Genomic DNA, 57,671 nt, shown 5'->3' on the forward strand with positions numbered 1-57,671 from the left:
CGCGTTTTTCAGCAGCTATAAGATCATATCATGTTCGTTTCAAAAATGCAAGGGTTATTTTTTTTCTTTTTTTCGAAGATCGTTTCACCCAAGCTTTTCGCTTTTGAAACTGCTGTTTTGTTGTCAGCTCAAATAATATATCATAAAGCCAAGCAACTTAGCAAGCACTTTTTTTGTTTTTTTATTTTAGAATAAATCCGTTCATCTTTCAGCTCATTTAAATCAGTCGAGGGGCTAGTTGCCCCTTCATTAGCTGATGACTCCCTCTGGCTCGAATACCTCTGCAGGCCAGTGCAGTTCCACACCTTGGCGAAGAAGAACATTTTGAAAACATCCAAGATGCTCTGCTGATCGGCTCACTTCAATGGGATATACTTCGTTGGAGACACAGTAAGCCGCCAGGCTTCCCGCTGATTCTCCTATATTCCATTCTGTAGGATGCAATCGATAGCAGCCATTGGCTATTTGGGTCATCCCTATATTTTTGCAGGCAGGAAGTAAATTGCGCACTCTCACCGGAATAAGTGAGCCCAATGGAATTTCATAGGGATAGTTAGGGATGTAGAATGTTCGCTGAGATACCGTAGTTGGATGAAGATCCAAATGATAGCTACCTACACCTACACTGTCTGTATATCGCTTTGGCCCCTCTTCCCCCCGAAGCTCACGACTTACATCAAACTCAGATATCATATACTTGGCCTGAATTCGGCGTGACTCGCGAATATAAGCCGTTTTAGCCAGACCGTCAGATGTGCCGAGAATATCACCCCGTGGTCGAATTCCCGGATAGCCGAACCCTCCATCTAATCGGGGCGCTTCGGTTTGAAGCCAATATATTAATGAACGAGTCAACTCACGCGCTCCTTCTCGATGTTTTGCCTGCTCCTGAGCGGTGACACCGATCAATGGCCCTAGGTAATAATCATTTTGCGCCCAGTTTAAAAGAGTTACCTCACCATCATTTAGCGGTTCGCTCCATATCGAGGAATCTACAATACGACGATAATCCCATAAGGATACAATGCCCTGATCGTTAGGAAACAATGTGAACTGTTTTAGTTTACTGGTATCATCCGCGTCAGTAGCAAACCAGCTCAAAATCGGAAAACGGGAAAAGGAAGGAATATAATTTCTCCAGAAATCATATTGTTGCGGGCGCTCTATAATGAAGCTTTCCTGGGGAATATAGTCTACGGCAGCCACATGTGTGATAGATTGCATATCAAAAGGGTTAGCACACTCCAGTGCATGAGGTTCACCCGTAGCAGCCCGCGACTCCGCTCCACTCGTATGCTCCACGCCCGCCATTGGAAGGAGATCACCACACTCTGTCGCATCCAGATAAAACGTTCCGTGCAGCACTCTAAATCCACACTTATGATCAGAGCTATTCGAGGTACGGACAGTTACAGAAGTAATACAGTCCCCATCCGTCTGAACGGCAATAGGCACGGTGTGATAGTATACATGAACGCGCCCCGTATTCAAATAGGGAGCGAGCATATCTTCAAGCACCCGCAGAGCTACCCGTGGTTCATGGGCCAGACGGCTTACCCAACCGTTCCCAGGGTTGAGAATGGGATTATTCCGTGCTTCTTCGGTTAACGGATAGTTCTGACGGTAATAGTCACGCACACGATTACGGAACTCACGGTATGTTGCTGTGCAGCCAAATTGCTCGATCCATCGATGCTCATCTGGGGGAACCGCCTGTGAAGTTAACTGTCCCCCTAACCAATCCGTCTCCTCCGTCACGATGACTCTCATGCCAGCCTTCGCCGCCGCAAGAGCTGCCGATGTCCCCCCCAGACCTCCGCCAATCACAACAATGTCGGTATCAAGCCGTTTTTGCGTCATGGTTCGTTCCCCTTTCATTCTTGTACTAGGACTCGGTCATTTCAAAAGCAAGCCGTGCAGCGCCGATGATTCCAGCGCGGTTGCCCAACAATGCCCGACTTACTTCCGTTTGAACTCCAAGTTGGTGCAGATGCTTTTCCAGCATGGGCCACCAGACCTCTCCCGCGTCCGCTACTCCTCCGCCTACAATGATTGCCTCAGGATCAAGAGGCACCGAGATATTAGATAGAAGCACAGCTAAATCTGCGGTGTAATCATCCAGCACCTGGATTGCTTCCTGGTTACCGTGAGCGGCCTCTTTCACAATCTCGTTCCCTGAGCGGTACAATTTACCGACGTGTTCCCTACCTCGACGTAACAAGGCGCTCCCCGATACATATTGCTCGGCGCACCCTTTTTTTCCACAATTGCAGGGATGTCCCCCCGGGAATAGAATACTGTGCCCCCAATCACCGCCGCTCCAATGAGCCCCTCTGCACAAGAGGTCATTTTCCATATATGCACCTCCGACACCTGTTCCCAACGTGAGCATCACCAAGCGTCGCTTGCCCTTCCCCGCTCCCTGCCACGCTTCTCCAAGTAAAGCGGCGTTCGCATCATTATCAGCAACCGCTCGTAAAGCCAGTTTTTCTCTAGCCCACGTTACCAAGGATGTACCTTGCCAGCCAGGTAGGTTATCTGTGGCATACACAACTTCGCCGCTCTCCACATTTACTCGGCCAGCAGTAGCAATGCCTAGAGCGCCTACATCTATATGGGCACCGATGCTGGTATCTCCAAAAGAACGCAACAATCCGAGCACAGATTCTGACACCCGCGACAACACCCATTCACGTCCACGGGAAGCGTCCGTATCCAGCCGGATTTCATCAAGCACCGATCCGTCCCGTGCCACTATGGCGGCCTTCACCGATGTGCCCCCAATGTCGATTCCAATGACTCTGTTCACAGCAGCTGCCACCACACCAACCTCCTTGTTGCCCCACATAAAAGCTTACTAGCTCTTTTTACAAACCTTCTATTTAGTAGCAATACATGAAATAGCCATTCATATGCACCACAAACACAAGTCATTGAACTGTCAGAGCGCACAGTTTTCAATTCACAACTGAAAAATCTCAATAACTTCGTTCAATAACCGCCCTCGCTGTTTTTTCCTTCATCTGTTTGGTGTGATTCGTGTGCTTGCGAGCAAGCCCTTCGCAGATGAGGTCAATCACGAATAGTTGTGAGATTTTAGCGCCGATTGAGCCACCTTCTATCGGCGCTTCCTTGCCCGCGGTCAGCAACACGATATCTGCAATGGAGGTAATGGGTGATTTGGCATAATTCGTAATTGCGATAACAGTTGCACCGTTTTGCTTGGCTTTGTGCAGCATATCGTTCGTATCCAGCGTACTTCCTGATACACTAATGCCGATAGCCACATCACCCGGGTTCATGGACACCGCCATCATCGACTGAATATGTCCGTCTGCCACAGCCTCGGCGCGACGCCCGATCCGTAAGAAACGGTTTTTAGCATCCTGCGCAGAAATTCCCGAAGCGCCTACGCCGAAAAATTGAACATAGCCCGCTTGATCGAGACACGCAATCGCACGACCAAGCTCTGAATGGTCCAGCAGTCCCATACTGGAGTGCAAAATATCGAGCATGTTGTGATACACCGTACGCGTAATATCTTGTTCGTCATCTGGGTCGATGTTCTCCTCGCCCATATCGGTTTTACGATAAGTCTGGTTTTGTGCCAGGGACAGTCGGAAATCCTGATAACCTTTGAAACCAATTTTCCGACAAAAGCGCATCACCGTCGTTTCGCCTGTACCTGCAAAATCCGCCAGCTCCGTCACGGAGAAATATATGATATCTGCGGGATGCTCCAGTACGCATAAGGCGACTTTCTGCTCCGATTTCGTTAATGAAGGATAATACGTGTTAATTCGGTCGTTCATCTCCATAGATGCATTTCACTGCCTTCCTTGCGGCATCGGCAAACCGCTGCGTAATCAATTGGGGTCTGGTAATCGCCGAGCCTACAACCACTGCATGTGCTCCCATTCGGAATGCTTCCTCAACCTGCGCTGGATCATAGATTTTGCCCTCTGCAATTAAAGGAACAGGAACCAGTTCCGACGCTCTCCGAACCAGCTCCAGATCAGGACCCTCAATCTGAGTAGAGTACGGCGTATACCCGGATAACGTGGTGGATACGCAGTCTGCGCCAAGGGAGGCCGCATGAAGCGCCTCCTCCAGTGTCGATATGTCTGCCATGGAAGTGACTCCCTGCTCATGGGCATAATCTAGGAGCCTCTTCAGCTTACATCCCGCTGGGCGCGGTCGTAATGTGGCATCCAGCGCAATGATATCCGCCCCTGCCTCCACCAGTTCCTCCATTTCACGAAGGGTGGGCGTAATGTAAATATCAGAATCATCATAATCCCGCTTAATCAAGCCAATCACTGGTAGAGAAATCGCCTGTTTAATCGCACGTACATCCGATGCGCCATTGGCGCGAATCGCTACAGCTCCACCTTGCTGTGCGGCATGCGCCATTTTGACCATAGAATCTGCTCCATGTAACGGTTCGCCTGGGAGCGCCTGACAGGATACGATCAGTCCGTGCTGAACTTTGGATAATACACCTTCCATTCCCATAGGAATCACCCTCTCTTCTCGGCATGATGCCGTACGGTTAATCCGACTTCAAAGGTGCGGTTCCACGGCATGTAGCAATCTATAATTTCCACGCAACCTTCCGGCCCGTTCACATATTCATTGAGTGCCTGCTCCAGCCGTCCACGAATAACCGCAGCTACCGAGCCTCTCGGTCCATCGAGCATAAACTTGGTAAAACCCATCTGCTCCACAATCCCGTTATTCATAGCCGTACGTACCACAGCGCAATAACAGGCATCCTCGGCGTAGCGCAGCGACAGAAAATCCAAATGTTCCTCCGTAGAGCCATAGTGGGTATACAGCATGGACTGAGCAATGACGGTGCCCAGCGTGTTAGAACTGGTATTCCAGCCTGCATAACCTGCCAGCTTAAAAAGCAGTCCTTTTTGCTTTAATAGTCTAAGTAGCTTGAGATCTGCGCCGTTGGCGTAGCCCACATCAGCAACTGCAACATTTTGACCTGCATATTGCAGCATATAAGAACCGTACTCAACCAGCTCTACTACATTCCGATGTACATCATATCCGGTCATTGCACGCTGCTGGGATGAAGCCTCTGCCATCGTGTCACCGGGTGTGTTAGCCAACAAAATCAAATCAGCCTCCGTTGCCGAGGAAGCTATCAGCCCACCTGCCGCCATAATCTGATATTTTAAGGTTTCGTAAAAATAGCGATCTTCAAAAAGCGGAACTACGAATGCCCCCTGCAAAGCAGACAATCGGGGATACACCAGTGGGACTACATTATTCATCTTGTTAACCCAACGAGCCAGCAACGTACAACCCACTTCATCTGCCCCCGGGTACATGTATACATTCAAATCCAGCCCAAGCTCAGAAATACGACTTCTTAGCCGCTGCTGATCCTTGGCGGTATAGCCGTAGGGAGCCGAATCATCCTGTGGGATGATCATAAAATCAATGATACCTTCTGCTACGAGATCCAGTGCAACTTCATTAGCCTCCAAATTCACATGGCGACGCCCCAAGTAATCATCCAGTATTTCCATTGGCAAACGCTCGTTTATATCAGCTAATTCGAGCAACTCTTCAGCGGTAGCGATCCCCAGCTCCTGACGATGCTCAATGAAGCCCTTTCGGAATATCTCACGCCCCCAATCGGCATAGTAATCCGGTTCTTCATCAGCCAAAGAGTATTGCGGACAACGCATAATTAGTTGAAATGCATACAGAGTCAGTTGCGGATATAGTTGCTTTAGCCTGCGAAGCCGATTCACTCTATCTCTGACCTGCTCGCTCGACATACCGTGTAGTCGAGAAGGTACGATTCCTCCGTACAGCAACGTATCCATCGCAACAATGGCTCCATCAGCAGTAGCCGCGCGTTCTTCGAGCCATGCCCATAGTCTGGTCGTATCGCCAGGGGTTTTCTTTTGTCCCATCCATTCTAATGGGGGTCGCTCCATTTCCAAGTCTGTACCCTGTGCCAGTAAATAAGGAAATTGATAATTACAGGGCCGCTCATCTAGCGGTATAAAAAGTAATCGGGTGTTTGACTTCACCGTACGTTCCACCTCTCCTGAAAATTACCGTTATCCTAACGGCAAATGATTATTTTCAGGGCAGCTATGCTGCCTTGGTTTCATAATCCATCGCAAACACTCACAAGATCAGTCGATATTTGCCTTGTTCGTCCTGATCGACATAACCCCACTGCGCGGCAGCACGGATCGCCGGATTGCTACCCAGCCGAGCCTCCGCTTCTAAGCAAGCAGTGATACCGCGTCGCAGTTCTCCTGCAATTTCGTCCGTCAGAGGCGACGGCTCTTGCCCGCCAACTGCTTTGCTCGGCGTGCTGCTTCCCCTTGAATGTGCATCGTCCTGTCGCTCGCCACTGAGCGCAGCTTGGCGCAGCACATGCCACAGGCCTGCGTCCAGCTCGGCACGTTCCAGCCACGATGCGGCCTGGGACACGAAACCTGCCGCCGGATCATCAGCAGGCACGTTCCGTAGGACGCTCACGGTCTGAAGCAGCCGCTCAAAGTACATATCCAGCGCAGGGATATCGCGCATTTGCAAAGCAAGATCCACGTCCTCATACGCGCTGCCGCCCAGTCGGCTGTTCCTGTTTTGACGACAGAAAAACATCAGTTCATCCGCACGCTCTCCCGCTAACTCCCGCGCAGCCCATTGCCAAGATAGCTCAGGCATATACCGTTCACTGTTCCACATATAGTGGGACATCGTAATGAGCGTCACTTTGGAGCATTCCCACTGATTCATCGGGTTGGCCACCATACCGGTATGTCCACAGTCTGGTAGCCCGGAATACCGTCCGCGCAGCGGATCAAGGAATAACCGATCATGGTCACAATCATTCACCGGGATGTTATCCCACAGCCACAGCTCATGTCCGAAGAACGCATGATTATCAGCGGCGTGCTCGCGACTAATCTGTGGGGCAAAAACAAAGTACCCCGTCCAGAACACCTTAATCTCCGGATGCAGCCGCTCACGGAAGTCCTTTTTGTATTCGGTATCCCAATACGACCAATATTCCGAAGGACAGACTGTCAGTGTAAACTCAGGCAGCCGTTCAGCCAGCCATGTGTGAACCTTGTTCGTCAAAAAGACATGAGCGTGACCCGAGCGGCCCAGCAAATGTCGATTTTCCCCTTTGAGTACATAATCAATATCATCCATTAATACAGAAAAATGACGTACGCCAATCGCAATCACGTCCGCTAGCTTTTCCGTCAATTTAAGGAAATCTTCATCGCTGCCAAAGCTTAGGTCGTTCCCTGGACTGATACAGTAATGAAAATCAATCTCATGCCGTTCGCAGGCTTCCTTTAATTCGCGGATCTGGGCAAACGTATCCTCAGGGTACGACTCTCTCCATAGCTCACGATGATATGGATCATCCTTGGGGGCATACATGAACGTGTTCATCCGATGCGCAGCCATAAAACGGACAGCATCCATCCGATCCGCGAAACTCCACGGTTTCCCATAGAAGCCCTCAATAATTCCTCTGACCGGGAAGGAAGGCTCATCCCGAATAGACATCACCGGCAGAGTACATCGCTCCTGTTCCACTTGAAGCAGGAGATGCAGGGCATCCATGCCGTATTTGAGCCCTCTTTTATTGGAAGCATGGACTTCAATCCGCCCGTCCTTCTGAATGTCCAACCGATATCCGTCTGCAGCAAGCGTTCCGTCATATTCGAGCACCAACTGCACGCTTCCCCGTGTTTCAGTCGGTACACCCGGTCCTGGAGGCACAATAAGCTTGATCGGTCCCTCGGGGTCCAGCACACCTTCATACTCCTGATTCATTGCAAAGCGAGAGGACAGTTCACAGATCAGACGCGGTTCGGAGATAACCAGCCTTTCCCCGCTGTCATACACATCACGAAAATAATATTGTATCTCCTGCGGTGATAACCCTACACCCGAATGAGGCCCCATTCCTTTGGACAATTTCATCGCAATCATCTCCTTCCATTCACAGGCTCTTCGTAGCCATGACTACTGGCTTATCCTTTTACCGCTCCCGCCAAACCTTCCATATAGTAGCGCTGTGTAAACAGGAACAATATAATGATCGGCAGTACCGAAATCATTGTGCCTGCAGCAATCCAACCGAAGTTATAGGCAAATTGACCGTTGAGATACGTGAGCGCAGCTGCCAGCGGATATAGCTCCGTATCGTTTAAAATAACGATAGGCCACAGAAAGCTGTTCCAGAACGACATCGCCTCCAACAGAGAAATTACAGCGAGCGCCGGCTTGACCAGCGGAAGCACCAGCTGCCACCAAATTCGAAACTCCGAAGCGCCGTCCATTTTACCGGAATCACGCACATCAGTGGGGATATGAATAAACGTCTGTCGCATTAGAAAAATGTTGAACACGGAGACTGCCCCGGGCAACACCACACCCAAATATGTATTGCCCAGATGGAGCCCTTGAATGGTCAGATAATGCACAATAAATGCGGTGTAGGAAGGAATAATCATCGTGGCAATCAGCAGCGTAAACACCAGATTTTTACCCTTAAAACGAAATACAGCCAAGGGATATCCCGTCAGACTGGCGAGTACCACATTGAGCACAACGCCCAACACCGTAATGATGACCGTATTCAGCATATACTTTGGAAAATTCATGAACTGCCACACCTGAACATAGTTGTCGAAATCGATAAAGGTCGGAAAAATAGCGGGCGGCGTTGAAAAAATGTTACGACCTGGCATGAGGGATACGCTGAGCAGCCATAGGAACGGTCCCATTAAAAAGAGGGCGAGTAGCACTAGAAGCACGTAGATGACCGTCATTCTCAGCATTCGAGCAAGACTGCGCATGATGCGGCTGCTTTCCTTTTTAGGAAGAGATGAGCGTAGCATTTTGTCATCCTTTAGATTCATCAATAGGGATTGACACCGCCTTTCCTATTGAATCGGAATACGATAATACTAAGTACGGCAATCATTGCACCGACAATTAAGCCAAGCGCAGAAGCATATCCAAAATTGAACTGCTCCATGCCCTTTTGAAAAATATACAAGCTGGATGTCAACGTGGCCGTTCCCGGTCCACCCTTGGTTAGTACATATACTTCATCAAATACACGAATAGCTGACATGAGTGATATAAGGGTACAGAACAAAACGTAAGGTCTTAACAGTGGAAGAGTAATATGAACAATCAGACGCCATCGGCTTGCTCCGTCGACTCTAGCGGCTTCGTACAGATCTTGAGGAATATTTTGTAATCCAGCCAGATAGAGCATCATATAATACCCGAGTCCCTTCCACATTGTGATGAACATCAGTACATACAAGGCCAAGTTGCTGTCCGATAACCAGTGTATGTCTTTGCTAATCAAGCCGACCTGCATGAGCAAGTAGTTCACTACGCTGTTATTGCCCAATAGCCAGCTCCAAATTAAGGCTACAGCTACCATCGAAGTCACAACAGGGATGTAGTAGGACGTACGAAATATTTTAATTCCCGGGATACGGCTGTTCACAAGCACAGCCATCAGGATGGAGAAAATTTGGAGAAAGGGGACAATGAGCACGTACAACAATGAGTTCCAAATTGAAATAAGAAAGTTACGGTCCTTAAACGCCGCTTCAAAATTATCCAAGCCGACAAAATGGGTATCTGATATGACAGAGTAGTCTGTCAATGCCAGCGGGATGCTGTAAATAATAGGCCAAAATACAAAGACGGCAAGCAATAACAGTCCTGGCGTCATAAAGGCCCAGGCCGTAAAGGACTCCGACCTTAACCATTTGATCATGCTGCATCACCACCTGATTTTGATAAATGAACAGGGGAGTATTCACTTACTCCCCTGTCAAACCTATTGCTTTAAAATATCGTTCACTTCCTGCTCTAGGGCAGTAAGCGTCTGCTTCGTATCCGTGCCGTTCAATACAATATTTTGCAAAGCTCGCGCGATGGCACTGTTCACATCTTTGGCATTAGGCACACCGACCATATAATCTGTCGCCTTATCCAAGCTTTGCGCGGATACTACCTTGGCTTGTGCTTCTAATGATTTGTCAGACTGAGTAAAATATGGATCTTTAATGGAGTCTTTCGTGGAAGGTAGTGTATTCGCCGCTTTAGAAAAAGCTGTTTGACTCTCTGCGTTTGTCAAGAAAACAGCAAATTTCACTGCTTCGTCCACATGTGCAGACTTAGCAGGTACGACCAGGTCCATGGAGTTGGAGAGCCGCACATCAGCTTTACCGGTTGGGACAGGAACAGCAATTGTGTTCTTATAAACATCCGGCGCTGCCGTTTTGATAAAATTGATGAACGTTGGGCCTGCCAGCTCGAAAGCAACCTGCTCGCCGGCATAATATTTCACTTGTTGTGAGAAGTCAGCGTCTTCCTTGAGTACAACGCCATCTTCCATCTGTTTTTTTAGATTATCAATCATAGTGACTGCTTCTGGTGTATTGAACGCCGCTGCTGTCTTTTCTTTATTTAGAATAGGAATGCCGTCCACAGCGAAAAGCTTGGATACAAGCTGCTGAGCATAGCCTGCTTTGCCAATTTTTCTATTGATTTGACGGCCCCAATCAGACAATTCCTCCCGGGTTTTGGGCGGATGAGCAGGGTCCAATCCGGCGGCTTTGACCAGCTTTGTATTCATGTAAAGCACTTCTGTACCGGTATACCAGGGTAGCGCATAAGCTTTACCGTTAATGACTGTGGAATTATAAATACCCTCGAAATAAGCAGCCTTTTCCTCGGGCGACAAATGCTCATTCATATCAACAACAGCACCCTTGGAGCCCATTTGGCTAGCAAATTCTGTATTGAGATTGACTACATCCGGACTGCTGTTACTAGCGATACTTGTCAACAGCTTGTTGGTCACTGCATCATAAGGGTAATCCTTCCAGTCAATTTTGACATTGGGGTTCTTCTGCTCATAATCGGCAATCACCCGATTGAAATACGGGGTAAATGTAGGTTGTAGTGCAATGGTCCAAAATTGCAGTGTTACTTTCCCTCCGTCAACCTTTTCCGACTTTGATCCTCCACCACCGCAGCTGCTCAGCAGTACAACCAGCGCCAGCATAGATACAAGCAACCGTAACCTGCCTTTCGCTTTCTTTGTCACATGGTGACCCCCTTGTTCTTAGTTGATTAAGGCAAATTATAGCAGAAATACCGCTAAAGAAGGAACGTTTTTTCAATAAAATAAATTTAGAAGGAATAATTTTTCTTTTATTGGATACAAAAAAGACGCCTCTTCAGCAGAGACGCCATTTTCCTAAATCAACCCGCAAAGGGTTCACATCTATTAATAGTATGGGGCCATGAAAACGTACACCAGTACCCCAGTCAAGCTCACATATAGCCAAATTGGCATCGTCCAGCGCGCAATCTTACGATGTTTTGCTACCTGCATCGTCCATCCCCATACAACTGTGAACAGTGCTAGCGGTACAATAATCGCAGCCAGTATGCTATGCGAAATCAACAGCGTAAAGTAGATCGGCCGAAGGATACCCACCCCACCATATTTTGCAGTTTCCGGCGAAATGTAGTGAAAGGTCAGGTAGGAAAATAAAAATAAAACGGTACTGGCGAAGGCCAGCAAAACAAAGGTTTTATGAAGCTTAATGTTCTTTTTGAAAATAGCAACCAGTGCAGCCACCAGAAAAATAAATGTGAAGCTGTTAAAAATCGCATTCAGCCTTGGGAAAATAGTGAGATCAAAACTCACACTACCCTGGTATCCGATCGGCGAAAAGAACAGCAGCAAAATAATCACGTTGGCTATAATGGAAACGGTGATAATCAAGGCTGTAAAATTACGATTGCTCGTTGGAACGTACTGCTTGTCCTCACTCGCTTTATTCATCATGAGCGTCTCCTTCGTTAAATTCAGGTTTTCGTTACTGTTGTAGTCATAACCATAATATATTATATAGAACTCATGGACAGCCTGTGAAGTGACAACAGTATGAACAATTTCACAGCCATCTGTCAGAAAATATGCTTCAACATTTGAAAATAGCCCTTTACTTCCCTATATCAACGGTAGAATGCATTGATTTTACAAGCTTTATACACACAAAAAAACACCGGGAAGGTCTGATTACCCGCTCCGGTGTTGTATCGGTTATGCAATTAAGCAGCCTTGATGATCCATATTCATTGCTGCCATACGTCACTGTATTCCTGATGGCGCTTGAACAGAGCAAGCGCGTACGAGCAAGCAGGAATAACCTTTTTATGCTGATTCCTTGCCATATCAACCACTCGGTCGATGAGCTCCTTGCCGATTTTTTGACCCCGTAACTGCTCGGATACAAATGTATGGTCAATGACCAATGAGTGGTCATCTATGGATTTATAGCCTACTTCTGCAACTACCTGTCCATCATCCACCATGACTACTGCATGGTCCTCCTCGCGAATTTGTCTCATGAAACCAATCTCCTTTCTGACTGAAGAAAATCCCGTTACAACTCCATGCTAACGAATTACTGCAATCACTTCATGCCGACGCTAGATATCCTTATCATTCCCCTATTTAAGAATCAGCGAAACATCACATACGAGGATTTTGCAAAAATCCCATAAGCGACTTCCAATGAACAAGATATAGATCGAAATGGTTTAGTTCGTCTATATCTTGCACTTCGGAGCGACTGGAATCGAATTTTTCAAAATCCCGATACATAAAATAGGATCTATCGTCGACACTATATTTATTCCAATGAAGGCAAGGGAGGTGCTGCGTTGCGTACGGAATTAAAACCTGTAATCCCGTTTGAACCGGAACTGAGCGAAAAAGTACCTGTAGATCCGGGCCTTTGGCGTTACGAAATAAAATGGGACGGTACGAGAATTTTGACGTATCACGACCAGGGCGGCACACGTCTGTTCAACCGCAAGCAGCACGAACGAACGCTTTTATACCCGGAGCTTGCTCTCTTCCCCTCCTACTGTAAGGCTGATTCGGTCATATTGGACGGGGAAATGATCGCACTCGGTGCCGACGGTAAGCCATCGTTCCATGAAATTATGCGACGGGATCTGATTCGTCGGACGGATCGAGTTCAGTCAGCCTATGAAGCTGTACCCGCTACTTACATGTTGTTTGATATTGTTTATCTGAACGGGGAGTGGGTTCATCTTAAACCGTTACAGGAAAGGCTTGAACTGCTGCATCAGATCATCATACCGAATGAACGGATTCAACTAGCTCCCGCTCATCCTGATGGACAAGCTCTATTTCAGGTCATGTGCAGCCAAGGAATGGAAGGCATTGTGTGTAAAAAGCTGGATAGTCCGTACACATTGGGCGGAAAGGACGGACGTTGGCTCAAGGTCAAAAATTATGGCGATATCATTGCCGTTATCGGTGGCTATACCCTAAACGGAGGCATTATCAATGCTGTGTTGCTGGGCCAATATGATAAACAAGGAATGCTGCGCTATATCGGGCATGTGGGGACGGGTAAGCTGACTCGGGAAGATTGGCGTCAGCTTACCGAGCGCCTGCTACCACATACCATATCGGAGCGACCTTTTAGCAATAAACCGGATCGGCATCAAGACGCATTTTGGGTGAAACCCATGTATACCGCCAAGGTTCAATATAGTGAATGGCGGTGGCAAGAAGGACGTACCCTGCGTCAGCCCTCCATACAAGCCTTTGTGAATCAGGGCCCCGATCAGTGTATCGGCCCCTGGATGTGACGTTTTACAGATATATTTTCAAAAAAATGCGGAACAAAGTTTGTATAAATCATTGCAACCAGTGGTTAATTAAATTACAGTTAACTAATTAACTACATCGAGGTGGATCGCATGTTCTTTTTTTTGGACTCCGAAATTCGTCAACTGGCCTATAATCTCTTTCCAGGTGGCAATAAACCGATTGGTGTTTTGGTAGATTTATTTTCCATAACGTATGAAATACGTAAAAACATGGAAAAACGTTCGCGTGAATTTGGTCTGTCCTACGGGCAATATATCGCGCTTTGTGTACTTTCAGCGCAAAAAGATGAAATGTCATCTCCTTCTGCTTTGGCTGAAAAGATGGGGGTAAGCCGGGCAGCAATCAGTTCTATGGTTATTTCTCTCGAACAAGAGGGATTCATTAATAAATATGACGATCCCAATGACAAGCGGGGAGTGTTCGTGTCCCTGAACGATAAAGGAAGAAGTAAAATTCAACAGATGGACCCCTTTTTCGTAGGGCTGGCTTCACGTCTGATGTCAGACTTTAGTGAGTCGGAAATCTGTCAGTTCCAAACCTATTTGTCACGCGTACGTTCTGCGTTTGAAGATGTCAAAGGTTCACGTCTAACCGACTCCAGAGAGGAGAGAGAAAAATGGTGCGAAGACTGAGACAAAAACTGTTCGTCAAACTTGCCCGCATATCGGCTGGCAGAATGGTAGCTGCGTCCGATTTCAAACCTTCGCATTCTCCCAAAGTACATCGGAAAGAAAGGATCATTCCCACCTCTGTTGGTGACTCCAGGGTGATTGTATATGAACCTTCTCACCGGTCTGCTGATCCACTCCCTGTATTTGTGAATTTCCATGGCAGCGGCTTTGTAATGGGCAGCGCCGAAATGGATGATCCCTGGTGTCCGGTCATTGCTGAACGTGCGAATTGCGTTGTCGTTAATGTCGATTATCGCTTGGCCCCGGAGCATAAATTCCCTATCCCGCTACAGGAAAGCTATGATGTGACCCAATGGTTGTACGAGCATCCTGATGTGCTCAACGTAGATCCTCAACGCATTGCGGTCGGGGGACACAGTGCAGGTGGTAATCTAGCGGCAGCGCTGTGTCTTATGGCCCGGGATCGCAAGGAATTTCCGATTATATATCAGGTACTGGATTACCCACCATTAGATATTGCTACAGATCCCAAATTGAAGCCCCAATTCGAGAAAGCGATTCCGCCACGAGTAGCAAAAATCTTTAATGAAAGTTATCTGCACTCACCAGATGAGGCGCGGAATCCGTTAGTTTCCCCCCTTTTTGCAGAATCACTACATAATCTCCCTCCTGCTCTGATCATAACCGCGGAGTTGGACTCCTTGGCTGACGAAGCCGAGTTGTACGCCAAACGGCTGATTGAAGCAGATGTGCCCGTGACGTATAAAAAATACATGGGTGCCGCACATGCATTTACCCATAGCGGCGATCTCGCTGTAGCTGAAAACGCCTGGCACCTGATGAGCGATCAGTTGAAATTGGCATTTGAATTCCGCATCGGAGACGTCCTGGCAGAACTGAAGAAATAGAAATAAGCCTCCTGCTTCCACTGCCATTATGCAGGGGTTCAGGAGGCTTATTTTTTATCCTTACAAACTGTTAAAAGCGTCAGTCAATACAGGCACAATTTGCGATTTTCGCGATACAACGCCTTTTAGAACAGCCTTGTTGTCATCCAACTGTACATTATAGGCTTTCTCAACCGCTTGTGCTTGGCTTCCCAGGGCAATACCAATGGAATCACTGTTCACAATGTCTGTTACAACGAACAGGAACAGATCGAGATTTTTGGCCTCAATGGTTTGGGATAATGCAACTTCTAGGTCAGCTTGACGCGATAGCACATCGTTGACGTCTACTGCGTTCACTTGAGCAATTTCCACTTTGCGACCATTCATCTGAAATTCTTTGGCATCCAGACTTACTAACTGTTCAATGGTGTGACCACTCAAATCAGCCCCCGCTTTAAGCAAGTCAAATCCGTAACGATCTGCATCCACACCAGCAATTTCAGCCAGTTCACGAGCAGCAGCCACGTCTTGATCCGTGCAGGTTGGGGATTTGAACAACAGGGAATCGGAAATAATCGCGGACAACATTAGACCTGCGATTTCTTTCGGAATCGCTACACCATTTTCCTTGTAGAGCTTGTTCAAAATGGTGGCTGTGCAACCCACTGGCTCAGCGCGGAAGTATAACGGCTGGCTTGTTTCAAAGTTAGCGATCCGGTGATGGTCGATGACTTCAGTTACACGTACTTTGTCAATATCAGCGGCGCTTTGCTGGCGCTCATTATGATCGACCAAAATGACGTTGTCCGTTTCAGCAGCAACCTGCTCAACTAGACGTGGCGCGCTCACTTTGAAATAATCCAGTGCATACTGCGTTTCCCCGTTCACCTCGCCCAGACGAACCGGCTCTACGTCCGCGCCCAGTTTGGTTTTTAAGTCTGCATAAGCAATAGCTGAGCAAATGGTATCCGTATCCGGATTTTTATGCCCGAAAATCAATGTTTTTGCCAACATAATCGACTCCTTTGCCTTAGGCATTTTACATGTTTGTGAAACCTCAACAATTCCAATGCAGATTATATCATTAAATCTCGCATTCTCCCATTCCCCTTCGATTGTTTTCAAAAATAATCTAGTAAATTCATAACATTTCCATGGAATCTATATGTGATGTTACCCTTATTTTTTCTAAAAATATAAAAAACATATAGTAATATATCCCACCAATATGGTAAGATATGCCTCAAAACTGGCAAGTTAGTCACCAGTGGTCAATTCTATTATTTTAGATATTAAGGGAGGCGTGAGAACAACGGCAGTGGCTTCAAATCCTAGTATGTAGACATATCATATTTTGATTGAAAAGAGGGAAATCTTTGAAAAAGCCGATCATTTTGCAAAAAATACCTGTCGTATCACTCGCTCTTGCCTTGACGGTAAGCTTGTCTCTGCCGTCTGTCAGTTCTGCTGCTACCGCAGATCTGCAAATCAACTCATTTTTGGAAGCTCAGCAAGCATTGACTATTGAGGCGGCTCCGGCCTTCATTTCGCCAGAGCTAAGCACAGATTCTTCCCGCCAGGTCAGAGTCATCGTACAGCTTGATGGTGAGCCCTTAGCCGTGGACAAGTATGCGGCACGTTCAGGCTTCCAAGCTTTCACAGCTCAATCTGAGCAAAAAGCGGAATCCGCGATTGCCACCGAGCAAACTACGTTCGTAGACCAAGCCGCTGAGCATGGTATTTCTCTTCAGGTGAATTACCAGTACAACACGGTGCTTAACGGCTTGGAGGTCACACTACCAGCCAATAAGATTCCAGAACTGGCTAAACTGCCAGGTGTAAAATCCATTCATGAAAACAAAACGTATTATTCCATCCCCGTACAGGACCCGCCAACACTTACAGCCAGTGAAGCCACTTATGATAACGCACCGCTGGACCAGATTGGTGTTCCTGAAGCCTGGGCCAAAGGATTGAATGGCGAGGGAATCAAGGTCGGGGTTATTGATACTGGTATCGATTATGAGCATCCGGATTTGAAAGAAGCCTATAAAGGCGGATATGACTCTTTTGAACAAGACAACGACCCTTACGAGGAACCGTTCCTTGAAAAAGAAAATGACCCATACGGCACAGGTTTTAGCGGAACGACACATGGTACTCACGTCTCCGGCACAATTGCCGGTAAAGCCGCAAATAAATCCTCGGATATTGTGCAAAAGGGTATTGCCTATAAATCGGACTTATACGTGTATAAAGTGCTTGGACGCAATACCAAGACGGGACGCTCCTCCGGTTCCTCCGCACAGGTCATTGATGGCATTGAACGCGCTGTCAAAGATGGTATGAACGTCATTAACCTGTCGCTGGGCTCGGATTCCGAAAAGGACCCGAACTCCCCCGACTCCATTGCTATTAATAATGCTGTACTTTCCGGCGTAGTCGCGGTCATAGCGAATGGTAATGCGGCACAGGAAGGCCCCTATTTTTATTCCATGGGTTCTCCCGCAACATCACAGTTGGCGATTTCCGTCGGTGCAGCCACTTCGCCGAGCAAAAGCTTCTCGGGTACAGCTTCGGTCACCCGTGACTCCTATTGGGAGACTAACGGTGAATTGAAAAAGACCGTAACTGATGATGCTTATGTACATTATGATTTTAATTTGATGGGCTGGGAGACAGGCAGAGAAGACTTTGCCTCCATTTTGGGAACTGCCCCTTATGAGCTCGTATATGCGAATCTGGGACAACCTGATGATTTTGAAGGGAAAGACGTAGCAGGAAAAATCGTCCTCGTTTCACGCGGCAACTTGGCATTCGTGGATAAAATCGCAAATGCGAAAAAAAACGGTGCGAAGGCTGTAATCGTTTTTAATGGGAATACGAAAGCGGGCGACATCACCAAAGCTGATTTAGGGGAAAGTATTTCAGGTCGTAATGACTACGTAAATTCCAATTTGGGTGACAGCTTTGACTTTATTCCGACCTTTGACATGAAAGGTAAGGAGGGGCGCGCGCTGGCTAAACAACTTGTGGACAATGCTGGAGAGAAGTTCTCCGTCTCCTTTGGGGCAGATTATATTCGTACAGATAATGCAGGCGATACGATGGCCGGATTCAGCTCTCGTGGACCGAACGGAGATGAACTGCTCAGCATCAAGCCGGATGTGAGCGCACCGGGTGTGGGCATTTTATCAACCTACCCTGCCTTCGCCAAGTTCTATCCGGATGCATCTTATGAGCAAGCCTACAAACGCAGCAACGGTACAAGTATGGCGTCTCCGCATGTGGCTGGACTTGCTGTGCTGCTGAAACAACAGCATCCAAACTGGACACCGTTTGATATCCGCGCTGCTCTGGCAAACACTTCGGTTACACTCTTTGATGAGGATAAAATCCAATATGATGTGTATTCCCAAGGTGCAGGCCTTGTAAACATCGCTAATGCGATTCAGACGCCAGCCCTGCTGGAAACCGTCGAAAAGATTACGATTCTCGACAAAAACTTTAATCGGCAGGAGGTTGTGAATTACAATCCTTCCGCCAGCTTCGGGGTGTTACGACCTGGTAGTGATGCGAAGCAGATTCAGCTTCAACTCAAAAACTTGTCGGCTAACACTGTGCAATATGAAGCCAGCACCGTTTTACATGATAATGTAACCTCTGATCCAACTAAGCCGATTGCTACACCTGACGTGAGCAACATTGCCGTTCAGTTGCAAGGTGTGGGCGCGAATGGAGCAATCTCGGCAGAACCGGGTAAATCGCAACCGTTCTTCCTGTCTGTACAACCAAATTCAGGTGCAGCCACAGGTGTATATGAAGGGGAAGTTATTCTGAAAAGCGCCGGACTGCCAACACTTCATCTGCCGTTCGTCGTTCATGTAGGCAAAGAAAATCCAACAACTGGCTTCGGCTTGCAGGACTTGAGTGTCACCAACCCGATTATTTATCCGAGTCGTACAGGTGCTCAACGCTCAACAGATTTGGCATTCCGCCTGACCACAGATAAAACCAACCAGATCGCGCTTTATGTATACGGCGTTGATGATAAATTAATTGGTCTTATTGACGGCATTACGACTTCAAAAGAACAAGGAGCCAACGCTCGCCTCAAACAAGGCGCATATTCCTTCAAGGATATTGACGGAAGTTACGTCGAATTAGATGACAATGGAAAACCTGTTCTGGATGCTAACGGTCAGCCCGTGATTCAGCATTTGAAGGACGGCGTATACAAGCTGGAAGTCAGTTCTCCAGAACTGAATAAAGACGGCGAAGTCGTACGCAATACCGACGCTCCTAAACTCTTCACCGCCACTAAAGCTATCCGTGTGGATAATAGCGCCGCATCCAGCGGTAGTGTTGGAGGCAGCGGTGGTGGAGGTGGCGGCAGAAGCAATACTACACCTTCTGCTGCAACGAACACATCCACTCCTGTCTCTACATCTGCACCTTCACTTCAAAGCGTTGTGAAACAAGGGCAGGCTGTTAAAACTGTCACTACAGCCGTTGCATTGAACAATAATGTACAGTCGCTGACAGTAACCGAGGCAGATTTACAGGGTGCCGTGACAGCAGCAGGTTCCAGCCCGACAGCTATTGTACTGTCGGCTACTAGCCAAGCAGGCCAAACGACGAAAGCATCGCTCACTTCCACACAACTGGTAACGTTGGGCAAGGCTGCAGCAGGAAGCAGCTTGATTGTAAGCAATACAGGCTCTTCTCTGGCTTTGCCAGTATCCGCTCTGAAAAATGTTCCTGCTGGTGCAGGCATTGAAGTGATAATCAGCAGCCAGAGAGAGGCGAGTGGCACTTTTACAAGTAAGCTGAAAGGCTCCAATGTGATCGGCACCCCGGTAGGGTTTGAAGCTAATGTTGTCACTGGTGGCAAGAGTCAATCGCTCAAAGTTGCTCCAGGACAGTTCATAAGCAGATCCTTTACCGTACCTGGTCAAATTGATTCCAATACAGCCGGTGTACTTTATACGGCAAACGGAAATGTCTATCCCGTTCCATCCGTCTTCACCAAGCAGGCTGATGGATCTACCGTCGTCAAGGTAAGCCGACCGGGCTTCTCGACGTATGCAGCGGCGACACGTCCCGTTAGCTTTGAAGATATTTCATCGTCGTATGCCCAATCCGAAATTCAATCGCTGGCGAACAAGTTGCTGATCAATGGCACGACCGACACGACTTTCTCACCGAAGAAGAAAGTGACACGTGCAGAATTTGCAGCCCTGGTAACCCGAGCACTCGGCCTGACACCGGGTACTGCTGCACCATTCAGTGATATCCCGGCAGGTAGTTGGTACTCCGGCGATGTAGCAGCCGCTTATGAAGCTGGTTTGATTACGGGTCGCAGCAGCGACAAGTTTGATCCGAACGCTAATATCAGTCGTCAAGAAATTGCTGTCGTGCTGGGTAAAGCTGTAGATCTGCTTCAAATCAAAGCAGCAGTCGATGGCCCTGCACGTACACCGTACCATGATGCTTCATCCTTTGCAGGCTATGCCAAGGACAGTATTGAAAAAGTAAGTGCAGCAGGTATCATCAACGGAGAAGCGATTAAAGGCTCCTCCTACTTCCAGCCGAATGCACCTACAACCCGTGAGGCATCTGCCAAGGTGCTGCATGTGCTTTTACAGAAAGCTTCGCTGATTAACTAACAATAGAAAAGCCTCCCGAGCCGTGTTATAACCAAAGCTGCGGTTCGGGGGGCTATTTTTATGTTACGCCATAATCTTAAATACTATACTGTTCCCGCTAAAGGTAACGTTACTTTGAATACACTTCCCGTTCCCGGTGTGCTTTCGGCCGTAATGTTCCCGCCGTGTGCTTCTACGATAGACTGTGTAATGGCCAGACCAAGGCCCGCCCCGCCTGAGCTACGTGTACGCGATTCATCTCCACGATAAAAACGCTCAAATATCCGCTCCAGCTGTTCTTTACTCATGCCTGGTCCGTTATCACGAATTTGGATATCCACCAACTTCTTACCTGCAGACAGGTTTACCTGGATCACACCTCTTTCCATATCGGTATGCTGAACAGCATTGTGAAACAAGTTGAGCACTACCTGCTTGATTTTATCCCCCTCTGCCAATACCCGTATACCTGCCGTCATATCAAAAACCACTTTACGTGTACCTGCCAGCATAAGGAGCTGCGGTTTCATTTCCAGCAGCAACGCATCTAGTGATATGTCTTCCAGCTTCAACTCCGGTGTTCGATCCAGTTTAGCCAACAATAGTAAATCAGAGACAAGTTTATTCATCCGCTTGGATTCACCATACATACTTTCTAGTGCCGACTGAAGCTGCTTCGGATTAGATGCTGCCCCACGAAGCAGCACTTCCAAGAAGCCGTGAATAGACGTGAGCGGGGTGCGCAGTTCATGGGAAGCATCCGCAATAAATCGTCTCATCTGCATCTGCAATTCCCGTTCGGCAGCAAAAGAATGCTCCAGCCGTTCCAGCATCCCGTTAAATGAAACCGCCAAACGATCCACCTCATACTGCCCCTGCTCTGCGTCAAAGCGCTCGGCCAGATTGCCCGCATCAATACGTTTGACTGCCTCGACCATCCTGGAAAGGGGCACCAACGTGCGGCGCAGCACAGGAAGCATAAGCGCCAACCCAATCGCAAGCGCAATCAGAGACAATAAAATAAAGGTGCGGAGCTGGTTAATCAATTGCTCTTGCATAGAAGTCGTGGATACGCCCATTTGAAGTAAACCGGACGAACGGTCAGGTGGACCGAGCGGACGGAATACAACCAGTTGCTCTTTCCCCTGAGCATCCGTGATTAATTGATAGCCGTGGCGCATGCGTTTGCTCTGCTGCATTGCATGATATTGCTCAGTGGTGAGACGTGGCGGCTTAAGTCCGTTTTCGTTGGACAAGCTCTGGAAAGTGCCGTCTGTATCTATAGAAGCGAGCGACATATCCGGCCAAAACAAAAACGGCCCCGGTCGATTATTCCTCCGATTGGTTTGTTCTTGGGGAGCGGTTACCCCACTCTGCTCCTGCGAATCCTTAATCAATAAATCGGCAGGAATTGAATTTAACTGCGTATCCATAGCTTCTGCCCGACTGCGATACAGAAAATCTTTCATCAGAAAATATTGTAGAAAACCAATCAATACGAGCAGCAAAGCCAAAATGAGTAACGTTCTAGCCAAAAGCTGGGACCGGAGAGAACGAAGTGCATATTTTCTCCGACTTTTCCCGCCCGCCTTCATAGCAGATCCACCCGGTAGCCCACACCGCGCAGCGTACGAATGACCCGGTGCTCCTTGTCTTTGAGTTTTTCACGTAAGGAGCGAATGTACACCTCAACAATATTATCCTCGCCTCCAAAATCGTACCCCCATACCCGGTCCAGAATACGACTTTTACTCAGCACAATCCCGTGATTAAGCACCAGAAACTTCAATAGTTCATATTCGGTAGGCGACAGCTCCAGCACCTGACTCTGATAACGAATTTCCTTGCGTCGATCATCCACTTGAAAGGGGCCGTGAACCACTTCCCCCAGCAGATCGGGGAACTGATTGCGCAAGCGCGCTTCAATGCGAGCCAGCAGCTCATTAAAACTGAAGGGCTTTACGACATAATCATCCGCGCCGAGTTTTAATCCCTTTACCCGATCGTCTACATCATCCTTGGCGGTCAGCATAATGACCGCGATGTTATCCTCCGTCTCCTTGAGACTTTGGCACACCTCAAAACCGTTCATTTCCGGCATCATCACATCCAGCACCGCTACATGCGGACGAAACTCTCTTGCCAAATCGAGCGCTTTACTCCCGTTCTCGGCGGTTCTGACTTCATATCCTTCATTAATCAGTCCAAGCTCTAAAAATTGCAAAATATGAGGCTCATCATCTGCCAGCATAATTTTAACTCCGTGTATTGGATTCATTATTAATCTTCCCTTTCATGTTGCCGCATTTTTCTCATAAAAAAGTCAGTTCATTTTTACCTGTATCTAATATACCTGAATCCTGTCGCAAAAAAAGTACCTCTGCTCAGCTTTCAGCTAACGTTCAGGGAGCGCTCAGAACCCATTAAGGTACGTATGGCATGATAATAGCAAGCCGGTAGTTCACCGGGCCAAGATCAGAAGCGACTGGTCATTCCGCAGTCCTGAAGATAGCGGCTAGAACAACGGAATAAATACAAAGAATTTTCACAGGGAGTGGAATGAACATGATTAAGAAATGGTTTAAGACCAGGGCGGACATCCCCCTGATCATCATTATGCTGATATCCGCATTTTTGAACGGATACAACATCTGGCAAGACAAATATGTAAACACCTATTACACGACGGCCGTAGCAAGCATGCTACAGAGCTTTCACAACTTCTTTTTCGCCTCACTTGATTCTGCTGGATCGGTAACGGTAGACAAACCGCCTGTGGTTTTCTGGATTCAGACACTGAGCGCCTATATATTCGGGCTTCACGGATGGAGCGTTATCTTGCCACAGGCGCTGGCTCAGGTCGGATCAGTCTTGCTCGTTTACTTACTCGTCAAACCGAGCTTTGGTACGATGGCCGCACGATTGGCCGCCTTCGCTATGGCAACGACACCGATAGCCGTAGCGGTTAGCCGCACGAATAACATCGATGCTATGTTGGTTTTCACACTGTTGCTCGCAACATGGCTATTGTTCAGAGGCATTAGAAATAGCAAAACCGGGCTGATCCTTGCTGCTTTCGCAGTCGTAGGCATCGCCTTTAACGAAAAAATGTTGCAAGCCTATATGATCGTTCCCGCATTGGGTCTGTTCTATCTGTTGGCCTCCAAGTTTAACTGGAAGCGAAAAGCAGTAACACTGGTAGGATCAGCAGTTGTCCTCCTGATCGTATCGCTCTCCTGGGCAGTCGTAGTGGACTCCACTCCGGCAGATGAACGCCCTTATATGGGAAGTAGCGGTACGAACTCTGTGCTGAATTTGGCCTTTGGTTATAACGGCCTGTCCCGTCTGACAGGAGATCAGGGTACAGGTGGCAATCGTGGCGGTGAACGCACGGATCGGAACAATAACGCTACAACGAATAGCAGCGATACGAACACAGATCAAGCTCAGACGACTACAACATCGGACAGCACTACCACTACGGATGACTCTGGTGCCAACAACATGGCAGCAGGCGGATTCGGTGCAGGTGGTCAAATGCCACCGGGTGGATTTGGCGGCAACGGACAAGGTGGTCCTGGAGACGGGCAAAATGGCCAGGGTGGTCCAGGCGGTGGACCGGGAGGAAATTCCGGTGGCGGCATGTTCGGCACTGGCGAAAAAGGACCTTTGCGGTTGTTCCAATCTTCCCTGTCAGGTCAAGCCAGCTGGCTGCTTCCATTCGCATTGATTGCTTCCATCGGTCTGCTTGCAAGCATTCGACGTCGTAATATCACACAAAAACACAAAGAGGTCATCTTCTGGCTGGCCTGGTTGATTCCCGTAGCTGCGTTTTTCAGCGTAGCAGGATTCTTTCATCATTATTACCTGATTATGCTCGCGCCACCAATTGCAGCGCTCTTTGGAGCAGGATTCGTAGAATTGTGGAAGCAGTATCGTGAGCGTTCCAACTGGCTCTCCTGGCTGTTACCCGCAGCAGTATTGGCAACCTCGGTATTTAGCTGGTTTGTTTTGCAAAATTACAACGATACCATTGGCAGCGGCTGGTCCATCGCGGTATTGATCCTAGGGATCATCGGCACGGTGCTGCTGATAGTAGCACGAATGAAATCTGAGAAGTTCACAAGATTCGCCATCATTGCAAGTGTACTCGCTATGTTTATCGGTCCTGCATACTGGGCATTGACACCGATCATCTACGGGGGGAACAGCATGATTCCACAAGCCGGACCCACTCAATTTGGCGGTGGTGGTGGAATGCCGGGAGGCAATGATCGCAATAGAGGTCAGAGCGCCAATGGACAACAAGCCGAAGGAACTCAAACGAATAACCAGACCAATAATGCAGAGAATTCCAGCCCTGACGGTAATACTTCAGGCACACAAACAAGTACAGACACGGAACAAAAACCTTCTACCCGTTCCAGAGGAATGGGGGGACCCAACGGTAGCCAAAGTTTAGATCAAAAAACGTTGAGCTACTTGCAAAAAAATAACACAGGTGAAACCTACCTTTTTGCAGCAAGTAATTATTCAACGGCTGCTCCTTACCTGGTCGAGGCCGGACAAAAAGTAATTATTATGAACGGTTTTGTATCTTCCGATCCAGTCTATACCGTCGATAAAATCAAGGCGCTGGTCGAAAGCGGCCAAGTGAAGTACTTCATGATTTCTGGTGGAGGTGGCGGACCAGACGGCGGTAACTCTGAAGTCACTGCATGGATCAAAGAACACGGCAAAGTGATTCCTTCAGATGAATGGAAAACAACAACAGGCGAAACAAGTACAGACGTTAAAGCAACCGAGAGCGGAAGCGACACCACGAACAGCAATGCGAACGCCCAGGATGGTCAAGGTGGCCCTGGCGGAGACGAACGTGGCGGAAGCGGTACTTTATACGAAATCACATTATAAATGAGGAGGAACTACGAATGAGTGAACCCATCCGTTATTCCATTGTTATTCCGATGTACAACGAGGAAGCCGTTATTACGGAAACCTACCGGAGGCTGAAACAAGTTATGGGCTCGATGGGTGAGCCCTACGAGCTGATCTTCGTAAATGATGGAAGTTCGGACCGCAGCGTCCAATTGATCAAGGAATTCAGTCTCAGAGATGACACCATTGTATTGATTGATTTCTCTCGCAATTTTGGTCATCAGCTAGCGATTACTGCCGGGATGGATTATGCGGTGGGGGAGGCGGTCGTCGTCATTGACGCCGACCTCCAGGACCCGCCGGAACTGATTGTTGAGATGGCTAACAAGTGGAAGGAAGGCTATGAAGTGGTCTACGCCAAACGACTCAAACGCAATGGCGAGACTCGCTTCAAGAAATGGTCTGCCAGCCTCTTCTACCGTGTACTTAAAGCATCAACGGATATTAATATCCCGGTCGACACCGGGGACTTCCGCCTAATGGATCGCAAGGTCATAGAAGAATTGAAACGGCTACCGGAAAATAACCGATTCGTTCGTGGACTGGTCAGCTGGATCGGTTTCAAACAAACTGCTGTAGAATATGAGCGCGACGAGCGGCTCGCAGGCGAAACCAAATATCCGTTGAAACGAATGATCAAGCTCAGTCTGGACGGGATCACATCCTTTTCGATTAAACCGCTCAAGCTGGCAGGGTATATCGGTGCACTTCTATCCATGTCCGGCTTCCTGTATCTGATGTACGTACTGTTTCTCAACTTTTTCACCGACTCCTATGTGATGAAGGGCTGGTCGTCTATGATTAGCATCAGCCTGATCTTCGACGGGGTGATCCTGATCATTCTCGGTATTATGGGTGAATATGTTGGACGCATTTATGACGAAACCAAAGCACGTCCGCTTTACATTGTCCGTGAGCATCTGGGTGGACAATACGAAAACGGTCCGACGCATGCTATGAAAGTCCCTGAACCCCGTGACTCCCTGTACATGCAAGGAGCCCGTGAGAGCCTGATTTCGACAGGACGCACAGTGCGCGGCAACAGTGCGGTATATACCGGACCTAAATCCGGTCATGGAGCCTAACCCATGAAAAGTCGCATGGCCCAGCTGCTTCCTATGATCCGATTTGGCATCGTAGGTCTGGTGAATACGGGTGTAGATTATATCATTTTTATGCTGCTGGCTTGGGGCGGAGTGCCGGTCATTGTAGCGCAGGTCATTTCGTACAGCTGCGGCACAGCCAACAGTTATATTTTGAACAGCAAATGGACATTCAACAAACAACTATCAAACAACACTAATAAGGGTCAATTACCTAAATTCATCATCATTAACCTCATCGTATTGGGGATAACCTCCTTATTACTGCAAGTGCTTCACACTGGAACCGAGTTGCCGCTTGCTTTAGGCAAGCTGATCGCGACCGCAGCCGGAATGATCATCAATTATATCGGGAGCCGATACTGGGTATTCGGTTCCCCATCCCGAAAGGAAAGTGAGTTTCTATGAGAAAAATTACAAAAGCTGTTATTCCAGCCGCCGGATTAGGAACCCGTTTTCTACCAGCTACGAAAGCTTTACCGAAAGAGATGCTTCCCATCGTAGACAAGCCGGCTATTCAATATATCGTAGAAGAAGCCATCAAGTCCGGAATTGAGAGCATCATTATCGTAACGGGGCGTAATAAAAAAGCCATCGAGGATCATTTTGACAAGTCTGTGGAATTGGAGCAGGTACTGGAGAGCAAGGGTAAATATGATCTCCTACGTGAAGTTCAAAGCATCGGGGGTAAAGCAGTCATTCACTATATCCGTCAAAAAGAACCCCTCGGCTTGGGACACGCGGTAAGCTGCGCTCGTCAGTTCATTGGCGATGAGCCCTTTGCCGTGTTGCTGGGCGATGATATTATGAATTCCTCCATCCCGGCGATTCGTCAAATGATGGATGTTTACGAAGCGACTGGCAAGCAAGTGGTCGGCGTGCGCACAGTGGAAGAACAAGATGTGAGTAAATACGGTATTATTGACTCCACTCACCAGAACGGTCTCATTCACGAAGTCGGCGGACTTGTTGAAAAACCATCTCCGGCAGATGCCCCTTCGCGGCAGGCAGTCATTGGTCGGTATGTATTGGAGCCTTCCATTTTCTCCATATTGGAAAACCTGTCCACTGGAGCGGGCGGTGAATACCAATTGACGGATGCTCTTCATCAAGTAGCGTTGCAGAACCAACTGCTCGCATTAGAACTGGAAGGCACACGTTATGATATTGGAGATAAAGCTGGATATCTGGAAGCCGTGCTCCACATGGGTATGCAACGCGAAGATTTGCGTCCAATGCTTGACTCCATGATGCGCGAGTGGGCGCTTGCTTCAATGATAAAATAGGGGGATTTACTCCCTCCGAAATCCGACGGGTGCTGTGAAATCACGAGAGTAGATGGATGAACATGTAAAATTGTACACTATAGGAGTACAGCAGCATTTGAGTCTATACGGCCGCCCCGTCGATACTAAGGAGGAAAAGAACCTATGATCCCTGAAGGAAATCTGCAAAGTAATGTGGATCGTTTCAACGGTTTTGCCGACAACTACGATCAGCACCGCCCGGAAGCACCGTCACTCGTCGTGGAAATCATCAGCCGCTATCTGGAGCGAAACGTAGAGCTAGTTGCCGATATTGGCTGCGGTACAGGACTTTCAACTTTCATATGGGAAAACGCCGCTCGGCAAATCGTCGGTATCGAGCCTAACCCGGACATGAGAGGAAAAGCGCAGCACAAGCTGGAGACGGCAGGAACGACAAGGGCAGGAACCATTTCCTTCAAAAGCGGGTTCTCCAACAACCTGCCCTTTGAGGACGGAACTGTAGACGTCATCACCTGCTCTCAATCCTTTCACTGGATGGACCCCGAGAGCACGCTTCAGGAAGCGGGCAGGGTCTTGGCTCAGGGCGGCGTGTTCGCGGCCTTTGACTGTGACTGGCCTCCGGTGCTGCAATGGCAGATAGAGCAAGCTTATACAGAGCTTATCACCAAAGCGGATACCCTTTTGGAGCAGGAAGCCCCAGTAGAGCAACAAGCTCATAAATGGAGCAAGAATCAGCATTTGGCTAATCTGCACCGCAGCGGACAATTCCGATATACCCGGGAGATTGTCTTCCATAACCGTGAGCAGTGTGACGCAGCTCGTTATACAGGGCTCGCTCTCAGCCAAGGGGGTATTCAAAGTCTCTTCAAACTTGGCAATCGAGCGCTTGACGTCGATATAGCCCGCTTCGTGAAGCTGGTAGAGAATCATTTTCAGAGCAGAACACTAGACATCCTGTTCAGCTATCGTATGCGGCTCGGCATCAAGTAGAAAGGAATCAAGGTCATCGTGGATGATACGCTCTTCGGCTTAGGGCAAAAAAGACTCTCCCTCGCCTCGTAAAAACGAGTGCGTACAGGAGAGTCTCTTTTGTTCAATAAATAGCCACAGTCATATCCTTGCAAAACCTTAGTCACAGTTCCAATGTGTCTTCGACTTAGGAAGAGCGAACAGCCAATAAGTGCGCCAACCGGTCAGGATAGTCCGTGATGATGCCGTTCACCCCGGCCTCCAGCAGACGCTTCATTTCTTCTGGCTCATTCACCGTCCATGGGTGGTATACGACGCCTAATGCCAAAGCCTCTGATACAGCTTCTGGCGTAACAACTTGTTTGTAGGCATGGAGTGCTGTTACCCCGAATTGGGTTGCATACTCGGATGGACGAACCATAATTTCGATATACAGCGCCCCCGTCTTGATTTCAGGAGCAAGCTGCGCACAGAGCGCCAGCGATTCGTGATTGAAGCTGGATATGATTACCCTCTGTTCCAACCCAAAACGCTTCACGGCAGCAATGACCTCTTCCTCCATACCCGGATAGAGATAAATGCTGTTTTTCAACTCCAAATTAATAATTGTATTCGAGGACTGGGCTAGTTCCAGTAGCTCATCCAACATCGGGACCCGCTCACCTCGGAATTTCTCATCAAACCAACCGCCCGCATCCAGTTTATTTAATTCTTCCAGCGTAATATCCCTTACATCCAGTGAGCAACCTGTCGTACGCTCCAGCGACTCATCGTGAATCAGCACCAGATGCCCATCTTGGGTACGCTGCACATCCGTTTCTATACCTGTTGCTCCCAGTTCCAGGGCGTGGCGGAATGCCGCCATCGTATTCTCAGGACATACACCTGAAGCTCCGCGGTGTGCGAAATTAATCACCTTTTCGGTTACAGTCACAACATAACCCCTCCTGTCATTTCACAGGAATATTATACCTGCTCATTGTTTGGGCTGTATAAAATATTCGTCACAGCTAACACTTCTTCTATGCCGTTTGAACAATTTTCCCGAGCCAATCGGAATAAAACGTATTCCCGTTCCGTCGATCAAAATCAGCCGCCGCTGACTCTGCCAGTGGCCTAAAATACGCAATGATTTCTGTCAATGTGCGATCCTCTTTACCCCATTCCAAGGAAGCCGGCAACCGGATCAATCGTTTTTCTCCCGAAGTATCCAACTTTTGTAGCAGACTCACCATCGTCGCGTAAAAATACATCTGCTCCAGCCCGCTCTCATAGTCTAGCGCCATATGTAGATGACGCTCTACTACTTCGATTCCTTGAATCGGATCAGCAACCGCCAGATATTCGATATGCTCCGCTATCGTTTTCAGGAAGTCGCGGTCATCCCGAATTAGGCGATAGCCTTTGCGATGATTGTCCTTTGCCTGATCAACCTCGCCTTGACGATAAAGCGGCAATAGCACCTGCGAGAGCGTCACATGTGGTACTTCTGCACATTTCATGCGACCCGACAAAATCGGTTTTGCCACGGCAAGCGCCTGCTCGTTTTCTCCAGTCAAGTAATAGAACCGTACCATCTGGCTCTGCTCACAGGCCTCACAATCACTCATACTGTCCGACTCAATCAAGCGGAAGGTATCCAGATACCGCCGTGCTTCATCCAGTTCACCCATGTCCATCGCGATGCGGAACTTATAATAGTAATATGGACGCTCATTATACCCGTATTCGGCATAACGTCTGCGCATATCCTCCGCCAGATCTTCTATTTGAGTCTTCGATATATTGGAAAAGCTGCACACCTTACCGAGTATCCATTTGTAATTCCACAACAGCTCATCTGCGTCGTATTCCTCTGGATTTTGATCAAATTGGCCCAACTGCCACGAAAAAGCAATCAGCGACTTCAATGGATATCCGTTAAAAATAGCGCAGTCTACAATCTCTCCCCGGATTTCATAAGCGAGTTCCTTCAATCCGGAAGTATCTGCCAAACGGACTGCTTCTTCAAGAAGCGCCAGCTTTGCCGCCCCTCCGGGCAGATCCTGCGCCTGCTCCATCAAATCATATATCGTATCTTCCATTTGGATCCCCCTATAATTACGCAATTACGAATTTTGTCCGTTCCCTAATCCCCAATTAATAAAATGCAGCACACTCCTATTCATCAGTCCCAACTCACTGCGGTTCATCGGGTAGTGCCCCATCATAAGCGCATTCACATACATCATTTCTGTAGCAGCCGTGACCATCTGCGTATCGGTAGCTTCAAGAATCCGCGCCACCACCGGGTTGTTCAGATTAAAGTATAAGGTGGAATAACCCGAATTCTGCTGGACTCCTGCTCTCAGACTATCAAGCACATTGGAAAAAAGTGAGGTTGTCTCCTCAACCGTGTTTTCCATGGAGCGCAAGGTCAGTGCATCCTGAGAAATGGTATACAACACTGGCAAACTCGCAGGCTCAAAACGCTTCAACTCAGCGCGGCAACGCATCGGCTGCAAAGCAGCATCCATGACACGTAGCACACCGTAATAATTCTCGCGCTCTTCCTGTGTTAGCCCGGTAAATGAAAGAGATACTTCTTCAGGGCTAAGACGCTCTGTTTGCAGGTTAGAGTCAATCCAATGCAGCTTTTCCAAAATGTCTGAATCATAAATATAGCCGCCATTGATCACCAACATGGATTGCGCCGCCGCCACATGCGTAATCTGACGATACTCATCTACTGTCGATGTGTAATGCAACGGACGTCCGTCCGCCTCTTGGATTAGTTCTTTCAGCTCACGCCGCCCAAATGTACTTTCGAAGGAAAACCAACGGTACATTATCCGCAAAAATTCACCATCCTCCACGGCGAGCGCCTTCATGGACAGCTCATGCAAACGAATCCAGTGCTGCAAGCGGTCTGGCTCATACTGCGCCATGCGTAGCAGTTCTTCCCGAATACAGGTACCCAGTTCAGAACGAACATCGTCAAGCTGCTCATTTTCATAAAAATACTCACGTGATGCCGTTGGTTGCAATTCATCTGTCCAAATTAGGCTTTTAATGAAGAATGCCCATTCCGGCAAAACATTTTCCGCCTTGTCCGACACCAGCATATGCTTCAGATACACCCGATGCAGCCGCTTGCTGTTCAGATTAACACTGCGAGGCAAAATGAATGCAATCCCGCCTGTTCTGCCCGATGCTGTCCGCAACGGTATAAAATCACTGAAGCGCTCCCCCATCAGGCGATAGCCTAAATCCAGCACCTCACTACGGCGACTCCGTAATTGCTCTGGGTCCTGCATCCAGCTCGTCGATGGAAGATTGACGCGCTTGGTCTCCCCGTCTACAGACAGCATGACCGGATACGGCAGCAACGCACCATAATAGATTAAAGACTCCTCTACATGCGCTGGCTCATAATAAAACTCACTTCCCGGCTTGCAGCGCAAATAAATTTGCGTCCCTACAGGCAGCTCGGTTTCCAATCGACGAATCGTATACGTCCCATCCGGCTTCCCTCTCCATTCCATGGAGATGCCTTCCTTCACCGAGCGGGTCAACACTACAATTTCATCGCTCACCATAAAGCAGGATAGTAACCCAATCCCAAAGCGTCCGATAAACGAAGTCTCAGAAGCCAGCAAATCGGCTCCCTTCTTGGAAGACTGACCGATAATCGACAAAAAACGGTGAATGTCTTCTTCTGACAATCCAATGCCGTTATCCTGAATCATCAATACCTGATGCTCCCCAGAACCAGATAACTCCACGATGACTTTACCTTCATAGTCGTTACTCTCAGAAGCTGTATCTCCAAGAGCCTTGTCTTCTTTCAGTACTTTACTTTCAGCAACAACCTTCCGCAGCTCCTTGCGAGCCGTGATCGCATCTGTTGCATTTTGCAGAACCTCACGTATAAACACTCGTGGACTGCTATATAAATGATTGGCCAAAATATCAATCATACCGCCCAAGTTCACTTGAAAACGATATTGGTCTGTCTGACTCATACAGATCATTCCTTTCTCGAAATGCTACAACCACCATTTGGATTTAAATAGACTATCTTTTAAAGTATAACGTGGATTTAAGTCGGATTACACACCCTGCATTTCAGATATCAATACGTTGACAACGATATAACAGGGTCTTTTTTCACCTGGGAAGTCTGGCACTGGGTCTAATTAACTTCATAAAAATGTAGAGAGTATGAGCACTTAGTGAATAAGGATCATCTTTGTCTAGTTAAATTTAGTAATAAACATAATATTTATTTAAAATCCACCCTTCTCTTAGAACCCTATATCTATGGAGGGACAAATGGCTCATTTTACGCAAAAAGCTCGCATTGCCGCTCTTGTAATACTCTTACAAGAGAGAATGCGAGCTTATTTAGATACAGTCGAAGCTCTACCTTTTACAGAAGAGAATTAATGGGACTTAGCAAGACGGATAACGTTCCACGATGCTTTGCCCAAATGAGCTTTTACAATTCCGTCTTCAAGCTTGGCGTTGCCGCCGTTGTGAGGCGTAACTTTTTCACCGGCTGGACTGTTGGTCGCTTTAAGATCATCATGCTCCAATACAGTATGCTCGACAATGCGGTAGCCTTCAAAACTGCGTACATCTACTGTCAACTCCAGCGATTCAGACAAATGACGGTTCACTGCAAAGACAGTCAGTGCGTCTCCCTCTTCATCATAAACTACAGCGCTGTCCAGATAAGGAATGTCTGTGAAGTCCTTGGAATCGTATTTTTCCGAATCTACGACAGGCATCAGCGATACCCCACGACCATAACGGGAGGCATGCAGATACGGATAGAAAATCGTTTGCTTCCATGCTTTTCCGTTATTCTCGGTCATGATTGGCGCAATAACGTTGACCAGTTGGGCGAGGCAAGCCATTTTCACACGATCCGCGTGGCGCAGGAACGTAATCAACATGCTGCCTACCAACAATGCATCCTCAAAGTTATAGATATCCTCAAGCTGCGGTGGTGCCACAGACCACGGATCAATTTTTTTGTCCGCATCATTGGAGTGATACCACACGTTCCATTCGTCAAAGCTGAGCATCATTTTTTTCTTGCTGCGTTTCTTTGCTTTGATATAGTCACAAGTCGAAATGACCGTATGAATAAAATGATCCATATCCATAGAGCGTGCCAGATAATTAGCCGTATCATTGTCATGATTTCCGTAGTATTGGTGCAAGGAAATATAGTCGGCTACCTCATAGGTATGATCCAGCGTGGTTGCTTCCCATTCTGGGAACGTCGGCATCGTAGAACTGGAGCTGCCACAGGATACAAGCTCAATGTCAGGATCGATCAGCTTCATGGCTTTTGCAGATTCTACAGCCAGACGACCATATTCTTCTGCTGTCTTGTGACCAATTTGCCATGGGCCATCCATCTCGTTACCAAGACACCAGGTTTTAATCTTATGTGGTTGCTCTACACCGTGACTACGACGTAGATCACTCCAATAGGAGCCACCTGTGTGGTTGCAATATTCCACCAGATTACGCGCAGCATCAATTCCGCGCGTACCCAGATTAACCGCCATCATGACTTCGGAACCTACATCCTTGGCCCACTTGAAAAATTCATTCGTACCCACTTCATTCGGCTCGACCGTTCTCCAAGCCAGCTCCAACTGTCTAGGTCTGGACGCGACAGGGCCGACACCGTCCTCCCAATTGTAACCGGATACAAAGTTACCTCCCGGATAGCGTATAATAGGAACATCAAGCTGTTTTACCAACTCTTTAACATCATTTCGGAAACCGCTTTCATCACTAGTTGAATGAGTAGGCTCGTAAATGCCGCCATATACGGCACGCCCGAGATGCTCTACAAAAGAGCCATAAATGCGTTTATCGACTTCAGCAATACGAAAAGATTTGTCTACAATCATCTTTGCTTTTACAGCTGCTGCCACCTAAACCATCCTCTCTGAATGCGAAAATAAAATCCGTTGTACCACCAAGACTAAGAAGCCGTTTTATTTACGGTTTTAATATAACACACCATATTTATTATAGTCAATATTATTATTAAATACTTAATATATTTATTAACATTAATGATAAACGATAAGCAATTGGTTACGTACTTCAAAATATTTCGTTTTATAAACAAACTTATTGAGTGAATAACCACTTTGCTAAATAGTAATAACGGATTACTGATGCGTTCAAAGTAGTGCCTACTGCCATATCTTGCAGTCTGTTTTAAATAGTGAATATCAGTCTACCAACAGTTGTTCTAAATATGTATAAATACCACCTATATCACCCACGTTTAAATTCGAGAGGACCCCTTCTTTCAAATATCCCTGCTCTGTCCGTATAGATATATAAATACGTTCAGTTTCCGCTTTCACCAGGATAGAAAGCTCAATATCAACGTCTAATAAAACTCGTTCTTTGGTGCAATGCGTAATATTCGTAGCCTCTACACACAAAATAGCAATATCCGTATAAGCGTTATATGCCATTGTACCCGCATTATATAACAGTTCCTGTAATCCATTGCTTGCATTCGAAGGGAGCGTATACTCCATATCATGCAACACTGCCGCGGACTGGTCCACCGCGATCCAGCTTTGATATCCATCCCGGGCAAATTGCCCTCTCAACTCATGCAAAAAATAAATAATGTCAATGTCCTTGTCATAATAAATACAAATAAGCGGAATGCGAGAATCCTCTATTGCGATAGTCTCCTCCCGCGTCATAAAGAGCCCCCCCTCTTGCTGCCACCAGCGCAAATAGCAAGATGAAAAATTCAGTGCGGGGATATGTCGTTGATTTTTAGAGATATAGACAACATGTTTTCCATAACGTGAAGCCAATTGCTCCACTTCCTGCAAACTCACTGGCTCCATTTCCCCTAGCAAGACAATCGTATCTGTAAGGTCGTATACCCGTTGTCCACCTTCGAGTGCTGTGTCCTGTTGTTCTCGCTCCCGCAGGATGGCTTGTTCGAAGATCGCAGCAATTTTGTCGCCAGGGAGTTGAGCTTCACATTGGGTCTGAAAATAATAGGGTGCTTTCGAACTAATTGCACAATCCTCTATAAACACATAGGCGCGCCGTATCCAATCCGGATGTCCGTAACGCATTACGGGGATTATGGTATCCTGTATCGGAAGATAACTATACTTATGTAAAATATGTTTTAGCTGTTCTATGGAAGGAACAGGCATGGACTGCTGCAAAACTTTACATATGTGTGCTGTAATCAATGGAGTGGCATAGCTGTTGCTGTTGGGACATTGTACAGCCTCTCCAGCTGCACCTACCAGTTCATGCTTGGCAAAAGCGGTAAAATCGATACCACTTGAGAATGCTTTCTCAGCATCATATGTATATTGTCCTGCTGTGAGTATACCGCTATGATCGCAGCGCACACCAATCACATTGGCAAAGGAAGCCGGATAAGTAAGAAGTCCTCCATTTTGTGCTGCACATACCATAATTAATCCCGCCATAGCTGCATTATTTACAGCTTCCCGCAGCATGCCTCGATCTCGATAATTTATACTTCCCAGGCTGATATTGGCTACCTGTACACCATGCTTTACACACCAATCCAGCGCAGCACAAAGCTGAGCTGCATTTCCTTTTCTATGGTTCATTATTTTTACACTACTGATGATCGCATCTGGAAAATACGTTTGTACAATAGCTGCACATAGCGTACCGTGATTTAAGGTGCGTCCATCTTCTACGTCTCCATGAGCTATTTCGACGTTATATAATAATTGGGTGTTTAAAAAGCCAGCATTAACCCCGTCGTCAATAATGGCTACATGGATCTTGCCATTCATTTTTTCTCCCCCTGTCTCTTCGGATTGTGAAATGAATCTCACGGCTCTGTTCCGTTCCATTAGAGTAAGCGGAGGGCGCCTCTGCGAACGATAGCGTTCGTCTGAAAGCACCCTCCTAATTTAGCGAACCATGTACATGATAGCCGGATCAGACTGCAATATTTACCTTCGTGCCTGCAGTCTTCGCCCCGTCTTTAGCCGAGTCTAGATAGGCATTGAGCTCTTGTTCAGTCCACACCCTGTCTGCCTCTGCATTCGCCTCCTGCTCATCCTTAGGTTCAACCCGATCTGTAATCATCGGTTCGTTATTCACCGCTTCGCTGATACGCTCATTAATATTCGCAGCGATTTCCATGATCTTTCCATTAAGTCCTTCTGCCTTTTCACGCAAAGCCGCTGATTTTGCAGGGTTAGCGTTTTCCCACCCCTTAGCCTCGCTTCCCAATGTGATTTGTGCCGTTTTGGCTATTTTGGCACTCTTCAACTCATTGTTTGCAGATACAACACTATGCATTGTATAGGTGATCAATCTTTGCTGCTGCTCCTCAGCAGTCTTAGGCGTATATTCTTCCTTTTTGCCTTTCTGAGCTTCTTTTTTACTTTCCTCATCCATGCCTAAAGCCTTTTTTTGCTCTTCCAGTGACTGCTTTTGAATGTTCTCGTCAATTTGCTGAATCTGCTTATCTATCTCTTCCATTTCAGCTTTTACAGCTTCCGGACCGAGACCACGCTTGAGAGCATTACTTAAATAGTCCGAACGCCTCTCCATCAAACTTTGCTTTTGCTCTGTCAATTGTTGAATAACCTTGTTTTGTGGCTTGCCTATACCCTTCCTTTCAGCCTGAGCGGAAAGGGAATGCCGTAGTTCAAGTCGGTTGTTATCTGCGGTGCGGAACGGCGATTGGTGAGATGATGTAAATGATACATTCATCCTAAAACCTCCAATTCTCTTCTAAATGAGGATTTTTCAAAAATCCTGAAATAAGTGATTCTAGAGGTATATCGGATTTTTTTGTATGTTTTTGTATGTTTTATCATCATTTTCACAAATCCTTCATCCCTTTTCCACTGTTAAGCAGTCCTTTATCGTCTCATACAAGCTGTTATATGTAAGCAACCCCCCTCCCACTATACGCTCTTCCGGAATTAGAATAGCAAAGCTTTTTTCCACTTCAAATAATAGATATACCAGATCTCTGGGGAACAACCCCATATCAGGACCCAGTAATGTAGCCTCTTTATTTATCTCACCCGCTTTTATTTTAAAAAGCTTCCAAAATATATTTTCCAGTTTCATTCCTGTTCCCGTTACATCCTGAGTAAAGTTCATGTTCTTCCCTCCATTACAACTGAACTACGTGATGATCAACCGAAAAATAATGTAAAATATCCTTCGTCAGCCTATTCATATCTTCATCGTTGGACAGATGGAGTACAGGCACGGAATAATTGGAAAACTCCTGCTTTTTCTCTTCCACGAAACGATGATCAACAGATGCATATTGCATATTGACTGTGGAAGAAGAGTAACTGTCGAATACATTGTTACATATGGCATATCCTAATAATGAAGAGGAAAAACGGTTTTCCATGTACTGTTTCACATGCTCCAAATATTTTATATTGTATTCATCATAGTGAAGACAACAGATTAGGCCATCCGCTCTAACAGCGCGGGATACCAAAAATGAGGTTACTCCAAAATAATTCGTGAACGTATTGTTAAAGGGAACAATCCCACCTGGAATGCCCACGAGTATTAGATCAGGCTTTTCGCTCTGCTCTATTTTTTTCAAATACCGATTAAACATGATAATCTTCTGGGTTTCCGTCATACCGCTCTCAAACATAAACTGTGGAAAAGAATGTGCACCAATCAGCTCCCCGCATCCATTAGATGTGATTTGCGACACCCGATATCCTTGTGCTTCAAGCTTCTGCCGAAGGTTAAGCTGCAAATTAAGCTTATGTGTTCGCTCGTTCAGTCCTAATACAAACAGAACCGGTGTAAAAAAATCATGAATAACAGAGCCCGGGTCAGGCGGTAAAATATCTTTCGTGCGTACATCAAATGTATTTTTTAAAATCAGCTTGCCATCTTGCTCCTCACAGGGTTCGATGAATTCCATACATGAGTCTGGCAAAGTGAAATTACACATGACTTTTTTGCCAAGTTGTCCAGCCTTCTTGATCACGGGAAGATACACCTCAGCTACATCCAGCTTGAAATTGGATTTCACCAGTAATATGGCATCACAACGCTCCATTTCTTGCTCCAAACAAGACTCTGGCTTCACTATGAAGCCTGTCACTTCCCCCTTGTCCGTTACACAGGCATCTTTCCCGATCATACCCGACCCTTGAAAAGAAATAAGTACAACTTCCTCATAACTTCCTAATAGATTCAAGTTCCTAACCAGGGCTATCGTTTCATAATCAAACGGAAAAATGATTAATTTATTGGTCATGGAGACACCCCTCATGCTTTTTCAAAATCGAGAATCGTATCCTCGGAGAAATCATAGCCCAGCTCATTCATCATGCAATAATCAAGTAAGGTATGCCTAATATCATTTTTGACTACCGAACAATGACTCAGCTTCTTTTCTTTGGACAAGGTATGCAAATCATCTGCTACAGCAACACACAGCGTACAAAAACGGAAATTCCAACAGTTTTTACATGCATCCTCCGTGATTGTCCCTACATTCAAAATCTGGCTGATTTTATCCACTTCAAAGCCTGTGTCCACTTTTCCAATCTGCACCACCTCCGACTGCTCACTGACCCGTTCACATGGATACAGATTTCCATGCACATCCGCAAACAATCGCTGTACACCAGGCACACAGGGTCCACCATGATGCGCTTCTATCGGCATCCCCGCAGAAGGCTTTCTATAATGAAACATACGGAAATACATCTGAATATAATAGTCCTTAATCAGCTTGGAGACATGATTTTCATCTACTCTTCCAAACTTGGAAAGCATCATTTTAACTACCTCATAGCCTCTCTGCTCAATAAATTCATTTCTGTACAAAATTTCATCCTTCACATAAGCATCGTTAATGTAGGACGACCTTACACTGTACAGGCTTTCGAAGGTTTCATAATTCGTATAAAAATCATTGATACATCCAAAATCATTACGGGTATCCAGCACCACATTAAAATTAATCCATTCAAAGAGGTCCGGGTAATTTCTCTTAATTTTATCCACATTCGCAATAATCGTATCGAAGGTACCCCGCCCGTTAACAGCAAATCGTCTGTTTCTGTCATGATTCTCTTGATCTCCGTCCAGACTGATCGTAAGCACAAAACGATGTTCATCCAGAAAGGCCAAAATATCGTCATTAAGCAGCGTACCATTGGTCGTCAAATGAAAGCCTACATCTCTATACGCTACCTGCTCCTTGATATATTCCACACACTTCTTGACCAACGGAAAATTAATAAGCGGCTCTCCCCCATAAAAACCAAAATCCAAACGGTCACTGTCTACTGACCTATCAATGACAAAATCAATACACTTGCGCGCTGTCTCAAAATCCATCATCAGACTGGTATGACCTCGATTGTCATATCCTCCTGAATAAACGCAGTAAGAGCATCTAAGATTGCAATTTTGAGTTACCTGTAAGGTGAGGGTCTTCAGCTGATGCTGAAGCATATGCTCCAGGTGCTTTGTCTTGGGATGATTCATAATCTGCGGACGCTGTGAAGATAAAAATCCGTTATCCAACAAGTCACGGATATAGTGCTGCAATTCCGGTGTAGCCTCCATCTGATCCAGGTCGAAGCTGGAATGCGAATTCAGAAAATGGTAGGCCTCCTCTTTAATCCGCAAGATCAAGTTGGTATTTACATCATATGCATAATGGTGGAGTCTCGTCTGAAATGTGTATATAAAGGGTTGGCACATGTTCATGATTCACACCTACTCTGTTTTGATGTGGACAGAAGCCTGGAATGCCCAGGCTCCTCCATACAGATACAAGCTTAATAATTACCAATTCCAGTTCCGTTATCTCTGCGATAAGAACCGTCACTTTCACGCTGAGTATTGGAGCTTCGAGTCAAACTGCCTGCGCAATAACAGGAGCAAGGACAATAACAGGAACAACCACAGCCAAATGCCTCAATCGTGTCGCCTACATTCGTGCTTCTCTTCACAAGCTTACGCATGTTAAACTACTCCTCCCATTCATGATATGATTTAAAAAGGTGTTCACCTATACTAATTCCGTACATGGTGTTAAATCACACTATGAAAGCGTTTGTTTTTTTCATCATTTTATGGGGACCTCTTCTTCCCCTAATACCCATCCTCTGTATTCTGCATGACAGGTCATAAAATGGGAGTGTGATCCTATTTGGGCTGGTTCGCCGTTCTCCAACAAAATAACTCTATCGACATGCGCTAATATCTCGCTGCGATGTGTAACGATGATTACGGTCTTATCACGCAACCGGGTCTTCAACAATTGCTGAACATTTAGCCTAGCTGCTGTGTCTAGATTGGAGGTCACCTCGTCGAGAATAAACAATGGCGCTTCCCTGATCAATGCCCGGGCCATAGCAATTTTCTGTCTTTGCCCACCCGACAATCTGGAGCCATTCGAGCCTATAGGGAAGTCATCTGCCGAGTTCTGAACCAATTCTTCCAGACCAACCTCCGCGATAATGGCCTCTATTGCATCATTAGTGACTTCTGTGCCTATGCGGATATTGCCAAAAATAGTAGTATCAAATAAATACACCTGCTGACTGACCAAAGCTATTTGACTTCGATACACATCTATTTCATAGCTTTGGATGTCAATGCCGTCATAAGTGATTATCCCTTGATCAGGCTGGCTGAATCTCATAATCAGATCCAGCAACGTAGACTTCCCTGCCCCATTTGCTCCAATGATAGCTACTTTTTCACCTCGGGCAATCCTAAAGCTCACGTGGGGCAGTACGGGTTCATCCTTGGTATAGGAAAAAGAAACATTATGAAATGCAATGTGATCTTCGAATGGCGGCTCAGTTAGTATAGACGCTGGAGTGACTGAATTAGATGTTTCTTCCTCTGCCCAATCCAAGAACTGATAATATCGAATGGCGGAGGGAACGACTTCAGCCAGCATGTAGCCAATGTTTAAAATAGCGAAAACAGGAGTGGTAACATAAGCACTGTAAGAAACAAAGGCAAAAATCCCACCTACAGTAAGCTGTAAACGAAAAATAAGATTAGCACCCACAACGTACAAAAACATCATTAGAAGCTGAATTAAAATAGATTCCGAAGCGATATTCCAGGCGTCCAGAAGTGATAATTTCCGTTCTGATTCTACAATTCGACGCTGCTTGGATGAGAACTGCTGATGCTTATGTGGAATAAGACCAAACATTCGCTGCTCCTTCATGCCCCCGACAGATTCCCCAAACCACTGGGCAAAATCACTACTGCCTTCAATTAAATCCCCCACCAGTTTTTTTCTACGCTTCACAAAATACTTCACCACAACATATTTGATGGGTAAAAAGCACAGCACGATTACAGTCATTTTCCAGTTAATGAGCAGCAAACCACATAAACCACCAATCATGCTGAACGCCTGCATAATGACAAAAAATACTCCACTATCTGTGATCCTCGATACATTGCCTACATCCGTGCCAATTTGGTTCAGCAGCTCCGCTTCATTGGTTCGGTTAAAATAACTCATTCGTACTCTTGTCAGATGCAGATACGCCTTTTCAAATAATGAAAAGGTAACCTGTGCGCTTAAGCCTGCCCGAAAGGTTTCTTTACACAAATTCAACAGCTTGTCCAAGCAAACGATTAAAAACGCAGCAGAAGTGTACAGGATTACAGCCTGCATATTCCCTTTCAGAAGACCTTGATCCACAATAACCTTACTTGTTAAAGGCAATAATATATTCAAGCCCGCTGATAGGATAAGACATATCAAAATGATAGTGACCGTCTTCAGATAAGGTCTAAATGTTGCTGCCAAACGTTTATATACTATGGATTCTTTCATCCTTCCCCCCCTTTCACCAGGTGCACCCTCTCCCCCTATTAACTAATTCCGTATCAGAATCAAAATCACCCTAAAATATCTTTTAACTGTTCTAGTAATTCCACATTTACGAGATTAAATATGATTTATGTCATTCTTGAAAATTGGAATTAATGTATATGATTGGCACATACAAAAATCATTTATTTTTTTATCCGTCCAAAGGGGGCTTGAACAAATGCCGACTACGATGGTTATCGACTGTTGCAAAGAGGATCAGTGCAGAGGTAGTTCCAGATGCTTTTACAGAAAAATTTGTGAACTTTATCTGAGTGAGGTATATCGTTTCTGTATGCATTTAATCAAGAATCAGTCTTGCTTTACATTTATGGCAGAAGAATGTACACAAGATACTTTTGTAGCGGCAAGACAGCAATTGGTCAAGCTCAAACATCACCCCAATGTAAAGGGTTGGCTGTACCTTACGGCTAAAAATCTTATATATAAATCATTTAGGTGCTACTATACACAAAAAAAGCATGAAACTACGCTTGAATGTGAGAAAATCTGTAGTTTTTCAAATTCGGTAGAGGAGGAGTGGGAAAATCGTAGATTGGGAGATGTGGATACGGTTATCGTTAATATTCTAATGCAGCTTTCCAACAATGAATATACACTCTATGAAGACTACTTTTGTCGACAACTAGCTGTGCCCTTGCTCGCTACCAAATATAATATTTCGGTTACGGCTACAACGACTCGAATCTATAGACTGAAAAGAAAACTTCGTACATTGTCCCATCAATATTGTCTAACTCATATATAAATATATCTATGTACAGCAAAAACAGCGGAGCCCCTCTCCCAAAGAGAAGCTTCGCTGTTCGTTCTTGTGACTATGACTTGTATTCATACTACACTATTACTTAATCCCCGAAATCGTATAGTTCTCAATAATATACTTTTGGAAAACAATGAAGATAATCATGATCGGAACGACCATGAAGGTCGAGCCTGCCATTTGAAGAGCAAATTGACTTTCGTTCTGCCCCTTGAGCAGTGACAGCCCGACGGACAAGGTGTACAGCTTCTCATCGTTCGCAATAATGAGCGGCCACAGGAAGCTATTCCATCCACCGATAAAGGTTAAAATGGCCTGTACTGCCAGAATTGGTGTCGAGATAGGCAATACGATTTGCAGAAAAGTACGGAACTCCCCTGCTCCATCAAGACGTGTCGCCTCCAGCAGTTCTTCCGGGATATCGGACATGAACTGCCGGAACAGGAAGATCGCGAACGCACCTACCAATCCAGGAAGGACAATCCCTAGCATGGAATTGGTCAATCCCATCTGGTTCAGGATCAAATAGACGGGAATCATCGTCACTTGACCTGGAATCATCATCGTTGCCAGTACCAGGTAGAACAGAAACCCTTTGCCTTTAAATTGGAATTTGGCAAAGCCATAACCCGCCATGGCATTCAGGAATAATCCGAAGAAGGAAGCTAAAACAATGATCAGCGTATTCGTCAGATAGGTTCCAAAAGCCATGCTATCGAATAGTAATTTAAAATTATCCAGTGTAAAATGCTGCGGCCAGATGGTCGGAGGAATTTTGGTTACCTCACCCTCTGTCTTAAAGGAGGATAAAATCATCCACGCAAAAGGCAGCACCATCAACAGACCTCCCACGGTCAGGAGAATCGCCACGAACCATTGAAATGTTTTTTCACCACTGCGCGTATTGGCGCGGGCTTGCTGAACAGCTGTTTTCACGTTCATCACCTCTCTCTATCAGGACTCCGCTTTATTTTGCAAACGGAACTGAATCAGCGTCACCGCGATGATCGCGAAGAACAGAATGAACGATCCCGCCGCGGCATACCCGAATTTACTAAATTGGAAGCCGTTATTGTAAATGAACAGGGATGCTGTCAGCGTGCCATCGAGCGGTTTCCCTTTAGTCATGACAAACGGTTCCTCGAAAAATTGCAGCCAGCCAATCATCGTCGTGATGGACACGAAGAAAATAGCGTAACGAAGCTGCGGAAGCGTAATATAACGAATTTGCTGCCATGTATTGGCACCGTCAAGCTGAGCCGCTTCATAATAAGAACCCGGAATCCCTTTAATAGCCGCAATAAAAATAATCATGTTTAAGCCGATGCCCCGCCAAACTGCCAACACAATCAACGAAACCTTCGCTACTGTTGGATCGGTCAGCCATGGGACGGGACCTAAATTCATTAAACCAAGTACATAGTTGAATAATCCAAGCGTCGGATTATATAGATAACTCCAAACGACTGCGACCGCAACCACATTCGTTACGGACGGTAGATAGAACACGACGCGGAATACTTTAAAAGCACGTGATTTACCCATGTTAATCAGAATCGCGATGCTAAGCGAAAATATCAGCACCAACGGAACACCGATGATGACGAAGAACAGGGTATTACCAAGGGACTTTATAAAGGAAGGGTCCATTAGTACGTTTGTATAATTTTCCAGACCTATAAAGCGAATACTATCATAATTAACGAGTCCTGACAGATCCATATCCGTGAAGCTGATTACGAGCGCCAGTAGAATCGGCAACAGCGAAAACAGCGTCAACAGGATGATGGAGGGACCGATAAACAAGTATGGCGCAAGCTTCTGCGAGCTTCCTTTCATGCCTTCACTCCCTTTGACAATGGCGGATATGGATCATTATTTTTTCATAATACTTGCAGCCTGCTGATTAAAGTCATCCATTTCCTTCTGTACGTCCGCTTGACCACGGTAAACACGCTCAAAGCTCTTGATGAATTGTTGAGAAACCTCTTCCCATGCTGCCAGTTGCGGCAATGCTGCGGAATGGTCCAGCTGTTTACGAATCGTTTGAAGCATCGGATCACTCTTAAGCTTGGCATCTTCCCACGATTTAGTAGCCGCAGGCAAGTTACTGGACAGTTCCATCCATTTCAGCTGCGTTTCTGGTTTACTCATGTAAGCCATGAATTTGGCCGACTCCTCTGGGTGCTTGCTGAATTGCATAATTGAAAGGTTCGCTCCACCCAAAACGGACAGGTTGTTTACTTTGCCAGGAAGCTCCGCTATATTCCATTTACCTTCCAGTTCTGGTGCCTTGCTCTTGATTTCTTTAATCATAAAAGGACCGCTGATAAACATTGGAACGATACCATCACCTTGTAAACCTTGAACAGAGTCAATTCCAATATCCACTGCGTTAGAGCCGTTTTGGAAAAAAGTATTCAAATACTTCACAGCATCTACAAACGGTGGTTGGTTGAACAACGGATTGCCCTGCTCGTCAACCAGTTTGGAACCGTTCTGGAGAGCAAACATAAAGCCCATAGACTGCTCCTTTGCACTAAAGGAGATACCATATTTGCCTTTGCCCCGAGCCGCCAGCTTTTGGGCAGCATCGGAAAGCTCTTCCCACGTTTTAGGTGCTTCATTATATCCGACTTGTTTCAGTAGGTCGGAACGATAGAACAAAACTCTCGTTTCAGTGTACCAAGGCACACCGACCGGTTTCCCTTCAAATTTTGTCGTACCTACAGCACCCTCGAAGAAATTCTTCGATTCCAGTTCAGGATACTTGCTGATATAAGGGGTAATATCCGTCAATGCACCCGCAGACGCAAGTTCGGGAACCCATGATGTACCTAACTGAACCACGTCCGGACCGGATTTTGAAGCAACTGCTGTCAGCAGCTTATCGTGAGCGTTATCCCAAGGCAACGCCTGTACATCAACGTGAATATCTGGATTTTCTTTCTCAAAATCTTTTACAATTTCAGGCAGCAGTTTCCCTTCTGCTCCCATGCCCCACATGGTGATGGTCGTCTTGCCGTTCGCATCTTTGCCAGACGAATCATCCTTGGACGAGCAGCCTGCCAGCGCGCCCCCCAGTAATAAGGTGCTTGCCAAAATGATCCCCAACGTTCTTTTCATCATACGAATTCCTCCCGAGATGATCGGTTTACCGATCATGCAATATGATAACGGATTCAAATACGAGGATTTTGCGAAAATACAATTAGCGACTTCCAATGAACAATATATAGAACGAAATGGTCTCGTTCATCTATATATTGCATTTTGGAGCGACTGGAATCGAATCTTGCAAAATCCTGATGCATGTAAATACATAGCGATTAAAGCATACCGCTATAACACTTATGTTCAAAGCACAAGGACCATACCCGTCAATAGAAACGTTTCGATAGTCATTATAGAACAAATTGAAACCGTATTCAATAGGAATATTATATTTTATTCGCTCAGAATCCCGACTTTTTTTCGTTTATATCATCTTTATTACGTTATTTAGCCTATAAAAACCCCCTGAATTGGATTTGACTCTCCATTTGAAAGCGTATATAATCCAACTGAGTTCAACAATAGAAACGTTTCGATTAATAATACGACAGAATATTATGCTTCTATACTAGCTATTAGCCTGTTCAGCACTTTTTTGAATCAATTTTATCCAAAAAAATCTCATGAATCTGAAAAAAAAGAGCTGTCCACCAACAATACAGCTTATGGAGGATTATGATGGAACAACACCTGAATTCCTATTTAGAAAACATGACGCTTGAAGAAAAAGTCGATCAACTGCTACAGCTTGTGGGTGCCTTCTTTGAAGAAGCGGGAACGGATAGTCAAATTACTGGCCCCATGGCTTCTCTCGGCATCACAGAGGAAAATGTCCATAACGTCGGTTCCGTGCTTGGTATCGCAGGGGCCAAGGAAGCGATTCGTGTTCAGCAGGCTCATTTGAGTAAAAATCGTCTGGGTATTCCGCTTTTAATTATGGCAGATATTGTACACGGCTTCAAAACGATTTTCCCTATCCCGCTGGCCATTGGTTGCTCATGGGATATGCAACTTGCAGAAGAGAGCGCTACCATTGCAGCCCGCGAGGCGGCTGTATCCGGTGTTCACGTCACATTCGCTCCTATGGTCGATCTGGTGCGTGACCCGCGCTGGGGCCGTGTGATGGAATCTACAGGGGAAGACCCTTACCTCAACAGCGAATTTGCTCGTGCGTTTGTGCGCGGGTTTCAGGGTAAAGATCTGACGAACGATACCGACCGGGTGGCCGCATGCGTGAAGCATTTTGCCGCATATGGAGCTGGCGAAGGCGGACGGGATTACAACACTGTAGATGTATCCGCCTGGCAGCTGCGAGAGTATTATCTCCCCTCCTACAAAGCTGCTTTAGATGAAGGCTGCGAAATGGTGATGACGTCCTTCAATACCGTAGAAGGCGTAGCCGCAACGGGCAATAAGCGCCTGATGCGTGATTTGCTTCGTGATGAATGGGGCTTTGATGGTGTACTCATCTCGGATTGGGCCGCCATCAAGGAGCTTATCCCTCACGGCATCGCCGAGGATGAGCGCGAGGCAGCAATGAAAGCACTGCTGGCTGGCGTAGATATTGAAATGATGACCTCCTGCTATAACGGGCATCTGCCTGAGCTGGTTCGCAGCGGACAACTGGATGAAGCGCTCATTGATGAAGCCGTGATGCGTATATTGAAGCTCAAGCAAAAGCTGGGCTTGTTCGAAAACCCGCTACGCGGCGCAGACCCTGAGCGTGAATGTGAAGTTGTGTTCTGCGAAGCTCACCGTACGGTTGCCAAAGAATTAGCTATTAAATCTTGCGTATTGCTCAAAAATGATTCCGTTCTTCCATTGAATCGCAATCAGCATATTGCGTTGATCGGACCTTTCGCAGAGAGCGGTGATATCCTGGGCTCTTGGTCGTGGAGTGGTTCACAGGAGGAAGCTATTCGCGTTGTCGACGGGTTCCAATCGAAAATATCCTCCTCGCTGCTCACGGTTGCGGCAGGTTGCTCTATCGACGATATAACTGAGGAGCAATATGCGGAAGCTCTGCAAGCAGCCAGCCAAGCAGAGGTTATCGTGTTGGCGCTTGGTGAGCGCTCCGATATGAGTGGTGAAGCAGGCAGCCGTTCCAATATTCGCCTGCCACAAGCCCAGTTGGAACTAGTGAAGCGCCTGAAGACGCTGAACAAGCCTATGGTAGCCGTATTATTTAATGGTCGTCCGTTGGATCTGCACGGTGTCATTGAAGAAGCAGACGCCGTATTGGAAGCCTGGTTCCCTGGTGGTGAAGGCGGCGCGGCGATTGCCGAATTGTTGTACGGTGATGCCGAACCTACGGGTCGCCTGACCATGTCATTCCCGCAATCGGTCGGACAGGTGCCCGTGTACTACAATCATTTTAATACGGGACGCCCGCAGTTAGATCCGAATACAAAAGAACGCTACGTGTCCCAATATCTAGACGTACCAAACGAACCTTTATTCCCGTTCGGCTATGGACTGAGTTACACCGATGTAGCCTATGACAGCGTACAGCTTTCCGGCGATACCCTTATACCTGGTCAGGAACTGACCATTAAAGTGCAGGTAACGAACACAGGAACACGTCCGGTCGAGGAAACCGTCCAGTTCTATGTTCGTGATATCAGCGGTGATACGGTTCGTCCAATGAAAGAACTGAAAGATTTCTGCAAAGTCCTTCTTGCCCCAGGCGAAAGCCGGGAAGTTGAATTTGCATTGACCGAGCCTCAGCTGCGCTATCATCATGCAGATTTGAGCTTCAGTAGTGACAGCGGTGAATTTGCCGTCTTTACAGGACCTAACAGCCGAGATACTAGTGAAAGCCGTTTTCGGTTAATGAAATAAACAGGAAAGTGAGGCGTTCCCTTTGATGAATACAAGTCTGGATCAAAATATTTTGCTGCGAGCTGGCGACCTGTCTTTTACCTTCTTGAGCAGCGGTGATGTGTATAAGATCGCCCACGGCTCAACGATGATCAACCAACTGTTGACCAATTCAGTCGACGGTTCCTTGAACAATCTGTACTTGAGATTGTACCGTCCGTCCGGTGTAAGTATCACTCCCCTGCTTGGAATTCGCTCACCGGGAGTCATCCGACAAACGGATCAGCAGATTATTTGGGAGGGTTTCACCGCTGGTGTAGGCTATCAGGTGACCTTCACGCTAAGCCGCCTGGGAGTATGGTTCTGGGATGTAACCCTACAGGGCGATGACGTGGAAGCAGATGTCGTGTACGGTCAGGATATTGGCATTGCCGATACCGCCGCTGTGCGCAGTAATGAAGCTTATTTGTCTCAATATATTGACCACACCGTCTACCATGATGAACAAAGAGGCTACACCGTTTGCTCACGTCAAAACCAGCCTCAAAGTCAGGCGTTCCCATACCTTCAACAAGGCTCGTTAACCCGCACTGTTGGTTACTCGACTGACGGATTTCAGTTCTTTGGACTTTCGTACAAAGAAACGAATGAGCCGGAAGCACTCCATCGTGACTCGCTCGCCAATGAAGTGTACCAATACGAATTCGCCTATACCGCGTTGCAATCTGAGCGGGTGAAACTTGCAGGGGAAGCTCGCTTTACTTTTTACGGTCTGTTCCAGCCCAATCATCCAGCCGCAGTGACAAAGCTGGAGTATCAGGAGCTGGTGACAAAGGCACGTGACGAAGTAGCTACCGTTCTAGCGGACGCTTCCGAGACCAGTATACCGGCACACGCGGCAAGTGATCTTCAGGCAGGGCGTGTGGCTCCAGCTCAAACCATCGGTGAGCCGCTGCGCACGCTGGACTTAACCGCTGCCGAAGTGAATCAACTTTTCCCGAAACGGCAGGAAGAAGAACGGGATGGCGATGAACTACTTTCCTTTTTCACGGACAGCTATGAGCATGTCGTACTCAAATCCAAAGAGCTTCGTGTAGAGCGTCCCCATGGGCACATTTTAATGGGCGGGCATTACTCAGGAGGCAAGGAAGAAACCATTACAACCACCTCCTATATGTACGGGGTGTTCAACTCCCAGCTCGTGATCGGCAATACAAACTTCAACAAAATGATCACCAACGCGCGTAATGCGCTCAATATTCCCAAGACATCCGGCCAGCGTATCTATGTCGGAGTCCAAGGGAAATACCGCCTGCTCACGATGCCTTCCCTGTTCGAGATTGGCTTTAATTATGTGCGCTGGTACTACAAAACGGCTGACGATACATTCATTATTACAAACCATACAAATGCCGATAGCCCAGAAGTACGGCTTCATATGCGTGCGGCAAGCGGCAAAACCTATCCGTTCCTCATCACCCAGCAAATGTCTATGCATGTGAACGAATATGAGCTTCCGTTTCATATGGAACGTGAAGGTGACGCCCTGCTCTTCCGGGCAGACTCTGCTTCCCTGAGTGCCGAAGCCTATCCAGACCTGCTGTACCGAATGCACGTCGAGGGTGCTCCATTACAGCAGGTGAGCGACGCTCACGTACTGCTACAGGGTACAGCTTCCGCTGATGCGTCCCTAGTTGTGCTGGAGCTGGGTGACAGCAGCGAATGGACCTGCACCGTGCAGGGTTGGCTGAATGGGCCTTCAGCCGGGCAAGAATCAACGCACAAAGAGCGTCACGCTTCCTTTGAAGATGAGCGCGAGCGCTATCGGGAATATTTTGCCGAGCTTATGAACGGTTTCCATCTGTCGCTGGGTCAACACGAAACGAGCGAGCTATTCCGTGTGAACGCAGTGGCTTGGTGGTACACCCACAATATGCTCGTTCACTACTCTGTGCCTCACGGTCTGGAGCAATACGGCGGTGCAGCCTGGGGAACACGTGATGTGTGTCAGGGGCCTGTGGAATACTTCTCAGCTACGCAAAAGTTCGACGAGGTACGTTCCATTCTGCTGACTGTTTTCAGCCATCAGTACGAGGACAGCGGAAACTGGCCGCAATGGTTTATGTTTGACAACTATACTCACGTGCAGCAAGAAGAAAGCCATGGGGATATTATCGTCTGGCCGCTCAAGGTACTGGGCGATTATTTGACCGCTACCCGTGATTACAGTATTCTGGGAGAAAATGTGCCTTACACCCATCGGCATACTTTCGATTATACCAAGCAAACCGCGACTCTCATGGAACATGCCCTGAAGGAAATCGAATATATTCGGGAGAATTTCCTTCATGATACGTATTTGTCGGCCTATGGCGACGGCGATTGGGATGATACCCTCCAGCCAGCCAATGCTCAGCTGAAGCAATACATGGCGAGCAGCTGGACGGTTGCACTCACCTACCAAGTTATTAGTAACTTTGCTGCTGCTTTGGAGCAGGCCCCCGCGGGTGTAGTAAGCGAAGCCGACAAGATCGCACAAGATCTACATCAAATGGCTAATGGCATCCGTAAAGACTTTAACCGCTACATGCTGGAGAGCGGAATTATTCCGGGCTTCGTGTATATGGAAGAGCCCGGTCAACCTAAGCTGATGCTCCATCCGTCTGACACCGAGACAGGAATCCATTATCGGTTGCTGCCAATGACACGCAGCATGATCAGTCAGCTGCTCACGCCTGAGCAAGCATTGGCTCATGAGCAGCTCATCCGTGAGCAGTTCCTCTGCCCGGATGGTGTGCGTCTGATGAACCGCCCTGCACAGTATGATGGCGGTGTGAGCTCGCACTTCAAGCGTGCAGAGCAAGCGGCCAACTTTGGACGTGAGGTCGGGCTGCAATATGTGCATGCCCATATCCGCTTTGCGGAAGCGATGGCCAAGTTGGGACGCAGGGATGACGCTTGGCACAGCTTGAAGCTCATCAATCCGGTCGGCATCCGTGCGTCCGTACCGAATGCCGAATGGCGTCAAAGCAACGCCTATTTCAGTAGCTCGGACGGTAAATTTAACACCCGCTATGAAGCCCAGGAACGGTTTGGTGAACTGCGTGAAGGAGCCATACCCGTCAAAGGCGGCTGGAGAATCTATTCCAGCGGTCCGGGAATCTACATGAATCAGCTCATATCGAATGTCCTTGGTATTCGTCAGTCGAGCGAAGACCTGATCCTGGACCCTGTGCTGCCGGATCATCTCGACGGATTGGAATTTGAATTTTCCTTTGCAGGAAAACCAATTACCTTCGTCTACCGCATGCTGCAAGAGCGTACTGGTAGTGAGCAAGGCCGTGCAGTATTGAACGGGACACCACTGGAAAGCGTGCCAGCCGATGATAATCGCTACCGCTCTGGTGCCTTGCGCATCAAACGTGAGATTTTCGAGCAGGCCTTAGCAGAACATGACGGTGTACACCGTCTGGAGATTATTTTATAAAGAGTTTTTGATGCTAAATCTGGTATAGGCAACAAAGGGATGGCGATCTTGCGGGATCGCCCTTTGCTGCTTATGTGTAGAACTACGACATTTAGAATAGATATGTGGTTAATAATGAATATACAATAGCAATTATAAGACGGACGACAAGGAGGTGACGATGTGGTCAGCATTAAAGATATCGCCAAACAGGCGGGCGTTTCCATATCTACCGTTTCATATGCCTTGAATGGTAGCGATAAGGTAACAGAAGAAACTTGCGCACGTATTTTAGCGATTGCCAAAGAGCTTAACTATGTGCCCAATGCCGCCGCACGTAATCTCAAGAAAAGGCAGACCAAAATTATTGGCGTTTTCCTGACTGATTTTCGTGGAGACGTTTATGGAGATTTACTGTACGGCATCAAGGAAATTTTGAACCGCAAGGGTTATGATCTCATCGTATGCAGCGGTAAGCAATCTCACCGAATGCTGCCGGAACGCATGATCGACGGCGCCATTGTGCTGGATCAGACGTTTGAAAGTCAGGAGCTACTGAACTATGCCGAGCGAGGACATAAAATTGTCGTATTGGACCGTGAACTGAATCATCCTAACATTAACCAGGTGCTGCTGGATAACAAAGCGGGCGCCGCTCTCGCAATCGAACATTTATTGGAATTGGGACACCGTAAGCTATATGTGGTTACCGGACCAGAAGGTTCTTACGATTCATGGCAACGGATGCAGGCGGTCAAGCAGACCATTGAGCGTAGCGGCGTCGCTGAAATGATCGAAATTGACGGCGATTTTGAGAAATCGGGTGGCGAACAGGCGGCTGAAATCATTTTGCGGCAACAAGATGGCCCGGGTTCGGAACCTGTAGCCGTATTTTGTCTCAATGATGAAATGGCAGTGGGCTTTTACAATCGAATGGCTCAATCAGAACTGACAATTGGCAAGGATATTCATATCGTCGGCTTTGATAATATCGAGCTGGCGCAATATATTCAGCCCCGTCTGACAACGATTGACTATTCCAAACGTAAATGGGGCGCTGTAGCTGCCGAACAAGTTCTCAAAATCATTGCCGGGGAAGACGTGGAGCATGAACGTTTATACGTTACGCTTGTCCAAAGAGAATCGGCAGGCGCAGCATTCATCACCCAAGATCAACAGAATCTGTGATGAACAACGCAGAAGTAACCCGCTCGCCAGCCTCAAAAAAAGAACTTCCATAGTCCCAGAACACGGGTTGGAAGTTCTTTTAGTTATACTTTTTTAACCTAACAAATCCTCAATTAAATTCGTCAACGACCGTAAGGGATTGTCAATCATTTCCCCCGTCTCCAGCTCCACCTGTAACGCAGCATCAACCATAGACAACTGTGCTACAACCAGCTCTCTGCTTGGATCAGCCTCCCTTAGCTCATACAGCGAACGAACCAGCAATTCCTTATACTCGTCTTCACGTCCCTGCATAATCAGTTCAAAAGCGTCCTCCACCACCTTAACCTCTATCCAAGAAGAGATATCTGGTTTGCCTAACAGAGCAGCCGTATGATAAAGACGCTTCATCGTTCCCTCTACAGTAGCCGGATTCGTGAATACCAAGGTCCGTGGCAGCAAATCATCGCATATCTCATGAAAAAAGGGCTCATCCAGCGCAATTACTGGTGTAGACATGGTCAATTGAGCCTTTTCTGCCAAAACGATATAATTCGTGCACGTTATCAAAATAACGTCTATGTCGCTTTGGGCAATCCAGCTTAGTTGCTCTTCTACCTTGCGACTGGCATCGTCCGCAGAAAAATGCGGGTCTGACGAGATCCGGCGCATAAGCCCAGGGTCCACAAAATGTATCAGCTCCACCTCATAAGAAGCAAAAGCTCGTTCCACATAGGCTATGTTCGAGTGATGTGCATGCAGGCAGCCCACACGCTGCTTCAAGCCTTCCATCGTTCAACCCCCTGTTATATGTTTGCATCATTTTAACAGGAACAGGACGGTTGGGAAAGCGTGCCAATCAGGCCATATCCCAAACTCACTTTTTTTAAAACTTACCGTTTGTATTTTTCCACTCTGTTTTAGCTGGAACCTCCTGAACTACGTCCCAATGTTCTCCTACCTTACCGTTCTCTACCCGGAACAGATCATAGACAGCGGCTGAAGTTCCCTTAGATGATGTCAATTCACTCAGAACCAGCACGAAGTTGCCTTCTCCAATAACCATGTGAACCTGACCATATCCAAAAGAAGCTCCTTGGCTTCCCGCTGCGGAAAATGCTTGCTTCAAATTGGATACACCGTCACCAAAAAGAGGGTTATGCTGGATGTAATGATCACCGTTATAGTAGCTTTCCAGTGCGGCGCGGTTCTTGCCAACCAGGATATCATCCACAAACTTGCGGATTAACATTTTGTTCGTCTCAGTTTGGTTGAGATCCGTGATCTGTGTTGTTCCGTCAATCATTGTACGTCCGCTTGGATTAGCTGGAGCCGAGTCCTGAATATTGTCCCAATGCTCAACAATTTTACCATTGCTATCGAAGCGGAAAATATCAAAAACAATGCTCGTTTTTCCTGCAATGGACTCTTTATAATGAACCGCTACATAATTGCCATCCTGAATTACACGTTGGATTTCAACCTGTACATTGGCTCCCTTCGACTGGCTAATCCCTTGCAGCAACGCATCTCTTCCGCTGGCAAAGCTCAGATTGTGCTGAATGTACTGATCTTTGCTGATCCAGGTCTCGGCCGCTTTCGTATCTCCGGTTTCAAAGCTTTTCACGATTTCAACGACCTTATCCTTATTACTCACCCCGATTTGCACCGTTTGGCTGGCCGGGTCCCAAATCACTTGCTTGCCCCATGCTTCTTTGACGACATCAACCGGTACATAAGTTACCCCTTGTTTGGTCAATAGGGTCGAGGTGGATAGCGGTACCTTAATCCCGTTGATTTGCGCTTCCGGACTGCCTGACACCAGTACAACCGTCGCCTGATCATATCGGATAGTCGTGCTTTGTCGCGCCGTATTGAACGTAATATGCTTGGCATCCATTGGAATTCCCAAACTGGAGGCCAATTGTCTCAAGGGAATTAAGACCTGCTTATTTCTCACGATAGGAGCAATTTTGTAAGCCTCCTTCTTGCCATCTACCCAAACCTGAATACCCGTAGTAGGTTTTACCTCGGCTGCTAAAGCCGGTACAGCAGAAGACAGAACAAGCAAACCAGCGAGTGCAGCAGTAACCGTATGTTTTTTCATGAATGTGAACCCCTCTCAACCTATAAAATAAAATATGGAAGACAATTTTCTTTTATGTAACTTATATAGTTACACCTAATCGCAAAAAGCAACTTTTCCCCGCCTATCTAACTTTAAACCCCATTTAAATCTTTTGAAACCTCAATAACCCTCCTTTCAAAAATTTATAATTGTACTGCTACAATGCAAGCCACAAGCCTTAGAATAAAGGATATGGGGAGCAATAACAATGTGTGATAACTTGCTAATTGCCGAAACTCAAAAAAAGCGGCTCCTATCACCAAGCGAATAAACGCTTTTTGAATAGTAAGCCGCTGTTAACCCCATTGCTATTGTTATACGGATAACGTTCTCCGAAACTTGATAAAGCTCCCGATTCGCCAGATTGAGATATACACCAGCGCCATCGTAATCGCCAGCATACTAACTTCAGACGTACCCAGACTACTGAGGTACTGGGTCAAAACAACGCGAATCAAGATAATAGCGATAATAATATATTTAAAATATTGGTTCGGCTTGGGATAAATAAGACCGTCATCCCGTCTTTCATACGCCGTATGCAGCAAAATAACATAGCCAAACAGAGCCCCTAATAGCCCGGCAACCAGCAGTTCCCAAAAGGCGGGGGGCGCGTACGTTTGGCCGGGAATATGCATTAATTGGTACACAGATATCATCATAAGCGGGAACGCGATAAACAAGGGGAGCAGAATCCGGATTCCGTTTCCTTTTACCGGCCCCCCTCGTCTTTTGGTTCTCAACCAGATCATCAGCCCCACCAAAACAGCCAACAATGCATATATAAATATCGTCGTCATGGTGAAACTCCTTCCTCATAGATCCTATAGATACGCTAGCCTAAATCGACAGTTTTTTCTCCAGTAGATAAGCGCTCAAGCGGATTAATACATATGCAGCAACCCAACTGATCAGCACCGCAATCGGGAAATGCCAGGTAAAAGAAAACCATTGTCCTGTTTGAACATGGTCAAACTGCTCATAAAGCCCCTGATCGCCTGACCAATAAAAGACACTCCCGCCACCCATCAAAAGAATCCAGAGTATCGGGCTAATCGGCCGCAAGGTGCTGTATTTGGTACTGGCCGTCAGCAGACCCAGCGCAATAACCAACGGTGTGAAGGCGATAATCATCA

General features: G+C 46.9%; 45 protein-coding genes (1 of these 45 running past the window's edge). 13 read left to right on the plus strand and 32 right to left on the minus strand.

The features are described from left to right. Window positions 1-249 precede the first annotated feature (249 nt). The 11 genes from MKX59_RS26035 to MKX59_RS26085 form a co-directional block, all read right to left on the minus strand. A complete protein-coding gene (locus tag MKX59_RS26035) occupies window positions 250-1,860 on the minus strand; it encodes an FAD-dependent oxidoreductase (protein WP_254349109.1) in 1,611 nt (536 codons plus the stop codon). Between the two features lie 25 nt (window positions 1,861-1,885). Beyond that, window positions 1,886-2,848 (minus strand): ROK family protein, encoded by a 963-nt coding sequence (locus MKX59_RS26040; protein ID WP_076295752.1) that lies wholly within the window; start codon window positions 2,846-2,848, stop codon window positions 1,886-1,888. Window positions 2,849-2,978: 130 nt separating this feature from the next. Then, window positions 2,979-3,818, minus strand: coding sequence for a MurR/RpiR family transcriptional regulator (locus MKX59_RS26045; RefSeq protein WP_061832131.1), 840 nt, complete (start codon window positions 3,816-3,818; stop codon window positions 2,979-2,981). Next, a complete protein-coding gene (locus tag MKX59_RS26050; protein ID WP_076265095.1) occupies window positions 3,796-4,515 on the minus strand; it encodes an N-acetylmannosamine-6-phosphate 2-epimerase in 720 nt (239 codons plus the stop codon). The genes MKX59_RS26045 and MKX59_RS26050 overlap by 23 nt, the downstream gene beginning before the upstream one ends. Before the next feature lie 5 nt (window positions 4,516-4,520). Continuing rightward, entirely contained in the window at window positions 4,521-6,059 is a 1,539-nt protein-coding gene (locus MKX59_RS26055) for a DUF4127 family protein (RefSeq protein ID WP_076265096.1), read from the minus strand. Window positions 6,060-6,159: 100 nt separating this feature from the next. Then, window positions 6,160-7,986: a protein O-GlcNAcase gene (locus MKX59_RS26060; RefSeq protein ID WP_340859406.1), complete on the minus strand. Its 1,827-nt coding sequence runs from the start codon at window positions 7,984-7,986 to the stop codon at window positions 6,160-6,162. A 50-nt stretch (window positions 7,987-8,036) separates the two neighbouring features. Further along, entirely contained in the window at window positions 8,037-8,927 is an 891-nt protein-coding gene (locus MKX59_RS26065) for a carbohydrate ABC transporter permease (protein WP_023986649.1), read from the minus strand. Beyond that, a complete protein-coding gene (locus tag MKX59_RS26070) occupies window positions 8,927-9,808 on the minus strand; it encodes a carbohydrate ABC transporter permease (RefSeq protein ID WP_013308405.1) in 882 nt (293 codons plus the stop codon). The genes MKX59_RS26065 and MKX59_RS26070 overlap by 1 nt, the downstream gene beginning before the upstream one ends. A gap of 63 nt (window positions 9,809-9,871) precedes the next feature. Then, the gene (locus MKX59_RS26075) at window positions 9,872-11,146 is read right to left on the minus strand and encodes an ABC transporter substrate-binding protein (RefSeq protein WP_023986647.1); all 1,275 of its coding nucleotides are present in this window, start codon (window positions 11,144-11,146) and stop codon (window positions 9,872-9,874) included. A 183-nt stretch (window positions 11,147-11,329) separates the two neighbouring features. After that, window positions 11,330-11,896 (minus strand): DUF420 domain-containing protein, encoded by a 567-nt coding sequence (locus tag MKX59_RS26080; protein ID WP_013308403.1) that lies wholly within the window; start codon window positions 11,894-11,896, stop codon window positions 11,330-11,332. A gap of 290 nt (window positions 11,897-12,186) precedes the next feature. Continuing rightward, window positions 12,187-12,462 carry a GNAT family N-acetyltransferase gene (locus MKX59_RS26085; RefSeq protein ID WP_013308402.1) on the minus strand — a complete coding sequence of 92 codons (276 nt, stop codon included), beginning with the start codon at window positions 12,460-12,462 and terminating at the stop codon, window positions 12,187-12,189. Between the two features lie 315 nt (window positions 12,463-12,777). On the opposite strand from MKX59_RS26085, the gene MKX59_RS26090 reads away from it, so the two are divergent. The 3 genes from MKX59_RS26090 (at window position 12,778) to MKX59_RS26100 (ending at window position 15,302) form a co-directional block, all read left to right on the plus strand. Beyond that, window positions 12,778-13,740 (plus strand): ATP-dependent DNA ligase, encoded by a 963-nt coding sequence (locus tag MKX59_RS26090; protein WP_069080761.1) that lies wholly within the window; start codon window positions 12,778-12,780, stop codon window positions 13,738-13,740. 111 nt (window positions 13,741-13,851) lie between these two features. Beyond that, window positions 13,852-14,394, plus strand: coding sequence for a MarR family winged helix-turn-helix transcriptional regulator (locus MKX59_RS26095; protein ID WP_069080762.1), 543 nt, complete (start codon window positions 13,852-13,854; stop codon window positions 14,392-14,394). Then, the gene (locus tag MKX59_RS26100; RefSeq protein WP_053324455.1) at window positions 14,379-15,302 is read left to right on the plus strand and encodes an alpha/beta hydrolase; all 924 of its coding nucleotides are present in this window, start codon (window positions 14,379-14,381) and stop codon (window positions 15,300-15,302) included. The genes MKX59_RS26095 and MKX59_RS26100 overlap by 16 nt, the downstream gene beginning before the upstream one ends. A 60-nt stretch (window positions 15,303-15,362) precedes the next feature. Here MKX59_RS26100 and MKX59_RS26105 read toward each other — a convergent pair whose 3' ends face one another. Next, on the minus strand, window positions 15,363-16,298 hold the full coding sequence (locus MKX59_RS26105) for a manganese-dependent inorganic pyrophosphatase (RefSeq protein ID WP_269321404.1): 936 nt from the start codon (window positions 16,296-16,298) through the stop codon (window positions 15,363-15,365). Window positions 16,299-16,660: 362 nt separating this feature from the next. Here MKX59_RS26105 and MKX59_RS26110 point away from each other — a divergent pair, with 362 nt between their 5' ends. Then, on the plus strand, window positions 16,661-20,953 hold the full coding sequence (locus tag MKX59_RS26110; RefSeq protein ID WP_340859407.1) for a S8 family serine peptidase: 4,293 nt from the start codon (window positions 16,661-16,663) through the stop codon (window positions 20,951-20,953). A gap of 83 nt (window positions 20,954-21,036) precedes the next feature. Here the strand turns inward: MKX59_RS26110 and MKX59_RS26115 are convergent, their stop codons facing one another. Then, the gene (locus tag MKX59_RS26115) at window positions 21,037-22,527 is read right to left on the minus strand and encodes a sensor histidine kinase (protein WP_053324453.1); all 1,491 of its coding nucleotides are present in this window, start codon (window positions 22,525-22,527) and stop codon (window positions 21,037-21,039) included. Next, window positions 22,524-23,210 carry a response regulator transcription factor gene (locus tag MKX59_RS26120; RefSeq protein WP_013308395.1) on the minus strand — a complete coding sequence of 229 codons (687 nt, stop codon included), beginning with the start codon at window positions 23,208-23,210 and terminating at the stop codon, window positions 22,524-22,526. Before MKX59_RS26120 ends, MKX59_RS26115 begins: the two co-directional genes overlap by 4 nt. Window positions 23,211-23,497: 287 nt before the next feature. Between MKX59_RS26120 and MKX59_RS26125 the strand changes: the two genes are divergently transcribed. From MKX59_RS26125 to MKX59_RS26145, 5 genes are all read left to right on the plus strand, one after another. After that, on the plus strand, window positions 23,498-25,846 hold the full coding sequence (locus MKX59_RS26125; protein WP_028541970.1) for a glycosyltransferase family 39 protein: 2,349 nt from the start codon (window positions 23,498-23,500) through the stop codon (window positions 25,844-25,846). Window positions 25,847-25,863: 17 nt separating this feature from the next. Beyond that, on the plus strand, window positions 25,864-26,955 hold the full coding sequence (locus tag MKX59_RS26130; RefSeq protein WP_028541969.1) for a glycosyltransferase family 2 protein: 1,092 nt from the start codon (window positions 25,864-25,866) through the stop codon (window positions 26,953-26,955). A gap of 3 nt (window positions 26,956-26,958) precedes the next feature. Continuing rightward, a complete protein-coding gene (locus MKX59_RS26135; protein ID WP_023986637.1) occupies window positions 26,959-27,381 on the plus strand; it encodes a GtrA family protein in 423 nt (140 codons plus the stop codon). After that, window positions 27,378-28,259 (plus strand): UTP--glucose-1-phosphate uridylyltransferase GalU, encoded by an 882-nt coding sequence (gene galU / locus MKX59_RS26140; protein ID WP_071559450.1) that lies wholly within the window; start codon window positions 27,378-27,380, stop codon window positions 28,257-28,259. Before MKX59_RS26135 ends, galU begins: the two co-directional genes overlap by 4 nt. A 144-nt stretch (window positions 28,260-28,403) precedes the next feature. Next, window positions 28,404-29,231, plus strand: a complete 828-nt coding sequence (locus tag MKX59_RS26145) for a class I SAM-dependent methyltransferase (RefSeq protein WP_023986635.1) — start codon at window positions 28,404-28,406, stop codon at window positions 29,229-29,231. A 166-nt stretch (window positions 29,232-29,397) separates the two neighbouring features. On the opposite strand, the gene MKX59_RS26150 is transcribed toward MKX59_RS26145, so the two are convergent. The 11 genes from MKX59_RS26150 to MKX59_RS26200 form a co-directional block, all read right to left on the minus strand. Then, window positions 29,398-30,144, minus strand: a complete 747-nt coding sequence (locus MKX59_RS26150; protein WP_069080765.1) for a glycerophosphodiester phosphodiesterase — start codon at window positions 30,142-30,144, stop codon at window positions 29,398-29,400. Window positions 30,145-30,232: 88 nt separating this feature from the next. Continuing rightward, the gene (locus MKX59_RS26155) at window positions 30,233-31,294 is read right to left on the minus strand and encodes a hypothetical protein (RefSeq protein WP_069080766.1); all 1,062 of its coding nucleotides are present in this window, start codon (window positions 31,292-31,294) and stop codon (window positions 30,233-30,235) included. Window positions 31,295-31,318: 24 nt separating this feature from the next. Beyond that, window positions 31,319-33,214, minus strand: coding sequence for an HSP90 family protein (locus tag MKX59_RS26160; protein WP_076265100.1), 1,896 nt, complete (start codon window positions 33,212-33,214; stop codon window positions 31,319-31,321). Between the two features lie 420 nt (window positions 33,215-33,634). Continuing rightward, window positions 33,635-35,149 carry an arabinosylfuranosidase ArfA gene (gene arfA / locus MKX59_RS26165; RefSeq protein WP_025723872.1) on the minus strand — a complete coding sequence of 505 codons (1,515 nt, stop codon included), beginning with the start codon at window positions 35,147-35,149 and terminating at the stop codon, window positions 33,635-33,637. Between the two features lie 306 nt (window positions 35,150-35,455). Next, entirely contained in the window at window positions 35,456-37,042 is a 1,587-nt protein-coding gene (locus MKX59_RS26170; RefSeq protein ID WP_076295746.1) for a S8 family serine peptidase, read from the minus strand. Window positions 37,043-37,190: 148 nt separating this feature from the next. Further along, on the minus strand, window positions 37,191-37,973 hold the full coding sequence (locus tag MKX59_RS26175; RefSeq protein ID WP_028541963.1) for a hypothetical protein: 783 nt from the start codon (window positions 37,971-37,973) through the stop codon (window positions 37,191-37,193). 123 nt (window positions 37,974-38,096) lie between these two features. Beyond that, window positions 38,097-38,372: a peptide maturation system acyl carrier-related protein gene (locus MKX59_RS26180; protein ID WP_076295745.1), complete on the minus strand. Its 276-nt coding sequence runs from the start codon at window positions 38,370-38,372 to the stop codon at window positions 38,097-38,099. A 13-nt stretch (window positions 38,373-38,385) separates the two neighbouring features. Next, window positions 38,386-39,510, minus strand: a complete 1,125-nt coding sequence (locus MKX59_RS26185; RefSeq protein WP_076295744.1) for a TIGR04066 family peptide maturation system protein — start codon at window positions 39,508-39,510, stop codon at window positions 38,386-38,388. Between the two features lie 11 nt (window positions 39,511-39,521). Beyond that, on the minus strand, window positions 39,522-40,976 hold the full coding sequence (ccpM, locus tag MKX59_RS26190; protein ID WP_226887854.1) for a Cys-rich peptide radical SAM maturase CcpM: 1,455 nt from the start codon (window positions 40,974-40,976) through the stop codon (window positions 39,522-39,524). Window positions 40,977-41,047: 71 nt separating this feature from the next. Beyond that, a complete protein-coding gene (locus MKX59_RS26195) occupies window positions 41,048-41,233 on the minus strand; it encodes a CLI_3235 family bacteriocin precursor (RefSeq protein ID WP_071559456.1) in 186 nt (61 codons plus the stop codon). A 104-nt stretch (window positions 41,234-41,337) separates the two neighbouring features. After that, window positions 41,338-43,080 (minus strand): ABC transporter ATP-binding protein, encoded by a 1,743-nt coding sequence (locus tag MKX59_RS26200; protein WP_340859408.1) that lies wholly within the window; start codon window positions 43,078-43,080, stop codon window positions 41,338-41,340. Between the two features lie 229 nt (window positions 43,081-43,309). Between MKX59_RS26200 and MKX59_RS26205 the strand changes: the two genes are divergently transcribed. After that, window positions 43,310-43,885, plus strand: coding sequence for an RNA polymerase sigma factor (locus MKX59_RS26205; RefSeq protein WP_226887856.1), 576 nt, complete (start codon window positions 43,310-43,312; stop codon window positions 43,883-43,885). Between the two features lie 96 nt (window positions 43,886-43,981). Here MKX59_RS26205 and MKX59_RS26210 read toward each other — a convergent pair whose 3' ends face one another. Genes MKX59_RS26210 through MKX59_RS26220 form a run of 3 tightly spaced genes read right to left on the minus strand, consistent with a single transcriptional unit; the run spans window position 43,982 to window position 47,029 of the window. After that, window positions 43,982-44,836 (minus strand): carbohydrate ABC transporter permease, encoded by an 855-nt coding sequence (locus MKX59_RS26210; protein WP_023986622.1) that lies wholly within the window; start codon window positions 44,834-44,836, stop codon window positions 43,982-43,984. 18 nt (window positions 44,837-44,854) lie between these two features. Continuing rightward, the gene (locus MKX59_RS26215; RefSeq protein ID WP_028541958.1) at window positions 44,855-45,739 is read right to left on the minus strand and encodes a carbohydrate ABC transporter permease; all 885 of its coding nucleotides are present in this window, start codon (window positions 45,737-45,739) and stop codon (window positions 44,855-44,857) included. A 36-nt stretch (window positions 45,740-45,775) separates the two neighbouring features. Further along, complete coding sequence (locus MKX59_RS26220) at window positions 45,776-47,029, minus strand: extracellular solute-binding protein (RefSeq protein WP_028541957.1); 1,254 nt, start codon at window positions 47,027-47,029, stop codon at window positions 45,776-45,778. A 603-nt stretch (window positions 47,030-47,632) separates the two neighbouring features. Between MKX59_RS26220 and bglX the strand changes: the two genes are divergently transcribed. The 3 genes from bglX (at window position 47,633) to MKX59_RS26235 (ending at window position 54,428) form a co-directional block, all read left to right on the plus strand. Further along, window positions 47,633-49,795 carry a beta-glucosidase BglX gene (gene bglX / locus MKX59_RS26225; RefSeq protein WP_340859453.1) on the plus strand — a complete coding sequence of 721 codons (2,163 nt, stop codon included), beginning with the start codon at window positions 47,633-47,635 and terminating at the stop codon, window positions 49,793-49,795. A 25-nt stretch (window positions 49,796-49,820) separates the two neighbouring features. Beyond that, entirely contained in the window at window positions 49,821-53,261 is a 3,441-nt protein-coding gene (locus MKX59_RS26230) for a GH36-type glycosyl hydrolase domain-containing protein (protein ID WP_340859454.1), read from the plus strand. Window positions 53,262-53,423: 162 nt separating this feature from the next. Continuing rightward, window positions 53,424-54,428 carry a LacI family DNA-binding transcriptional regulator gene (locus MKX59_RS26235; protein ID WP_076295740.1) on the plus strand — a complete coding sequence of 335 codons (1,005 nt, stop codon included), beginning with the start codon at window positions 53,424-53,426 and terminating at the stop codon, window positions 54,426-54,428. A gap of 93 nt (window positions 54,429-54,521) precedes the next feature. On the opposite strand, the gene MKX59_RS26240 is transcribed toward MKX59_RS26235, so the two are convergent. From MKX59_RS26240 to MKX59_RS26255, 4 genes are all read right to left on the minus strand, one after another. Next, complete coding sequence (locus MKX59_RS26240; RefSeq protein ID WP_340859409.1) at window positions 54,522-55,199, minus strand: hypothetical protein; 678 nt, start codon at window positions 55,197-55,199, stop codon at window positions 54,522-54,524. A 94-nt stretch (window positions 55,200-55,293) separates the two neighbouring features. Next, window positions 55,294-56,514, minus strand: a complete 1,221-nt coding sequence (locus MKX59_RS26245; protein WP_340859410.1) for a stalk domain-containing protein — start codon at window positions 56,512-56,514, stop codon at window positions 55,294-55,296. Window positions 56,515-56,849: 335 nt separating this feature from the next. Continuing rightward, window positions 56,850-57,335, minus strand: a complete 486-nt coding sequence (locus tag MKX59_RS26250; protein ID WP_209940820.1) for a CcdC protein domain-containing protein — start codon at window positions 57,333-57,335, stop codon at window positions 56,850-56,852. Between the two features lie 40 nt (window positions 57,336-57,375). Then, on the minus strand, window positions 57,376-57,671 hold the final stretch of the coding sequence (locus MKX59_RS26255; protein ID WP_209940819.1) for an ABC-2 transporter permease. Its footprint extends 472 nt past the window's final position; only the last 296 of its 768 coding nucleotides appear in the window; the start codon falls outside the window, past its right edge — the gene reads right to left on this strand; it ends in the stop codon at window positions 57,376-57,378.

It is taken from the genome of Paenibacillus sp. FSL R7-0340 (assembly GCF_038002205.1).
GTDB classification, from domain to species: domain Bacteria; phylum Bacillota; class Bacilli; order Paenibacillales; family Paenibacillaceae; genus Paenibacillus; species Paenibacillus polymyxa_B.

Coding starts and splice junctions, on each gene's coding strand:
- MKX59_RS26250 (WP_209940820.1), bottom strand. CDS start 57,335: ATGACGACGATATTTATATATGCATTGTTGGCTGTTTTGGTGGGGCTG.
- MKX59_RS26240 (WP_340859409.1), bottom strand. CDS start 55,199: ATGGAAGGCTTGAAGCAGCGTGTGGGCTGCCTGCATGCACATCACTCG.
- MKX59_RS26145 (WP_023986635.1), top strand. CDS start 28,404: ATGATCCCTGAAGGAAATCTGCAAAGTAATGTGGATCGTTTCAACGGT.
- MKX59_RS26170 (WP_076295746.1), bottom strand. CDS start 37,042: ATGAATGGCAAGATCCATGTAGCCATTATTGACGACGGGGTTAATGCT.
- MKX59_RS26065 (WP_023986649.1), bottom strand. CDS start 8,927: ATGAATCTAAAGGATGACAAAATGCTACGCTCATCTCTTCCTAAAAAG.
- MKX59_RS26120 (WP_013308395.1), bottom strand. CDS start 23,210: ATGAATCCAATACACGGAGTTAAAATTATGCTGGCAGATGATGAGCCT.
- MKX59_RS26105 (WP_269321404.1), bottom strand. CDS start 16,298: ATGTTGGCAAAAACATTGATTTTCGGGCATAAAAATCCGGATACGGAT.
- MKX59_RS26215 (WP_028541958.1), bottom strand. CDS start 45,739: ATGAAAGGAAGCTCGCAGAAGCTTGCGCCATACTTGTTTATCGGTCCC.
- ccpM (WP_226887854.1), bottom strand. CDS start 40,976: ATGAACATGTGCCAACCCTTTATATACACATTTCAGACGAGACTCCAC.
- MKX59_RS26085 (WP_013308402.1), bottom strand. CDS start 12,462: ATGAGACAAATTCGCGAGGAGGACCATGCAGTAGTCATGGTGGATGAT.
- MKX59_RS26200 (WP_340859408.1), bottom strand. CDS start 43,080: ATGAAAGAATCCATAGTATATAAACGTTTGGCAGCAACATTTAGACCT.
- MKX59_RS26095 (WP_069080762.1), top strand. CDS start 13,852: ATGTTCTTTTTTTTGGACTCCGAAATTCGTCAACTGGCCTATAATCTC.
- MKX59_RS26245 (WP_340859410.1), bottom strand. CDS start 56,514: ATGAAAAAACATACGGTTACTGCTGCACTCGCTGGTTTGCTTGTTCTG.
- MKX59_RS26130 (WP_028541969.1), top strand. CDS start 25,864: ATGAGTGAACCCATCCGTTATTCCATTGTTATTCCGATGTACAACGAG.
- MKX59_RS26125 (WP_028541970.1), top strand. CDS start 23,498: ATGATTAAGAAATGGTTTAAGACCAGGGCGGACATCCCCCTGATCATC.
- MKX59_RS26195 (WP_071559456.1), bottom strand. CDS start 41,233: ATGCGTAAGCTTGTGAAGAGAAGCACGAATGTAGGCGACACGATTGAG.
- MKX59_RS26220 (WP_028541957.1), bottom strand. CDS start 47,029: ATGATGAAAAGAACGTTGGGGATCATTTTGGCAAGCACCTTATTACTG.
- MKX59_RS26100 (WP_053324455.1), top strand. CDS start 14,379: ATGGTGCGAAGACTGAGACAAAAACTGTTCGTCAAACTTGCCCGCATA.
- bglX (WP_340859453.1), top strand. CDS start 47,633: ATGGAACAACACCTGAATTCCTATTTAGAAAACATGACGCTTGAAGAA.
- MKX59_RS26180 (WP_076295745.1), bottom strand. CDS start 38,372: ATGAACTTTACTCAGGATGTAACGGGAACAGGAATGAAACTGGAAAAT.
- MKX59_RS26205 (WP_226887856.1), top strand. CDS start 43,310: ATGGTTATCGACTGTTGCAAAGAGGATCAGTGCAGAGGTAGTTCCAGA.
- MKX59_RS26115 (WP_053324453.1), bottom strand. CDS start 22,527: ATGAAGGCGGGCGGGAAAAGTCGGAGAAAATATGCACTTCGTTCTCTC.
- MKX59_RS26135 (WP_023986637.1), top strand. CDS start 26,959: ATGAAAAGTCGCATGGCCCAGCTGCTTCCTATGATCCGATTTGGCATC.
- MKX59_RS26050 (WP_076265095.1), bottom strand. CDS start 4,515: ATGGGAATGGAAGGTGTATTATCCAAAGTTCAGCACGGACTGATCGTA.
- MKX59_RS26080 (WP_013308403.1), bottom strand. CDS start 11,896: ATGATGAATAAAGCGAGTGAGGACAAGCAGTACGTTCCAACGAGCAAT.
- MKX59_RS26155 (WP_069080766.1), bottom strand. CDS start 31,294: ATGGAAGATACGATATATGATTTGATGGAGCAGGCGCAGGATCTGCCC.
- galU (WP_071559450.1), top strand. CDS start 27,378: ATGAGAAAAATTACAAAAGCTGTTATTCCAGCCGCCGGATTAGGAACC.
- MKX59_RS26160 (WP_076265100.1), bottom strand. CDS start 33,214: ATGAGTCAGACAGACCAATATCGTTTTCAAGTGAACTTGGGCGGTATG.
- MKX59_RS26060 (WP_340859406.1), bottom strand. CDS start 7,986: ATGAAATTGTCCAAAGGAATGGGGCCTCATTCGGGTGTAGGGTTATCA.
- MKX59_RS26175 (WP_028541963.1), bottom strand. CDS start 37,973: ATGAATGTATCATTTACATCATCTCACCAATCGCCGTTCCGCACCGCA.
- MKX59_RS26045 (WP_061832131.1), bottom strand. CDS start 3,818: ATGGAGATGAACGACCGAATTAACACGTATTATCCTTCATTAACGAAA.
- MKX59_RS26035 (WP_254349109.1), bottom strand. CDS start 1,860: ATGACGCAAAAACGGCTTGATACCGACATTGTTGTGATTGGCGGAGGT.
- MKX59_RS26040 (WP_076295752.1), bottom strand. CDS start 2,848: ATGTGGGGCAACAAGGAGGTTGGTGTGGTGGCAGCTGCTGTGAACAGA.
- MKX59_RS26185 (WP_076295744.1), bottom strand. CDS start 39,510: ATGACCAATAAATTAATCATTTTTCCGTTTGATTATGAAACGATAGCC.
- MKX59_RS26070 (WP_013308405.1), bottom strand. CDS start 9,808: ATGATCAAATGGTTAAGGTCGGAGTCCTTTACGGCCTGGGCCTTTATG.
- MKX59_RS26230 (WP_340859454.1), top strand. CDS start 49,821: ATGAATACAAGTCTGGATCAAAATATTTTGCTGCGAGCTGGCGACCTG.